Annotated in this window: 42 protein-coding genes and 5 pseudogenes; 30 read left to right on the top strand and 17 right to left on the bottom strand. The window is 69.5% G+C overall.

What is annotated here, in order from left to right; genetic code table 11:
* Positions 1-483, top strand: a pseudogene (locus tag ACWD6R_RS27345) (Mu transposase domain-containing protein); the annotation flags it as partial.
* A 36-nt stretch (positions 484-519) separates the two neighbouring features.
* Here ACWD6R_RS27345 and ppk2 read toward each other — a convergent pair.
* Entirely contained in the window at positions 520-1,341 is an 822-nt protein-coding gene (gene ppk2 / locus ACWD6R_RS27340) for a polyphosphate kinase 2 (protein WP_451821137.1), read from the bottom strand.
* A gap of 530 nt (positions 1,342-1,871) precedes the next feature.
* Here ppk2 and ACWD6R_RS27335 point away from each other — a divergent pair.
* From ACWD6R_RS27335 to ACWD6R_RS27320, 4 genes are read left to right on the top strand one after another with little or no spacing between them, the layout of a single operon-like run.
* Complete coding sequence (locus tag ACWD6R_RS27335; RefSeq protein ID WP_451821136.1) at positions 1,872-2,213, top strand: ArsR/SmtB family transcription factor; 342 nt, start codon at positions 1,872-1,874, stop codon at positions 2,211-2,213.
* Positions 2,214-2,215: 2 nt separating this feature from the next.
* On the top strand, positions 2,216-3,937 hold the full coding sequence (locus tag ACWD6R_RS27330; RefSeq protein WP_451821140.1) for a SulP family inorganic anion transporter: 1,722 nt from the start codon (positions 2,216-2,218) through the stop codon (positions 3,935-3,937).
* Positions 3,934-4,347 (top strand): pyridoxamine 5'-phosphate oxidase family protein, encoded by a 414-nt coding sequence (locus ACWD6R_RS27325; protein WP_451821135.1) that lies wholly within the window; start codon positions 3,934-3,936, stop codon positions 4,345-4,347. The genes ACWD6R_RS27330 and ACWD6R_RS27325 overlap by 4 nt, the downstream gene beginning before the upstream one ends.
* On the top strand, positions 4,344-4,769 hold the full coding sequence (locus ACWD6R_RS27320; protein WP_451821134.1) for an ATP-binding protein: 426 nt from the start codon (positions 4,344-4,346) through the stop codon (positions 4,767-4,769). Before ACWD6R_RS27325 ends, ACWD6R_RS27320 begins: the two co-directional genes overlap by 4 nt.
* Positions 4,770-4,923: 154 nt before the next feature.
* Here the strand turns inward: ACWD6R_RS27320 and ACWD6R_RS27315 are convergent, their stop codons facing one another.
* Both ACWD6R_RS27315 and ACWD6R_RS27310 read right to left on the bottom strand, forming a co-directional pair.
* Positions 4,924-5,310: an Imm32 family immunity protein gene (locus tag ACWD6R_RS27315; RefSeq protein ID WP_451821133.1), complete on the bottom strand. Its 387-nt coding sequence runs from the start codon at positions 5,308-5,310 to the stop codon at positions 4,924-4,926.
* Positions 5,311-5,626: 316 nt separating this feature from the next.
* Positions 5,627-5,779, bottom strand: a pseudogene (locus ACWD6R_RS27310) (IS3-like element ISRhosp1 family transposase); the annotation flags it as partial.
* A gap of 284 nt (positions 5,780-6,063) precedes the next feature.
* Here ACWD6R_RS27310 and ACWD6R_RS27305 point away from each other — a divergent pair.
* From ACWD6R_RS27305 to ACWD6R_RS27285, 5 genes and pseudogenes are all read left to right on the top strand, one after another.
* Positions 6,064-6,939, top strand: a complete 876-nt coding sequence (locus ACWD6R_RS27305) for a universal stress protein (RefSeq protein ID WP_451821132.1) — start codon at positions 6,064-6,066, stop codon at positions 6,937-6,939.
* Positions 6,940-7,045: 106 nt separating this feature from the next.
* Positions 7,046-7,204, top strand: a pseudogene (locus ACWD6R_RS27300) (SDR family oxidoreductase); the annotation flags it as partial.
* Positions 7,205-7,307: 103 nt separating this feature from the next.
* Entirely contained in the window at positions 7,308-8,195 is an 888-nt protein-coding gene (locus ACWD6R_RS27295; RefSeq protein ID WP_451821131.1) for an oxygenase MpaB family protein, read from the top strand.
* A gap of 27 nt (positions 8,196-8,222) precedes the next feature.
* Complete coding sequence (locus ACWD6R_RS27290) at positions 8,223-10,511, top strand: tetratricopeptide repeat protein (protein WP_451821130.1); 2,289 nt, start codon at positions 8,223-8,225, stop codon at positions 10,509-10,511.
* A 61-nt stretch (positions 10,512-10,572) separates the two neighbouring features.
* Positions 10,573-12,117, top strand: coding sequence for a phytoene desaturase family protein (locus tag ACWD6R_RS27285; RefSeq protein ID WP_451821129.1), 1,545 nt, complete (start codon positions 10,573-10,575; stop codon positions 12,115-12,117).
* Between the two features lie 13 nt (positions 12,118-12,130).
* On the opposite strand, the gene ACWD6R_RS27280 is transcribed toward ACWD6R_RS27285, so the two are convergent.
* The 4 genes and pseudogenes from ACWD6R_RS27280 to ACWD6R_RS27265 all read right to left on the bottom strand — a co-directional run.
* Entirely contained in the window at positions 12,131-12,367 is a 237-nt protein-coding gene (locus tag ACWD6R_RS27280; protein ID WP_451821128.1) for an acetylxylan esterase, read from the bottom strand.
* Entirely contained in the window at positions 12,367-12,525 is a 159-nt protein-coding gene (locus ACWD6R_RS27275; RefSeq protein WP_451821127.1) for an acetylxylan esterase, read from the bottom strand. Before ACWD6R_RS27275 ends, ACWD6R_RS27280 begins: the two co-directional genes overlap by 1 nt.
* A 4-nt stretch (positions 12,526-12,529) precedes the next feature.
* On the bottom strand, positions 12,530-13,015 hold the full coding sequence (locus tag ACWD6R_RS27270) for a DUF4158 domain-containing protein (protein WP_451821126.1): 486 nt from the start codon (positions 13,013-13,015) through the stop codon (positions 12,530-12,532).
* Positions 13,016-13,151: 136 nt separating this feature from the next.
* Positions 13,152-13,376 (bottom strand): annotated as a pseudogene (locus tag ACWD6R_RS27265) (transposase); the annotation flags it as partial.
* A 456-nt stretch (positions 13,377-13,832) separates the two neighbouring features.
* On the opposite strand from ACWD6R_RS27265, the gene ACWD6R_RS27260 reads away from it, so the two are divergent.
* Positions 13,833-14,672 carry an IS5 family transposase gene (locus tag ACWD6R_RS27260; RefSeq protein ID WP_451821125.1) on the top strand — a complete coding sequence of 280 codons (840 nt, stop codon included), beginning with the start codon at positions 13,833-13,835 and terminating at the stop codon, positions 14,670-14,672.
* Positions 14,673-14,708: 36 nt separating this feature from the next.
* On the opposite strand, the gene ACWD6R_RS27255 is transcribed toward ACWD6R_RS27260, so the two are convergent.
* Positions 14,709-16,115: an MATE family efflux transporter gene (locus tag ACWD6R_RS27255; RefSeq protein WP_451821124.1), complete on the bottom strand. Its 1,407-nt coding sequence runs from the start codon at positions 16,113-16,115 to the stop codon at positions 14,709-14,711.
* A 75-nt stretch (positions 16,116-16,190) separates the two neighbouring features.
* Here ACWD6R_RS27255 and ACWD6R_RS27250 point away from each other — a divergent pair, with 75 nt between their 5' ends.
* On the top strand, positions 16,191-16,421 hold the full coding sequence (locus tag ACWD6R_RS27250) for a hypothetical protein (RefSeq protein WP_451821123.1): 231 nt from the start codon (positions 16,191-16,193) through the stop codon (positions 16,419-16,421).
* Positions 16,418-17,959, top strand: coding sequence for a hypothetical protein (locus ACWD6R_RS27245; RefSeq protein ID WP_451821122.1), 1,542 nt, complete (start codon positions 16,418-16,420; stop codon positions 17,957-17,959). The genes ACWD6R_RS27250 and ACWD6R_RS27245 overlap by 4 nt, the downstream gene beginning before the upstream one ends.
* Before the next feature lie 3 nt (positions 17,960-17,962).
* Here the strand turns inward: ACWD6R_RS27245 and ACWD6R_RS27240 are convergent, their stop codons facing one another.
* On the bottom strand, positions 17,963-18,643 hold the full coding sequence (locus ACWD6R_RS27240) for a hypothetical protein (protein WP_451821121.1): 681 nt from the start codon (positions 18,641-18,643) through the stop codon (positions 17,963-17,965).
* Between the two features lie 143 nt (positions 18,644-18,786).
* Between ACWD6R_RS27240 and ACWD6R_RS27235 the strand changes: the two genes are divergently transcribed.
* Both ACWD6R_RS27235 and ACWD6R_RS27230 read left to right on the top strand, forming a co-directional pair.
* Entirely contained in the window at positions 18,787-20,118 is a 1,332-nt protein-coding gene (locus tag ACWD6R_RS27235) for a GNAT family N-acetyltransferase (protein ID WP_451821120.1), read from the top strand.
* A gap of 11 nt (positions 20,119-20,129) precedes the next feature.
* A complete protein-coding gene (locus ACWD6R_RS27230) occupies positions 20,130-20,258 on the top strand; it encodes a hypothetical protein (RefSeq protein WP_451821119.1) in 129 nt (42 codons plus the stop codon).
* A 358-nt stretch (positions 20,259-20,616) separates the two neighbouring features.
* Here the strand turns inward: ACWD6R_RS27230 and ACWD6R_RS27225 are convergent, their stop codons facing one another.
* The 3 genes and pseudogenes from ACWD6R_RS27225 to ACWD6R_RS27215 form a co-directional block, all read right to left on the bottom strand.
* Complete coding sequence (locus ACWD6R_RS27225) at positions 20,617-21,561, bottom strand: endonuclease/exonuclease/phosphatase family protein (RefSeq protein ID WP_451821118.1); 945 nt, start codon at positions 21,559-21,561, stop codon at positions 20,617-20,619.
* A gap of 96 nt (positions 21,562-21,657) precedes the next feature.
* Positions 21,658-21,849, bottom strand: a pseudogene (locus ACWD6R_RS27220) (hypothetical protein); the annotation flags it as partial.
* A gap of 309 nt (positions 21,850-22,158) precedes the next feature.
* Positions 22,159-22,356: a hypothetical protein gene (locus ACWD6R_RS27215; protein WP_451821117.1), complete on the bottom strand. Its 198-nt coding sequence runs from the start codon at positions 22,354-22,356 to the stop codon at positions 22,159-22,161.
* A 96-nt stretch (positions 22,357-22,452) separates the two neighbouring features.
* Here ACWD6R_RS27215 and ACWD6R_RS27210 point away from each other — a divergent pair, with 96 nt between their 5' ends.
* On the top strand, positions 22,453-23,319 hold the full coding sequence (locus ACWD6R_RS27210) for a metalloregulator ArsR/SmtB family transcription factor (RefSeq protein ID WP_451821116.1): 867 nt from the start codon (positions 22,453-22,455) through the stop codon (positions 23,317-23,319).
* Positions 23,316-23,918, top strand: a complete 603-nt coding sequence (locus tag ACWD6R_RS27205; protein ID WP_451821115.1) for a dihydrofolate reductase family protein — start codon at positions 23,316-23,318, stop codon at positions 23,916-23,918. Before ACWD6R_RS27210 ends, ACWD6R_RS27205 begins: the two co-directional genes overlap by 4 nt.
* Before the next feature lie 142 nt (positions 23,919-24,060).
* Here the strand turns inward: ACWD6R_RS27205 and ACWD6R_RS27200 are convergent, their stop codons facing one another.
* Complete coding sequence (locus ACWD6R_RS27200; RefSeq protein WP_451821114.1) at positions 24,061-24,195, bottom strand: hypothetical protein; 135 nt, start codon at positions 24,193-24,195, stop codon at positions 24,061-24,063.
* A 233-nt stretch (positions 24,196-24,428) separates the two neighbouring features.
* Here ACWD6R_RS27200 and ACWD6R_RS27195 point away from each other — a divergent pair, with 233 nt between their 5' ends.
* Positions 24,429-25,064: a LysE/ArgO family amino acid transporter gene (locus ACWD6R_RS27195; protein WP_451821113.1), complete on the top strand. Its 636-nt coding sequence runs from the start codon at positions 24,429-24,431 to the stop codon at positions 25,062-25,064.
* A gap of 61 nt (positions 25,065-25,125) precedes the next feature.
* Here ACWD6R_RS27195 and ACWD6R_RS27190 read toward each other — a convergent pair whose 3' ends face one another.
* Entirely contained in the window at positions 25,126-26,985 is a 1,860-nt protein-coding gene (locus ACWD6R_RS27190) for a serine hydrolase (RefSeq protein WP_451821112.1), read from the bottom strand.
* Between the two features lie 182 nt (positions 26,986-27,167).
* On the opposite strand from ACWD6R_RS27190, the gene ACWD6R_RS27185 reads away from it, so the two are divergent.
* The 3 genes from ACWD6R_RS27185 (at position 27,168) to ACWD6R_RS27175 (ending at position 30,993) form a co-directional block, all read left to right on the top strand.
* Positions 27,168-28,277 (top strand): NAD(P)H-dependent flavin oxidoreductase, encoded by a 1,110-nt coding sequence (locus ACWD6R_RS27185; RefSeq protein ID WP_451821111.1) that lies wholly within the window; start codon positions 27,168-27,170, stop codon positions 28,275-28,277.
* On the top strand, positions 28,274-29,824 hold the full coding sequence (locus ACWD6R_RS27180; RefSeq protein WP_451821110.1) for an acyl-CoA synthetase: 1,551 nt from the start codon (positions 28,274-28,276) through the stop codon (positions 29,822-29,824). Before ACWD6R_RS27185 ends, ACWD6R_RS27180 begins: the two co-directional genes overlap by 4 nt.
* 62 nt (positions 29,825-29,886) lie before the next feature.
* Complete coding sequence (locus tag ACWD6R_RS27175) at positions 29,887-30,993, top strand: calcium:proton antiporter (protein ID WP_451821109.1); 1,107 nt, start codon at positions 29,887-29,889, stop codon at positions 30,991-30,993.
* A gap of 106 nt (positions 30,994-31,099) precedes the next feature.
* On the opposite strand, the gene ACWD6R_RS27170 is transcribed toward ACWD6R_RS27175, so the two are convergent.
* Entirely contained in the window at positions 31,100-33,511 is a 2,412-nt protein-coding gene (locus tag ACWD6R_RS27170) for an acylase (RefSeq protein ID WP_451821108.1), read from the bottom strand.
* Positions 33,512-33,661: 150 nt separating this feature from the next.
* Between ACWD6R_RS27170 and ACWD6R_RS27165 the strand changes: the two genes are divergently transcribed.
* Positions 33,662-35,167 carry an acyl-CoA synthetase gene (locus ACWD6R_RS27165; RefSeq protein ID WP_451821107.1) on the top strand — a complete coding sequence of 502 codons (1,506 nt, stop codon included), beginning with the start codon at positions 33,662-33,664 and terminating at the stop codon, positions 35,165-35,167.
* Positions 35,168-35,623: 456 nt separating this feature from the next.
* Here ACWD6R_RS27165 and paaK read toward each other — a convergent pair whose 3' ends face one another.
* Entirely contained in the window at positions 35,624-36,913 is a 1,290-nt protein-coding gene (paaK, locus tag ACWD6R_RS27160) for a phenylacetate--CoA ligase PaaK (RefSeq protein ID WP_451821139.1), read from the bottom strand.
* Positions 36,914-37,191: 278 nt separating this feature from the next.
* Here paaK and ACWD6R_RS27155 point away from each other — a divergent pair, with 278 nt between their 5' ends.
* On the top strand, positions 37,192-38,760 hold the full coding sequence (locus ACWD6R_RS27155; protein ID WP_451821138.1) for an alpha/beta fold hydrolase: 1,569 nt from the start codon (positions 37,192-37,194) through the stop codon (positions 38,758-38,760).
* On the opposite strand, the gene ACWD6R_RS27150 is transcribed toward ACWD6R_RS27155, so the two are convergent.
* Complete coding sequence (locus ACWD6R_RS27150; protein ID WP_451821106.1) at positions 38,747-40,375, bottom strand: FAD-dependent oxidoreductase; 1,629 nt, start codon at positions 40,373-40,375, stop codon at positions 38,747-38,749. The genes ACWD6R_RS27155 and ACWD6R_RS27150 overlap by 14 nt on opposite strands.
* Positions 40,376-40,643: 268 nt before the next feature.
* Here ACWD6R_RS27150 and ACWD6R_RS27145 point away from each other — a divergent pair, with 268 nt between their 5' ends.
* The 7 genes from ACWD6R_RS27145 (at position 40,644) to ACWD6R_RS27115 (ending at position 45,945) form a co-directional block, all read left to right on the top strand.
* Entirely contained in the window at positions 40,644-41,762 is a 1,119-nt protein-coding gene (locus ACWD6R_RS27145; RefSeq protein WP_451821105.1) for a SchA/CurD-like domain-containing protein, read from the top strand.
* Between the two features lie 76 nt (positions 41,763-41,838).
* Positions 41,839-42,273 carry a cupin domain-containing protein gene (locus tag ACWD6R_RS27140; RefSeq protein WP_451821104.1) on the top strand — a complete coding sequence of 145 codons (435 nt, stop codon included), beginning with the start codon at positions 41,839-41,841 and terminating at the stop codon, positions 42,271-42,273.
* Complete coding sequence (locus ACWD6R_RS27135; RefSeq protein WP_451821103.1) at positions 42,270-43,538, top strand: beta-ketoacyl-[acyl-carrier-protein] synthase family protein; 1,269 nt, start codon at positions 42,270-42,272, stop codon at positions 43,536-43,538. Before ACWD6R_RS27140 ends, ACWD6R_RS27135 begins: the two co-directional genes overlap by 4 nt.
* Positions 43,535-44,785: a beta-ketoacyl synthase N-terminal-like domain-containing protein gene (locus tag ACWD6R_RS27130; RefSeq protein WP_451821102.1), complete on the top strand. Its 1,251-nt coding sequence runs from the start codon at positions 43,535-43,537 to the stop codon at positions 44,783-44,785. The genes ACWD6R_RS27135 and ACWD6R_RS27130 overlap by 4 nt, the downstream gene beginning before the upstream one ends.
* 15 nt (positions 44,786-44,800) lie before the next feature.
* Positions 44,801-45,058 carry an acyl carrier protein gene (locus tag ACWD6R_RS27125; protein ID WP_406415935.1) on the top strand — a complete coding sequence of 86 codons (258 nt, stop codon included), beginning with the start codon at positions 44,801-44,803 and terminating at the stop codon, positions 45,056-45,058.
* Between the two features lies 1 nt (position 45,059).
* Positions 45,060-45,539: an SRPBCC family protein gene (locus ACWD6R_RS27120; RefSeq protein WP_406415933.1), complete on the top strand. Its 480-nt coding sequence runs from the start codon at positions 45,060-45,062 to the stop codon at positions 45,537-45,539.
* A gap of 73 nt (positions 45,540-45,612) precedes the next feature.
* A complete protein-coding gene (locus ACWD6R_RS27115) occupies positions 45,613-45,945 on the top strand; it encodes a TcmI family type II polyketide cyclase (protein ID WP_451821101.1) in 333 nt (110 codons plus the stop codon).
* Positions 45,946-46,095: the final 150 nt, after the last annotated feature.

The raw sequence follows: 46,095 nt of genomic DNA, 5'->3' as shown, positions 1-46,095 counted from the left end.
TATCGACACGTTCAGAACAACGACCCACACCCACCGAAGTACCGGCCAGCTCATCAGTTCATCCGATTCAGCTATGTGCGGAGGATCGGCCTAGTCCCCAAGGAAGTCAACCTCCTTGAGGAGTACCGCAGTTTCGCGGTCTTGGAGGCGGCCTGCCGCGACTTCTGCGAGGAGGTCAACAACCGCGTCCACCGCGAGACCCGGCGCCGCCCGGTCGAGATGCTCGCCGAGGAACAGCAGCGGCTGCACCCATTGCCCAAGCAGCCCTTCACCGTCGCGTTCGGCACCACCCGCCGGGTCAACTGGGACGCGACGGTCTCGGTCGAGGCGGTGCGCTACTCAGTTCCGCACCCGCTGATCGACACGAGGGTCTGGGCCCGCTTCCACGGCGACGAACTCATCGTCACCGCCGTGGACCCCACCACCGGCAACGCCGCCGAAGTGGCCCGCCACCAGCGCGGCACCCCGGGCAGCCCGGTCATCGCCTCTGGCGAGTTGACCGTACGAGACCTGCCCGCCTCATTCGCACAGTTCTGACGCATGGTCGGGGACGTACGTCTGAAGGTCCCTCGGCGGACGTTGGTATCCGGTGGCCGACGGGCGTCGAGGCAGTTCGATCGCCGGCCAAGTGACCGCCTCGTACGGCACGGTCGACAGCAGATGGGCGATCATGTTCAGCCGTGCCCGGCGCTTGTTGTCGCTCTCGACCACGTACCAGGGAGCTTCCGAGATGTCCGTATGGACGAACATCTCGTCCTTCGCCCGCGAATAGGCCTCCCAGCGGCTGATCGATTCCAGGTCCAGCGGCGAGAGCTTCCATCGGCGGGTGGGATCTTCCAGCCGACGCCGGAATCGCTGCTCCTGCACCGCGTCACTCACCGAGAACCAGTACTTACGCAGCAGGATGCCGTCCTCCACCAGCATCCGCTCGAAGATCGGGCACTGGCGAAGGAACCGCTGGTGTTCCTCCATGGTGCAAAAACCCATGACGCGCTCGACGCCCGCGCGGTTGTACCAGCTCCGGTCGAGCAGGACCACTTCCCCTGCGGCTGGAAGATGCTCGACGTAGCGCTGGAAATACCACTGGCTGCGCTCGCGCTCAGTGGGCTGCGGCAGCGCGACGATGCGTGCTACCCGGGGATTGAGGAGCTCAGTGACGCGCTTGATCGTGCTGCCCTTGCCCGCCGCATCACGCCCCTCGAACACGACGACGAGCCGTGCGCCTTCGGCCCGAACCCACTCCTGGAGCTTCACGAGCTCGGTCTGGAGCCGGTACAGCTCGCGCTCGTACAGCGAGCGCGGCAGCTTTCCGGGCCCGCCCGAGTTCTTCTCGTCCGACATGGGATGACGTTACGGAGGAGACCGTGGTCGAAGTCAAGCGTCAGCGCCGAACGGGCTTCGCCAGGAATGCGACCTCGGCCGGATGCCTCCACGACGAAGGCGAGGCTCCGGTTGGTTCTGCGGACCGTTTCGACGCGCTTCGGGCCCTGGCAGGCCGACGTGGGCGGCCGGGTGCCCGGCTGATCGACTCGCTGGCCGAGGCCAGGGCGGGAACTGCGGACAGCCCCGAGACGTGGGCTCCGGTGGTCGCTGCGCGGCCTGCCTGCTGCCGCCGCGCTCGGACCGGCCAGCTACTACGCGGACCTCGCCGCCGCGCACGGCCGCCGTCATGTCCGGGTCTGCTCCGCGGGCGCCCCCATGACCCAGGGGTGTCGAGGGCCGAGGGTGCGAGGCCGCAGCGCGAGCATCAGATAATAAATTGCAAAATTCTGCAATTCGTTACATGCTGTGCGGGCTGTGTCCGTAGGTAGCCGCGGGCACAGCGCCAAGCGATGTCCCAGGTGCCCGGGTGATGGGGAGCGTTCGAGACCGTGCCGGTTCCGCTGTATCAGGCCAAGGCCGAGTTCTTCCGGATGCTCGGGCACCCGGTGCGCATACGGGTGTTGGAGCTGCTGCAGGGCGGGCCGATGCCGGTACGCGACCTGCTGGCGGCGATCGAGGTGGAGCCGTCGGCGCTGTCGCAGCAGTTGGCGGTGTTGCGCCGCTCGGGGATTGTGACCGCTGCCCGGGAGGGCTCGACCGTGGTGTACGAGCTGGCCGGCGGGGATGTCGCGGATCTGATGCGGGCGGCGCGGAGGATCCTGACGGAGGTGCTGACCGGGCAGAACGAACTGCTGGCCGAGCTGCGGGAAGCAGAGGTAGCGGCCGAGTGAATATGTTGCTGGACCGGTCCTGGGCGCGGGTGCGCTCCCTGTTGCCTGCCCGCGCCGACTACCTGGTCATGGGCCGTAATCCGCGCCGTGACCTGCTCGCCGGCCTCACCGTCGCCATCGTGGCGCTGCCGCTCGCGCTCGGGTTCGGTGTCTCCTCGGGGCTCGGCGCCGAAGCGGGACTCGCGACTGCCGTGGTGGCGGGTGCCCTGGCAGCGCTGTTCGGCGGGTCGAATCTCCAGGTTTCCGGTCCCACGGGTGCGATGACGGTGGTGCTGGTGCCGATCGTCGCCCAGTACGGGCCCGGCGGTGTCCTCACCGTCGGGCTGATGGCCGGTGTGCTGCTGGTCGTGCTCGCCCTGCTGAAAGCCGGCCAGTACATGCGGTACATCCCGGCCCCGGTGGTGGAGGGATTCACCCTGGGCATCGCTTGCGTCATCGGGCTCCAGCAGATCCCGGGCGCGCTCGGCGTGGCCAAGCCCGAGGGCGACAAGGTCCTGGTGGTGACCTGGCGCGCGATCGAGGAGTCCGTCCGCACCCCGCACTGGACTGCCGTTGCTCTTGCAGCCGGTGTCGCGGCCGTGATGCTGCTCGGCGCACGCTGGCGCCCGACCGTTCCGTTCTCCATCGTCGCGGTGATCGCCGCCACTGTGGCCGCCCAGCTCTTCCACCTTGACGGAGCCGCCCCGATCGGGGATCTGCCCTCCGGACTGCCTGCCCCTTCGCTCGGTTTCCTGGACCTGTCGTCGCTGGGTTCGCTGATCGCCCCTGCGGTCGCGGTGGCCGCGCTCGCGGCGCTGGAGTCGCTGCTGTCGGCCACCGTCGCGGACGGCATGACGGTCGGGCAGAAGCACGACCCGGACAAGGAATTGTTCGGGCAGGGCATCGCGAATCTGGCCGCCCCTCTGTTCGGCGGCGTCCCGGCGACGGCCGCCATCGCCCGTACCGCGGTCAATGTCCGTACCGGCGCGGGATCCCGGCTGGCCGCGCTCACCCACGCCGCCGTTCTCGCTGTGATCGTCTTCGCCGCAGCTCCGCTGGTCTCCAAGATCCCGCTGGCCGCGCTGGCGGGGGTGCTGATCGCGACCGCGATCCGCATGGTCGAGGTCGGCGCGCTGCGGGCGATGGCCCGCGCGACCCGCTCCGACGCGCTCGTCCTCGTCCTGACCGCGGCCGCCACCCTCGTACTCGACCTCGTCTACGCGGTCATCATCGGCCTGGTGGTGGCCGGGGCGCTGGCGCTTCGGGCGGTGGCCCGCCAGGCCCGGATCGACCAGGTGGACTTCCGGCCCGATCTGCCCGGCGAGCACAGTGAAGAGGAGCATGCTCTGCTGGCCGAGCACATCGTCGCGTACCGGATCGACGGGCCGCTGTTCTTCGCCGGCGCCCACCGCTTCCTCCTTGAGCTTTCCGAGGTCGCCGACGTGCGCGTGGTGATCCTGCGGATGTCGCGGGTGTCGACGATGGATGCCACCGGCGCCCTGGTGTTGAAGGACGCCGTGGAAAAGCTGAACCGGCGCGGCATCGCCGTGATGACCTCCGGTATCCGTCCCGGCCAGCGCCAGGCCCTCGATTCCGTCGGTGCGTTGGCCCTGTTGCAGCGGGAGGGGCGCGAGTACGCCTCCACTCCGCAGGCCATCGCCGGGGCCCGTGCCCACCTGCAGAAGGCCGGGCTGCTGCCCGCCCCCGGCCGGATCGCCCCTGTGACCGAAAAGTCTTCCCGATGACTGCCTCCATCGCCCGCCGCATGGTCGAGGTGTCCAGGGCGGAGGCCCTGTGGCTGCTGGAAAGCGCCAGTCAGGGACGCCTGGTCTACTTCCAGCGCGAGATCGCCGTGGTCCGCCCGGCCGTGCACGTCATGCAGTACGGGCACCTGATCGTCCGCACCCCGGCCCAGGAGACCGCCCTGGCCGACCAGGTCGAACTGACCTATCAGGCGGACGAGATCCGGGGGGCCGGCGGCACCGGCTGGACCGTCACCATGACCCGACCGGCCGAACTCGTCAGCGACGCGGACGAGGCGGCCCACTACCGCCGTACGCTGCAGGGCTGGGCCCACGGCCCGCACGACACCCTCGTACGGATCCGTCCGCAGGCAGCCAACGGCTTCCGCCTCGCCTCCCCGGAGGCCCGGTGAGTACGCAGCTGGAAACCTTGCCGTACCGGCATGTGCTGACCCTGCCCACGATGGGCTCGGCCGTGCGGATAGCGCGTGAGACGACGGAGCAGGTTATGGCGGAGTGGGGTATCAGCCGCCGCCATCCGAGCGTGGATCCGGCGCTGCTGATCCTGGCGGAGCTGGTGACCAACAGCGTGCGGCACGCCGCCGTGCTCTCCCCGAACGTGACGGTCATCTTCGCGAGCGGGCCGGACACGTTCGCGTTCGCCGTCCACGACCGCCACCCCCACCAGCCCGCCCTCTACACCGCGGTCACCGGCGGCGTCAGTACCGGGCTGGCCACCGTTGTCGAACTCACCGTCCAGCTCGGTGGCACCGTGGTCGTACGCGGGGACGCGGACGGCCAGGGAAAGAGCATCTGGGTCACCCTTCCCCTGTAGAAGATCGAGGCAGCGACGATGACCATCGAGTGGCGCTACACCACCCACCACAACCTCGGCGTCCTCTCCCTCGCCGGATAACAGGATCGGTGCACCGGTCACCCGCTCGCTGGTCGCCTACGATCACTGATCGCCACGGCGGCCCTCCCGTCAATCACCGGGTCGGCATCCCTCCGTGGGGGCTGTTGACCACGATCGGCAGAGACCCTTCAACGAGGTAGGGGTGCTCGGGGAAGTAGTCGATGGGGAGGTGGCCACCGTCCTCGGCAGTGGCCATGCTCTGGAGGTTGGCTGCGAGGATCGCCCTGGCGCCGGGATCGCCGCTGATCACCAGGACCTGCCGCGAGGCGTCCAGTTCGATCCGAACCCGGGGGCCGGAAGCCTTCTTGACTTCGGCCCCTGCCAAGGTGTCACCGTCCAGTGGTGACGTGGAGCCGATGAACCCGTCGCCCTCGGCCACCGCGTTTGCCAAGCCGGCCAGTTCCTCCACTGAAGCGGTGAGATCCACTTCGCCGAACAAGGGACCGGAAACCAGTCGCACGGGCGGCACTCCTTCAGGGTCGGACCTCCATGATGCCGTTGGAGGTCGTCGGCCCTGCGCTCACCCCCGCAAGCCGACCAGACGCGACCAGGTACATCGGAGCCACTCGTCTAGGCGGGGACGGCGCGTGCGCGTTTCGCCGCCGCTTGAGGCTTGCGCGCCGCAGCACGTCGGCCCCCGCGGAGGAGCGTGTCGCGGCCGCCATTCGGGACGACGCGAGCCGCGTACGGGCAGGTGATCTCGAAACTCACCCCGGCCGCCGCATTCATACCCGGCACCGGGGGCCGGGGAGCTGAAAGCGGACCAGGACCGTCTTGCCCTGACCCCGGCACAGCCGCTGAACGCCGAACTCGCCTCCGTGTGCGGAGATGAAGTCCCAGCGGCGGGACCTCACTTCATCTCCTTGGCGAAATACTGGGCCGCCCGGCGCAGGATCTCGCGCTCCAGATGCCACTCCGCCGGTTGGGCCCGTCGACGCACAACCACCGGAGCACGCGCCACCTCCTGTCCGCCGCCGCGCGCGGACCGGGTTCCTCCCCGAGCGCCACGCCGGGTTCCGCATGCGTCACCGGAGGATCTGGGGTACTTGTCGAATGAAGAGAACCCGTGCCCGGCGCGTCTGCGCAGATGCTCACCCCGTCGATCCCCTGCCGTCGTCCTCCACGCCTGGACCGGGGCACAGGGGCCACAGCAGTGCGGGAAGACGGCTCCCACACCGTCGTTCCGGCTTCTTGCGAGAGAGAGGCAGTCGTCATGGAGCCAGTCGTCACCGTCGGCCTCGACGGGTCACCCGAGAGCCTGGCCGCTGCCCGTTGGGCCGCCGACGAAGCTGAGCGGCGCAAGCTCACGCTGCGCCTGCTGCACGCGTGGCCTCTGCTGGTGCCGGAACCGACCCGCATTCCCGCCGAGATGGATCAGAACTACTGGGCGAGGCGGATTGTGCACAACACGCGGGCGGAGCTCCAGGCACACGACCCGGGCCTCTCCGTCGTCGGCAGCCTGGTCGCCGACGATGCCGAGCACGCGCTTCTGCGAGCGGCATCGGAGTCCGAGATGATCGTGCTCGGTTCGCGGGGGCTGGTGCCCGTCGAGAGCTATTTCCTCGGCGACATCAGCATGCCCGTCGTGGCACGCGCCGAGCGGCCGGTGGTCCTGGTGCGAGCCAGTACGGGCGAAGACGGCCCACAGCCCACTCGAACTGCGACAGGCGGCGTGGTGGTGGCGCTCAAACTGCACGGACCCTGCGACGACCTGCTCCAATTCGCCTTCGAGACCGCTGCCGCGCGAGGCATGCCTCTTCGGGCCGTCCACGGCCGGAGCCTGCCGGTGGACGCATACGTGCCCTGGGGCGCGGACCATAACGTGGCGGAAGGAATCGTTCAGGACGCACAGAAGCTCCTCAGCCAGACCCTCCGCCCCTGGCGTGACAGGTTCCCGCAGGTGGACGTCACCGACAGCACTGCACTTGTAAGCCCCGCCAAGGCTGTCGTGCGGGCCGCCGAGGGTGCCGATCTGCTGGTCGTCGGCCGACGTCAGCACCATCGTGCCCTGGCACCGCGCCTGGGCCCCGTGGCCCAGGCCGCCATCCATCACGCACGCTGCCCTGTCGCGGTCGTCCCCCACGATTGACGCGAGGAACCACACAGGGCCGACGCGTTGACACATCGGGCCGACCACGTGTGGGAGCCGTCGATGTGCCGCTCTCTCCCGCGTGCCGAGGAACGTGAGGCCCACGCTCATGATGAAGGGCACTCCGGCTGGCCAGGTCGGCAGCCCCGAGGCCATCACGCAGGCGGCGGTGTACCTGGCGGACGACGAGGCGGCGTTCGTCCACGGAACCGTGCTCGACGTCGATGGCGGCCGGGTCGGCGTCGCGGTCAACGCCGGGGTGTGACCGAGCCGGAGCGGGGCCTGGAGCATCAGCCCGGTCACAGCGCATCCTGTGGGTGAATACGCCATACGTGCGTACGCGGCCGAGCGGGAGGTTACGAGCAGTCATGGTGGAAGCCGACCCGGGGCTCTTCGGTCCTGAATCCGTCACCTGGCAGTTGCACGGCGACCCGATGATGTGGATCGCCGGGGTGCGCGCCCTCTACCTCCAGGCGCTGCACCCGCGCGCCGTCCGCGGCGTCATGCAGAACTCCGATTTCCGCAAGGACGCCTGGGGGCGGCTGATGCGCACCGCCGGCTTCGTCGGCACCCTCACCTACGGCACCACCGAAGCCGCCGAGAAGGCGGGCGCCCGCGTCCGCCGGATCCACCGGCTGCTCAAGGCCACCGACCCGGCGACCGGCGAGACGTACGGCGTCGACGAACCGGAGCTGCTGCTCTGGGTGCACTGCGCCGAGGTCGACTCCTACCTCCAGGTGCAGCTCCGCTCCGGCCAGAGGCTCAGCGCCGCCCAGGCCGACCGTTACATCGACGAACACCGCACCAGCGCCCGCCTGGTGGGCCTCGACCCCGACGGTGTACCCGCGACCACCGCCCAGCTCGCCGCCTACTTCGACCGGGTGCGCCCCGAGCTCGCCGCAGGAGCCGAGGCGTTCGATGTCGACTCCTTCCTCCGCCGCCCGCCCGTCCCCGCGCTGTTGGTACCGGTGCGCGAACTCCTCTGGCGGCGCGTCGCAGCACTCGCCTACCAGTCACTGCCCCCTTACGCCCATGAGCTCTACGGCAGGGCCGCGCCGCCCCCGCACACCGTCGACCGGCGGCTGCGCGCCACCGGCACCGCCCTGCGCTGCATCCCCTCACGACTGCGCTGGCAACTCCCGCCCGGCCACATTGTGAAGGCAATGGAACGACTCGGTCCCGGCAGCCGCCCCACCCCCTCCAAACTCCGCAGCCGGACAGCCATACTGGACGGGTCGGGGAGGGCGCAGCAGTAGGCGAAGCGACGGGGGCGACAGCACGCGATGGCGGACACCAGGCTGATCCAGAGCCGGTACCGGCTGCTCGATCTGATCGGGCGCGGAGGCATGGGCGAGGTGTGGCGCGCCCGCGACGAGTCGTTGGGCCGCCACGTGGCCGTCAAATGCCTCAAGCCGGTGGGGCCCCAGCACGACCAGTCGTTCACCCGGATCCTGCGCGAACGGTTCCGCCGAGAGGCACGGGTGGCCGCCGCCCTCCAGCACCGCGGTGTCACCGTCGTCCATGACTTCGGCGAGTACGAAGGCGTCCTCTACCTGGTGATGGAGCTCCTCGACGGCCGCAACCTCAGCCAGCTCCTGGAGGACAACAAGCAGCATCCGCTGCCGGTCCCGGACGTCGTCGACATCGCCGAGCAGGTCGCCGACGCCCTCGGCTACACCCACCAGCAGGGCATCGTGCACCGCGACCTCAAGCCCGCCAACATCATGCGGCTGGCCGACGGCACGGTGAAGATCTGCGACTTCGGCATCGCCCGGCTCGGCCACGACATCGGCTTCACCTCCCGCCTGACCGGTACGGGCATCGCCATGGGTACCCCGCACTACATGTCGCCCGAGCAGATCAGCGGCGGCCAGGTCGACCACCGCAGCGACCTCTACTCGCTGGGCTGCGTCCTCTACGAGATCGCCACAGGGGTTCCGCCGTTCGACCTCGACGACGCCTGGGCCGTCCTCGTCGGACACCGCGACACCCAGCCGGAACCGCTCCGTACCCACCGCGCCGAACTCCCCGGCTTCTTCGACCGCGTTGTCCTGGAGCTGCTGGCGAAGACCCCGGAGGAGCGGCCCGCGGACGCGGGCGACCTGCGGCAGCGGATCGCCGTCGGACGCACCGGTGAACAGCAGCATCTTCCGGCGTCCGAACCCCCACGACCGTCGGGGCGTGTCCGGCTCGCCCCGCCGGTCCCCGTCGTACGCCCGGGACAGCAGCCGCCCGACGGCGAACCCCGGCTGCCGTCCTGGACCCGGGGCATGACCACCGGACACAAGGCGTCCGGCGCCATGCAACTCGGTCTCGCCCCGCCCGACCACTCCGCGGGCCTGACCGGCGAGTGGACCACCGGCACCGACCTGAGGGCCCTGACCGGGGGGCTGCCGCCCGCCCGGCCCGAGCGGCCCACCCCCTCCCCGGAGCTGCTCTCCACCCTTGCCAACCGGCACAGCGCGGGCCTCAACCTGGGACGGCTCGGTCACTGGGAGGAGGCCGGCGAGGTGCACCGCGCGGTCGCCGCCGAACGCGAGCACGCCCTCGGCCCCGACCACCCCGACACCCTCTCCAGCCGGTACGAGGTGGGGTTCACCCTCAGCCGCACCGGGCGCGCCGCCGACGCGCTGCGCGAATTCGGGCGCGTCGCCGAGGGCCGCGAACGCACTCTCGGCCCCGACCACCCGGAGACCCTCGCCGCCCAACAGGAGATGGCATATGTACTCGGCCGCCTCGGCCGCCACTTCGAGGCACACCAGGTGTACGCCGCGGTGCTCGCCTCCCGGGAACGGACGATGGGCCCCGACCACCCCGATACCCTCCGCTGCCGCCACGACCTCGCGTTCAACCTCAGCAGGCTCGGGCGCCTGGAGGACTCGTACCGGATGGCCCGCGACGTGGCGCACGCCCGCACCCGGTTGCTCGGCGCGAGCCACCCCGACACCCTGGTCACCCTCTATGAAGTCGCATACACCCTTGGTCAGTTGGGGCGCTGGACGGACGCCCTGCAGACCTACCGGGAAGTCTCTCAGGGCCGCGCGCGAGCCCTCGGCGCCGACCACCCCGACACGCTTTCGGCCCGCGACGAGGTCGGCATCAGTCTCGGCAGACTCGGCCGCAGCGCGGAGGCCCTGGAGCTCTACCGCGCGCTCGTCGACGACCGGACCCGGGTGAACGGCCCCGCCGACCCCGAGACGCTCCGGGCCCGCCACGGCCTCGGCGTCAACCTGGGGCGGCTGGCCCGCTGGGAGGAAGCCCTCACCGAAGCACGCGACGTGTGCGCGATCCGGGAACGGGTCCTGGGCCCCGACCACCCCGACACCCTCATCAGCCGCCGCGAGGTCGCCGTCGGCCTCGGCTGGCTCGGCCGCTGGCCCGAAGCCCTCACCGTCTACCGCACGGTTGCCGAGGCCCGCGAACGCGTCCTCGGAGCCGATCACCCCGACGCGCTCGCCAGCCGCAACGACGAGGCGCACTGCCTCGAACAACTCGGCCGGGGCACCGAGGCGGTCGAGCTGTACCGCAGGGTCGCAGCGCTGCGCCAGCAGCGGGGCGTGCCCCCGCACTGACCGGGGACTCCCTGGGTCACCGCCTCTGGCCGGCGGCGATCATCCTGTGTTACCAAGGGCCATGCCCGCACCTGACACCTATGACGCAGTGATTGTGGGCGGCGGCCACAACGGTCTGGTCGCCGCCGCCTACCTCGCCCGCGCAGGACAGTCCGTCCTGGTCCTCGAACGCCTCGGCACCACCGGGGGAGCGGCCGTCTCGACCCGTCCCTTCGACGGGATCGACGCACGGCTGTCGCGCTACTCCTATCTGGTGTCCCTGCTGCCACAGAAGATCGTCCGCGATCTCGGGCTGGACTTCGCCGTGCGGAAGCGGACTGTCTCCTCATACACCCCGACCGTCCGTGGCGGGCGAGCCACCGGACTGCTCGTCGGCGGGGACCGCACCCGGGAGTCCTTCGCCGCCCTCACCGGCGGGGAGCGCGAGTACGGGGCCTGGCAGCGCTTCTACGGCATCACGCAGCAGGTCGCCGAGAGGGTCTTCCCGACCCTCACCGAACCGCTGCCCACCCGGGACGCGCTCCGCGACCGGATCGGGGACGCGGACGCCTGGCGCATGCTCTTCGAGGAGCCGATCGGCGCAGCTGTCGAGGAGAACTTCGCCGACGATCTCGTGCGCGGCGTCGTGCTCACCGACGCACTGATCGGTACCTTCGCCGACGCGCACGACCCGTCGCTGCTCCAGAACCGCTGCTTCCTCTACCACGTGATCGGCGGCGGCACGGGCGACTGGGACGTCCCCGTCGGCGGCATGGGCGCGCTCACCGACGCCCTCGCGCAGGCTGCCCGGACAGCGGGGGCCGAGATCCGGGTCCACCACGAGGCGACCCGGATCGAGACCGACGGGACACGGGCCGAGGTCACCGTCGGCTCAGCCGAAGGCGAGCGGACGGTTGCCGCCCGCCGGGTCCTCGTGAACGCCTCGCCGCAGGCCCTGGCCGCACTTCTCGGCGACGAACCGCCGGCTCCTGCCGAGGGCGCCCAGCTGAAGGTGAACATGCTGCTGCGCCGGCTGCCCCGGCTGCGCGACCGCTCCGTCGACCCTCGCCAGGCGTTCGCCGGAACGTTCCACATCGCGGAGGGGTACGGGCAGCTGGCCGACGCCTACCGGGACGCGGCTGCGGGCCGGCTGCCCACGGCCCCGCCGTCGGAGATCTACTGCCACTCGCTGACCGACCCGTCGATCCTCGGCCCCGACCTCGCCGCCCGCGGCTACCAGACCCTCACCCTCTTCGGTCTGCACACGCCCGCCCGGCTCTTCGCCGCGGACAACGAGGCGACACGCGCCGCCCTCCTCAAGGCCACGCTCGCCGAACTCGACGCGCATCTCGACGAGCCGATCGCCGACTGTCTGGCCGTCGACGGGAACGGCGAACCGTGCATCGAGGCGAAGACCCCGCTCGACCTCGAACGGGATCTGCGGCTGCCCGGCGGCCATATCTTCCACCGGGACCTCGCCTTCCCGTTCGCCACGGAGTCCACCGGCCGGTGGGGCGTCGAGACGGCGCACGCCAACGTCCTGCTGTGCGGGGCGGGCGCGGTGCGCGGCGGCGGGGTCAGCGGGGTCCCCGGCCACAACGCCGCGATGGCGGCGCTGGGCCGGTGACCCGTTCCCGTACCTACGGACCGAGGACGCCGCGCAGTGCGCCGAGCTTGCGCGGCAGGTCGTATTCCGCGCCGCCCTCGTGCCCGTTGTACGTGAACACCTCGATCTCGGCCGGACCCGCACAGCGGTGGTAGGCGGCGAACACCGTCGACGACGGGCAGATCCTGTCCATCAGACCGACCGAGAACCACGCCGGAGCGGTCGCCCGTGCCGCGAAGTTGACCCCGTCGAAGTAGGACAGCGTCTCCATCACCTCGTCGATCCGGCGTCGTACGGGACGAACTCGGCGTCCAGCTCGTGGCGGCCCGTCTCGGCGAGCGTCTTCGCCCAGAACGCGTCGAAGTCCGCAGGCTCCTCCGGCTCCGGCCGGTACTCGCGCAGCCGCTCCAGGCCCATGTCGAACAGCAAGGGTCTAGCTCCTCTTCAGGGTGAGGGTTGCACCGTGGAGTTCAGTGGTGTCGGCCGTGATCCGGATGCCCTTGGCTCGATCCGCTCGACACGGCACTGCACCAGCAGGGCTTCCCGCTGCCGGTCCTCGACCAGCTCGACCGGGCAGACCTCCGTCGCCATCCATTCCGTCAACCGTTCCTCGTCCGCCAGCGTCGACGGCCGGAACCCCCAGCGCCTCGCGGATCTGCTTCCGGTGCCGCTTTGCGCCCGCCAGGTCGTACTTCGCGAGCTCGGCTGCCGGCACCTTGGCCAGACCGGCGACGTACGCGACAGCGGGCTGCGGGAACTCCTCGATGAACTCCGGGAACCTGCCCTTGATTTCGAAGAACTTGAGCATCAGGCAGAAGCCGAGCCGGGTGGGGCCGGACTTGTTCGCCACCAGGTCCCAGTCGCCATCCACCAGCGTCCAGCACGCCACCACGTCTTCCGGCGACCACTCCTGTCGCACACCCGCCCCTTTGCCGTCGGCCCTTCGGGCGTTCACCCGGTCAGCTCAACGAAGTCCCCAGCACCAGGAAACGGCCCTCGGAACCTACCGGCTGGTTACTTGCTCCCTGGTGTCCGAGCTGGGACTACCGGGCCTAGACGGTCTCCCAGGGCGGGAAGTCGTGCGGCAGGTAGCGCCACTGCACCCTGGTGCGGTTCACGTACAAGATCGCATCCAGGATTTCGCGCAGGTCATGCTCGGGAGGGCGTCCGAAGTCCAGGGCCCTGCCGCGGCGCTCGAAGCGCCAGGCGGACAGCACCGGCTCCACCAGTTCCCAACGGGCATCGGACAGATCACTCGGATACGGACGGCGTTCGCTCATATCCAGGACATGCCGCCCCGGGCCGAGTGCGCCCAGGCGCGCGTCGCCGTCTGCGGAAGCACACCGGAGAACCGGGCGTCCGGGGATGAGACAGGCGCAGACATCCTCCCGCCCCAGCCACCACCTCACCCGGCCATCGAGACCCGACCGCACCTGCAGTCACATCAACACCGCCGCCCTGCACCACAAAAACCCACATAAAATGTGGTGCTAGCGATGAAAATGACCTCTCAGAGGGTGTTTACCCAGACTTGTTCCGGAATGCGGCTTCTGTCTCTGCCCTACTTTGAGGAGTTTCATCCGGTAGGCGATGAATGCCCTCTCCCTGGCCAGGAGTCCGAGTGCCCGTCTCATCCGCTTCCGTCTTCGGAAGTCCGTCTGGTTTGAGAATGACACAGAACCGCCCGGCAACCAGCGGAACCGAATCCTCCGGCATGCTCGTGCTCACGCTGGGTCGTGAGCGAGCGGAAGCCGTACCCCAGCGACCTGTCCGACGCCCGGTGGGCCCTGATCGAGCCGACGTTGACGGCCTGGAGAAAGGCCCGGCTCGATCGTAGGCCGACCGGGCAGCCGGCCAAAGTCGAACTACGCGAGGTGTTCAACGCGATCCTCTACATCAACCGCACGGGAATCCCCTGGAAATACCTCCCGCACGACTTCCCGAACCACGGCACCGTCTACGCCTACTACGCAGCCTGGCGCGACGAGGGAACCTTCGCCCAGCTCAACTACGACCTCACGGGCCTGGCCCGAGCGAAGGAGGGGCGCAAACCCGAACCGACCGCATCCGTGATCGACACCCAGAGCGTGAAGACCTCCAGCAACGTACCCCTGACCAGCCAGGGAACGGACGCCGGGAAGAAGATCGTAGGCCGGATACGAGGCATCCTCACCGACACGATCGGGCTCCTCCTCGCTGTGACTGTCACCGCTGCGAGCCTCTCCGAAAACGCCGTGGGAATACAACTCCTCGACCAAGCCAAGAAGACCTACCCGACCATCTCCAAAAGCTGGGTCGACACGGGCTTCAAGAACGCCGTAGTCGAGCACGGCGCGAGGCTGGGAATCGATGTCGAAGTCGTCAACAGAAACCCGGAAAACCGCGGCTTCCACGTCGTCAAAAGACGCTGGGTCGTAGAACGCAGCATTGGATGGATCATGATGCACCGCCGTCTGGCCCGCGACTACGAGACCCTCACCGCCAGCTCTGAAGCCATGATCCATCTCGCCTCGATCGACAACCTCACCAAGCGCATAACGGACGAGACCACACCCACCTGGCGAGGCACCTACTAGGACATAAAGGGCAATTCGCCTACATTAAACGCCTTCTCAGTGGGTGTTCTTGAACTCTGGTTGTGAGCTCTGTTCGGCTGGAGGATCTGGGTTGTGGCGTCTGGCGTGTGCGCGGTTCTCGGCGAATGTGCTGTGCCGGTGGAGAAAGTACGCCTTGCTGACTGCCTGGAGAAAGTTGGCGAGAGCCAGAGCCGTCCACAGGGCGACAAGGCCCCCAGATTCGGCGACCGGAGCGGCGGCCGCGGCCAGGACGCCGTAGCAGACGAAGGTCGACACGAAACTCGGCACCGTGCGCTTGAGGCCGATGAGGCCGAACCCGACGACCGCCTGCAGCGCGTCGGTGAGGACCACGGCCAGCACCAGCGGCAGCAGGTCCGTAATCTGCGGCCGCACGTCGGCATCCCCGCTGAACAGCGGGACGACCCACGGACTGAGGACGATCGTCGCTGTCGCGATGAACCCGACGACGGCCAGTGCCAGCCACGTCCCCGCCCGAACGCTTCGACGGATCCTCACGGTGTCTCGCTTGTCCGCGTAGCCGGAGACCACGGGGATGGTGGCCTGGCCGACCGCCACGGCGGCCGTGAAGATGAGGTTGACCAGTGAGATCCCGACGCTGTTCACCGCGGCGCTGTCCGTCCCGATCCGGACCGCGGCGAAGGTCAGCACTCCCAGGACCGCGAACTTGACGAGTACGGTGCCGGCGAGTGGAATCCCCACGGTGCCCAATCTCCAGACGTGCTTGACGTCCGGCCTGCCCGGGTAGAGAGGGCGGCCCGTCAGCACGGTGGAGCGGCGGAGAGACACCTGGTTGACGGATGCGCTGATCACGCTGGAGGCGAGCATGGCGATACCGGCCCCGGTCAGGCCGTAACTCGGCAGCGGGCCCGGACTGCCCACCAGCACGACGGACAGCGTGACGGACACGGCGGTGCCGAGCAGTCCAGCCCGCATCACTAGCTTGGAGTGGCCGAGTGCGACCAGGACCGACGTGGCCGACGAGCTGACCGCGATGACGAGCACGCTGCCGGCCAGCAGGTAGGGGAAGAGCCCCAGTTCGTCGAGAGTCGTGCGGGGAACCCCGGCCGCCTGACCGATCAGGGGAACCAACGTGACCGCCGCGGCAGCGATCGTACCGACGCTGATCGCGAGCCACATCCCGCCGCGCACCACGGGCAGGAGCCGGTCAGGATCCTCCTTGCACGGCGTGACGAACGGCATCACGCCGCGCAGTGCGCCCGCCACCGTGGCGGTGGCCGGGCTGAAGACGGCGATGGTGACGGCGAAGGCCGCGAGCGTGGCGGTGGCGTGGTTTCCGAGCAGCGCTGTGTCGACCAGAGCACCGGCTGATGCAGCGATCATCGTCATGTACAGCGGGAGCGCGGCCCCTGCTATCTCGATCCACGTACCTCGCTCGGCCTGTCCTGTCCCCTTGTTGATCACGGACTCGATCATCACACTGCGGAAGTCGGCAGGTCAGCGGAATCGGCGAACTCCCTGGCCGGGAGGACGATCCGCGTGCCCCGCATCGGGCCGGGCAGGCCCCGCACCCGCCCCGGCCGCGTCCGGGCGGACAAGGCGTACGCCTCTCGAAACTGCGACATCCTCTCCTGCACCCCGGCCGACCTGGTGGCCACCACCGCCGAGAACGCCGGCGTCCGCAAGGCCGCCACCGGCGGCCTGCCCTCCCCGCCTGCGAACGTCGCAAAGCTGCGGCCTCGCGCGGCCCGCATCCTGCCCGACGCATGAACCGCCCATACGCGACCGACGAGCAGTACGAACGCTGGTACATGGCTGAGTGCTGCCGCTGCGGCCGTCGCAGGCACAAGGCCGGCACCTGGCCGGACGGATTCGTCTGCCGGACCTGTTCGGACCGCGCGGTGCGAACACGGGGCACCTGCCCCGCGTGCGGCCAGGACCGTGCCCTCCCCGGGCTTCACCCCGTCGACGGCTCCGCGATCTGCACGACCTGCGCCGGGTTCTCCCAGACCTTCGACTGCTCACGCTGCGGCTTCGAGGGCAAACTCCTCGGCGGACGGCTCTGCGAACGCTGCACGCTCACCAACCGGCTCACTGCCCTCTTGGACGACGGCACGGGCCGTGTCCGTCCCGCACTGACGCTCCTGTTCGACCTGTTGGTGGCGATGGACAAGCCCAGAAGCGGCTTGGCCTGGTTGGAGATGCGCCGCAACCAGCCGGGAAACGCCTCCGAGATGCTACGGCGGCTCGGTCTCGGACAGATACCTCTGACCCACGATGCGTTCCACGAACTCCAGCCCTGGCGGGCAGCGGCTCATCTGGAAGAACTCCTGATGGCCAGCGCAGTCCTGCCCGCCGTCGACAAGTACCTCTGCTCCTTCGATCGCTGGCTGCCCGGTCACCTTGCCGACATCAGCGACCCCGAGCACTCCAAGACGATCAGGCTCTTCGCGACCTGGCACGTCCTTCCCCGACTGAGGGCGCGCGCCGCTCGGAGCCACATCACACCGAGCGTCCGCCGCTTCGCGGCCGAGCAGATCAAGTACGCGACGACCTTCCTCCAATGGCTCGGCAAGCGGGACCGCACCCTCGCATCCTGCGGCCAGATCGACATCGACGCCTGGTACGCCGAGAACACCGAACACGGCCGCACCTGCCTCAGGGCCTTCCTCAACTGGGCCATGCAGAGCCTCCAGTGCCGATGTTCGCTCTCCATCCCCGTGATGAACGTCTCCCGACGAGCAGCGCTGAGCGAGGACGAGCGCCTGGACGCACTTGGCCGACTGCTGACCGACGCAGAGATACCGATGCGCCTGCGGGTCGCCGGCGTCATCGTCCTCCTCTACGCGCAACCCCTCACGCGGATCGTCCAGCTGACGGTCGACGACGTGCTCCATGATGGAGACGCAACGCTTCTACGGCTCGGGGAACCCGCCTCACCCGTCCCCGCACCAGTCGCATCCCTGCTGCTGGAGTACATCGCGGACCGCGACAACATGAACACCGCCACCAACCAGGCATCCCGCTGGCTCTTCCCCGGCTGCCGGGCAGGCCAGCCGGCTCGCCCCGATCACCTGTCCGCGCTCTTGGGCGAGATCGGCGTCCTGGTCGCAGCCGCCCGCGGCGCCGCCATCCGACAGCAACTCCTTGAGCTGCCCGCCCCCGTCGTCGCGGACGCTCTCGGCTGCCACGACAAGACCACCAGCCGCCTCCTCAAGGAGACCGGCGGGACGTGGAGTCGATATGCTGCAGGCGACCACCTACGGTCACCGTCCGGCTGGACTCCCCAACGGGTCAGCGACAGTTGAAGCTCAGATCGCGTCTCGGTCCGGCTGCGGGTAGTTGATCTCTGTGATGTCCTTGGCCAGGTCTGCGAGGGTGACCTCCGCGTTCAGTGATGACACGAGTTTCTGGCTCAGCGGTCGCAAGGCATACACGTCGCGCACCGCTCCCGGGTCCACGGGAACCTCGTAGTAGTCCTCGGCGAAGCGCTGGAACGCTTCCGGCGAACGGTCGACCAGGAGCTCGAACAGGGCCGTTGCCCCGTCAGGATCGGCGCGACCGGCAGGGAAGTCGATCACGCCGTGCTGCCACCGATTGTCCGTCGCCCCCCGCCACAAGCAAGCCGTCACAACGGGCACGTCGTCCTCGTCGGTAAACGCCGGCTCCTCGACAAAGGGTCGGAAGACCTCCGGGACATCGTCGATCACTCCCGGCCAGGGCTCGCCATCGTTGCCATAGGGGCTCATCAGTGATTCGTGGCCAAAGCCGCGGACATAGGCCCCGGCCGCCGAGAACACGATGGAGTACTCGTCCCCCGACCCGTTGCGCATCGACGCCATCTCCTCGCCCTCGGCCCAACCTGCGTTGAAGGAGTAGTACCGGCTTTCCCAGTCCGGGCTCAGGATCGCATCGAGCATCGCCAGTGAGCGGCACAGGTTCCGCAGGTCGGCGATGGAGGGGAGCTGGCGAGCTACGTCATAGACAGTCACGTGCTTATCCAACCGGATGCCCCTGACACCCAGACCCTCGCCAGGAGCGTCACGCTCAGTAGCGACTCCGGAGCCAGGTGAGTCAACTGGCGACAGTTGGATACGCGAGCTCACCAGTACCGGGGCCGAAAATAATCGGTTGCGTGCTGGCAACGGTGGTGGATGCAATGCTCGGCATGGTCACCCAGGTGCGCCCGCCACGGCGAGATGAGATGAACGCGTACTACCGGGCCTTGCCCTTTGCGAACGGGTTGCCGCACTGGGAGCCTGCTGATGCCGCGTGGCACGGTGGTCCGGAGCCATGGCCCCCGCAGCGCACTCCGGCGACCGCCGAGCAGCTTGAGGAGTGGGCGGAAGCTGACGCCAAGGACGAGTCCTTCCATCCGATTGCGGCATTCGCCGACGGCGCGTGCGTCGGCGCATCGGCCACCATCTCCTTCGATGTCACGGTTCCTGGTGGAGGTACGGTCAAGATGGCCGGCGTTACTGCTACCGCAGTGATTGCTACACATCGCCGACGCGGCTACCTGCGGCGGATGATGCAGGCCATGTTCGAGGCGGCCTTGGACAGGGGCGAGCCGTTGGCAATGCTCAGCGCGAGCGAAGGCAGCATCTACGGCCGATTCGGCTTCTCGCCGGCGACCTACCGTGTGCGGTGGGAGCTGGACCGTCACGAAGCCGCACTCCTTCCGGCAGCCGCGCCCGATCCGGGTTCGCTGGAGCTGGTCGACGCCACGCAGGCGAAGCAGTTCTGGCCCAGGGTGCACGCGGAGGTGCGTGCCCACCGTGTCGGTGAGCTCACCCCCGCGCCCGGACGCTGGGACGGGCTGTCCGACTCCGCGAACGGCACGAACGGACCGCTGCGGTATCTCGTCCACCGCGACCGGCACGGCGCTGTGGACGGCATAGCCAACTTCCGACTGCCGTGGTCCTCGACAGCGGGCAACGCGGGAACGCTCATAGTTGAGGATTTGGAGACGACGAACCCAGTGGCCTATCGCGCCCTGTGGAGCGTGCTGATCGACTTCGACCTCACCAAGACCATCGTGGCGCCCGGCCGTCCGCGCGACGAACCCCTGCGGTGGATGCTCACGAACCCACGGGCGATGCGCATCACCCGACAGTCGGACAACCTGTGGGCCCGCCTTCTCGACGTTCCCCTCGCCCTAACACAACGTTCGTACGACACACCCGGCGACTTGGCGTTCACCATCGAAGGGGACCGAATGTGCCCGGCAAACAACCGGACATGGCTTCTCCGTGCAGGCGGTACCTCGGCGACATGCGTTGCCACCGACCAGGAGGCGGATCTGACCATCACGGTCCCGGCACTCAGTTCGCTCTACCTCGGTGGCATGTCGGCGCATGACCTGACCTACGCAGGTCATATCACTCCGCACTCCAACGGCGTGATCGGGCAGCTGGCCCGGATGCTCCGCATCGACCCCGAACCGCACAACTCCTTCGGCTTCTAAGCGACAGCGAGTTGCTGGACACCACGATCAGCGGCGCCGACCACCTCGCCATCAAGGCCGCCCTGGACACAATCGCTGAGGTCCTCACCCCACTCGAAACCCGAGCCAGGCTGCAGCACGACTTCACCCCCGCAGCGTAAACAACCGCTGTCCAAGATCAGGGGGAACTTCAGGTGGCCTCTTCCCCCCAGGTCCGGCCGGAGCCGGGTCCACCGCGAGGACCCCGGCCGCGCCGGAAGTAGATGTGCAGGGGGATGTCGAGCCGCAGCGCCCTAATGGAAGAACGGGCCTCTTGGCAGAGACGAGGGTGTCGACCATCTCTCCGACCAAGGAGGCGCACCGCCCAACGATCAGATTGTTCACAGGCTCTGAGCCCCACATGACAAGTTGAGTCAGGCTTCGTTGCAGTTCAGGGCTCTCCGAGTTTTCAGGGGGGAACATCACCCGGACGATGTCACCCACCCGGAGACCCAGTCCCACAGTCAGGATCGCCCGCTGCTACTTGACGGTCACCGTGCCGACGACGATCCGGTGATCTGAACAGGCCGCGACGCCCGTGCAGGTCGTCGAGATGGCGAGCGAGTCCTCGCTGTACGGTCCGGCCAACGCGCTTTCGCGGACAAAGATGAGGTCGATCTTCGCGTTGCCCCCGCACGGCGGCGCCGCCCCGGGGGTGCCGTCCGCCGTCCACTCCCCGTATCCGAGGCAGTTGGCCGGGTCGTTGTCGTCGAGCTCCCGGTACGCGCCGGTGTTGTGGCCGTTGTTCGGTACGTCGAGGCTCGGCGCGTAGTACGAGTTCAGTCGGCCGTAGTGCGGCTGGGCGTTGAAGTCGCCCGCGATCAGGACCGTCTCGCCGGCGGTGTGGTAGTCCTCCAGCTTCTGCCGAACGAACTCCAGCTGGGCCACGTTGAACGACTGGCTCGTGGTGATGTGCGTCGTGCAGAACCGGGTTGCAGCGCCGTCGGTCAGCGGCGCGCACAGCAGGTTGCGCTTCTCGGCTGTGCCGTCGTCCGGCAGCGCGAACCGGTCCGCTGCGCCCAGCGGCTGCTTGCTGAACAGCGCGTTGCCGAACGCCTCGCCGTTACACACCGAGGCGTTGCCGGCCTGGCGGCTCGGTTCGAAGCGGGCGAAGTTCTGCGGGTCCGTCGGCCAGCCCTTGGCGCGCAGATTGTTCACCAGGGCGCTGTACTGCCCCTTGCACAGCTCGTTGAACGCGGCGAAGTCTGCCTCGCGGTTCACGATCGAGGTGGCCGCCTGATCGACCATGCCGTCGGTCGTGGAGCCGTCGTGGATGGTGTTCCCCGCCACGTTCCACTGCCACACCGTGTACGTACGAGGTGCCGCCGTCTCGGCCTGTGCCGCCGTCGCCGGCAGCAACACCGCCGCCAGCGCCCCCGCGAGCGTGAGCCGGACACCACGTCGTCGGATGCCATGAAGTCGCATCGTCGATTCCCCTCCCTGTGACCGGCCGCTCGGCGGCCGGGCGCCGCACTGCGCCGGCACGGTGATGATCTTAGAGCCTGTCGGGTGGCCGGTTGATTACGCTGCGATGTGGTCCTCGACGGTGTTGGCTCGTGCGGTCTTGCGGTGGGATTCATGGCTCCACCGCAAGGACTGCCCGGCGAGCCGGACGAGCATCAAGCGGATCATTGCCACCTTGATCATGGCCTCGGAGGTCGCGGTCAGCCGTTCGTAGTCGCGGGCCAGCCGACGGTTTCGGACCAGCCAGCCGGATGGGTGGGCCGCGCGGCGAGGTGCTCGCCAAGGGCGAGTCCTTTTCCGCACGGCCTCCCGCCGAACCGGACATGACGGTTTCCCTGTCATCCGGCTCTCCAGTGACTACTGCGTGAGTGGTTTGGCAGGCCGTTCTGAATGGATTCGGTCATGGCAAGTGTCGCAAGCCACAACCGTTTTGCGCCGATCGGTGGGCCGGGCCGCGGGGAACAGCGAGGTCCGGGCAGCCGCGCCGGCCGGGAACGGACAGAGCAGGGCGCGACGATCCGGAGATCGCCGCGTCCTGCGGCAAGTGGTGACACGTGGTCAGGAAGCTGTGCAGGCGCCGATGGAGGGCGTCGCCGCGCTCCCGTTCGCCATGACGGTGAACCCGAAGGCCGTCGACGCTCCTGCCGCCGGACTGCCGTTGCCGTTCGGCTTCATGGTCATGACGTTGCCGTCGGTGTCCCAGCTGGGCGTGCCGTTCCAGGTCGTGGAGACCTTATGCGGCGCGGTCGGGGGCACCGGCAGGCAGTGCCGAGCCGGCCGATACCGACGCGGCCCGACTGGTAATCAAGTATTCCTTGACACGAATATTCTCTGTCGAGAATACTAATCCCCATGGATGCACTACTCACCGCACTGGCCGACCCGGCCCGCTGGCGGCTCGTGAGCCTGTTGGCTGAGCGGCCCCGCTCGGTCGGCGTTCTCGCCCAGCTCGCCGAGGCGCGCCAGCCGCAGACGACCAAGCACCTGCAGATCCTCGAGCGCGCCGGCGTCGTCACCTCCCAGCGCACCGGCCAGCGCCGCATCTACGCGCTCCGGCCCGCTCCCCTGCGGGAACTGGCGGCTGCGCTCAGCCGGCTCGCCGACACCGCGGACCAGGTCGGTGGCCCACGCGCGACCTACGACCGCTACGGGCTCAGCCTCCACGCAGAGCGGCTCGCCGCGGAGGGGCCGGGGTGGGCCGACGGCCGCTCGTTCAGGTTCCTCCGGTCGCTGAAGGGGTGCCCCGAGCTGGTCTGGCGCCATCTGACCGAGGCCTCCCTGCTCGCCCGATGGTGGACGCCCGACGGCCTCCGCGTCTCCGAGCTCGTCTTCGAGGCGCGACCGGGTGGGCGGATCGTCCATGAGTACCGCGACGCCGAGGACGCCGACGGCTCCGACCTGGTCGCCGGGCACGCGAAGGGAGTCGTCGAGGATGTACGCCCCGGTGAGCGCCTCGCCTACCGGCTCTCCCCTCTGCTTCCCGACGGCGGCCTCGCCTTCACCGCCCACGTCGACCTCGGCCTCCGGCCCACCGACACCGGCACAGACCTCGACGTCGACTTCCGGATCACCGACAGCACAGTCGACTCCGCGGACTTCATCGCAGGCATCGAGATCGGCTTCGGCCAGAGCCTCGACAAGCTCGCGGCGACGCTCGCCGCAGATTCCCACAGCACCGACGACACCGAGCACGACACCGACACAAGGAGCACGAAGTGACAGAGCAGACCGGCGGCCGCAGGGTCGTCACCAACATGAACCTCTCCCTCGACGGCCATTACGCCGCGCCGGGCAACCCTGAGGACATGGGCTGGGTGATGCCGTACGCACACACCGACGTCGCCCGCGACCACCTGACCAGCCTCTGGGAGCCGGCGACGACGGTCCTGCTCGGGCGGATCAACGCCGAGGGGTTTCTCGGTTTCTGGCCCACCGTCATCGGCATGGAGGGTGCCGACCCGCGCGACGAGAGCTTCGCGAAGTGGCTCGTCGACACCGACAAGGTGGTCCTCTCCTCCACCCTCGGCGAGGCGCCGTGGGAGCGGACCGCGATCGTCGACAAGCCGACCGCCGAAGTGGTCGCCGACCTCAAGGCGACCGAAGGCGGCGACATTCTCGTGCTCTCCAGCGCGAGCGTCATCAAGGCGCTGCTGGCGGCCGACAAGGTCGACCGGCTGGCGCTCACGATCTTTCCGGTCTTCCTCGGCGGCGGGCCGCGCCTCTTCGACGACGGCTTGCCCGCGGGGCAGTGGGCGCTCGTCAGCCAGGCTGCGGGCGAACACGGCACGCTGGCTCTCGTCTACGACCGAGTCCGCTGAGCCGGCCGATCAGCGCACTCAGCCGGGTTGAGTCAGCGGTACTGGGCGGGCAGTAGTGCCGTGCCGAGATTCTTCGCCGGCCCCGAGAGGGCGGGCCCGTCCCCATGGCGCCCGTTGGACATGGGGACGGGCCGGGCAACGACTACGGATGCGCCGGTTTGCGGACCATGAGGAACGCCTGGGGGCCTGCGTCGTTCCAGCCCGCCTCGCGCACGAGCCTGGCGTCCACGAGGAGTCCGGCCCGACTCAGGAGCTCGGCCACACGCTCGGGTTCCATGCCCGAGGAGCGTAGTGGCTCGGTAGCGGTCGCACATCAACGGGATCGCAGCCCGGAGCCCCCGTGTCGATGCGGCCGCACGCCCGAAAAAAATGTGTTGCTCCCTCTCCCGCGCGGCCCCACCATCTGCTCATGAACTCGATCACCGCCGCCCTGCCGACGACCCCTGCCACTCGACCGGTGCGGGGCCAGCAGCAGTCCGGCCGACCCCGGAGGCCGATTCTCCTCCCCGCGTGAGCGCCGCCCTGGTCGCGGGGCTGCTGGCCGGCTTCGGCATTGCCATGCCGGTCGGAGCGGTCGCGACCTATCTGGTGGCTCTCACCGCACGGACCTCCCTCGGAACCGGCGTCGCCGCCGCGCTCGGAGTCGCGACGGCCGACGGCCTCTATGCGCTGACCGCGGTCGTCGGAGGCTCTTCACTCACCCGTGTCATCGAGCCGGTCGCTCTGCCGCTGCGCTGGGCCTCGGCCCTGGTGCTCGTCGTTTTGGCGCTACGGAGCGCCACTACTGCGATCGGCCAGTACCGCAAGCGGCATTCGGTGTCCGGGTCCGACCGGACCCCGATCGGCCCCGCGCGCGCCTATCTGGGGCTGACGGGGATGACCCTGCTGAACCCCACCACCGTCGTCTACTTCACGGCGCTGGTGCTGGGCAGCCGGGCGACCGCCGCCGCCCCGGACCGACTGGAACAGTTCGTGTTCGTCCTCGCAGTTTTCGCCGCGTCCGCCGGCTGGCAGTTGCTGCTGGCCGGCGGGGGAGTGCTGCTCGGTCGCGTACTCACCGGCGGCCGGGGGCGGCTCGTCACCGCTCTGGCGTCCTCCGTGCTGATCACAGCGCTCGCCGTCCATCTGCTCGTACCGGCATCCTGACGCGCAACCAACCCGTCGAACCAGCGGCTGCCGGCCGGTCCGAACCGGCCGGCAGCCGTTCTCAGTCCGCGGACACCGTCCACCCGTTCGCCTCGATGCGCCCGGCGTCGCCCGACCTGCCGTCGTCGAAGACGGTCCGGCCGTCGTCCTCGACCCGGATGCCGTCCACGTACGCCCCGCGCCCGACGTACAGCTGATCGGTGGTGTACCGCCACCGCAGCCGCACCTCCGTGCCCCGCCAGGCGGCCAGGTCCGCGTCGAGACGGTGCCAGTCCCGGCCCGACCAGCCGGAGACGGAGCCCTCCGGATGCGGTTCCGGATCCGGCCGGTGGGGTCCGGACGTCGTCGGTACGGTGGTGAAGGGCACCGGCTGCCAGGTCGCCCCGGCGTCCGACGAGGCCTCCAGGAAGAGGAAGTCGGAGCCCGGCTCGGTGTCCCACCACACCGCGCAGCTCAGCGCGGCACGCGAGGACGCCGGACGCAGCGTGGGCAGCGCGAGCGTGGCGGAGGCGGCGCTCGCCATGCCGGAGAACCAGGCGGTACGGCCGCGGGCGGGGCAGACCGCCACCGCTCGCGCCATCTGGTTCGCGGTGGCGACCCGGGGCGCACTGCCGGAGCGCCATGTGCGCACCGGATGAACGGAGTTGCCGAGCACGATCAGGAACGAGTCGGTCGTCGGATCGAGGACCAGGCTCGTCCCGGTGAAGCCGGTATGGCCCGCTGTGCTCGGGGTGGCCATCGCCCCCATGTACCAGTGCTGGTAGAGCTCGAAGCCGAGCCCGTGAGCATCTCCGGGGAACGCGGTGTTGAAGTCGGTGAACAGGAGGTCCACCGACTCCTCGGAGAGGATCCTCTCGCGTCCGTAGACGCCGCCGTTGAGCAGCGTACGGGCGAGGACCGCGAGGTCCCAGGCGCAGGAGAACACTCCGGCGTGGCCCGCCACCCCGTCCAGGCTGTAGGCGTTTTCGTCGTGCACCTCGCCCCAGACCAGCCCGCGGTCCAGGCCGGACCAGGGCAGCCGGGCGTCCTCGGTGGCCGCGATCTTCGGCTTCCAGGCGGCGGGCGGGTTGTAACGAGTGCGGTGCATCCCGAGCGGGGCAGTGATCTCCTCGCGGAGCAGCACATCCTGGGTGCGTCCGGTGATCTTCTCCAGGACCAGCTGCAGCGAGATGAGATTGAGGTCGGAGTAGAGATACACCGTGCCAGGCGGATTGGCCGGTACCTCGTTCCACAGCAGCCGCAGCTTCCCCTCCCGGGTCGGCTCCTTGTAGAGCGGGATCCAGGCACGGAATCCCGAGGTGTGCGTGAGCAGCTGACGGATCGTGACGTCCTGCTTGCCGCCTCCCGCGAAGTCGGGCAGATACGAGGCGACCTTCGCCTCCAGTTCCAGTGCCCCGCGCTCGATCTGCTGCACGGCCAGGATCGAAGTGAACAGCTTCGACACCGACGCCAGGTCGAAGACCGTGTCTTCGGCCATCGCGATCTGCTGGTCCGCCGGGAACTCCACCCCGGTGTCGGTCTTTTTGTCGTAGGCCGCGTACCGCACCGCCTTGCCGATCGGCCGGTGCAGCGCCACCGTTCCACCGCGCCCGGCGAGCAGCACCGCGCCCGCGTACCACGGGTGTTTGGGGGATGCGGAGAGGAACCGTTCCGCCTCTGCGACCAGTTGGTCCAGCGGTCCCTGCAACAGTCCGGCGCGGGCGGCGGAACCGCGCCGCAACGTCGGCCGCCCGTCGGCAGCCGCGTCCGAAGCGTCCACGGCGCTTGCTCCCGACGTCCCCGACGTTCCCGCCCCCGATTCCATGGCCGACGCCGTCTCCGCGAAGGGAATCGGTGCCAGGGCGAGTGCTCCGCCCAGTGCGAGCATCCCACCGCTCAGCCTGCGTCGACTGATCCCTCTGCCGGTCGCGTCCTCGGTCATCCGGAACCCCTTCCTACCGGTTGAAAGTAACTTTCGTCATTCAGTCCTACGATGAAACTTCCTGCCGCCGCAGAGATTACTGTCACCCCTGTCGTCCCGGAGGCCCCCTGCGCCACAAAGAATCTGACACTGCATCAGAAAATCTCTTCCTTCGGATGTCCGACTGCGGCATCCTGCCGCCCATGGAGACGGAGCTGAGCAAGAAACTGGGAGTGGAGCACGCCATCTTCGGCTTCACGCCCTTCCCGGCGGTGGCCGCGGCGATCACCCGGGCCGGCGGATTCGGCGTACTCGGCGCGGTCCGCTACACGGCCCCCGACGACCTGGCACGTGACCTCGACTGGATGCAGGAACACACCGACGGCAAGCCGTACGGCCTCGACGTCGTCATGCCCGCGAAGAAGGTGGAAGGGGTGACGGAGGCCGATGTGGAGGCGATGATCCCGGCCGGACACCGCCAGTTCGTCCAGGACACCCTCGCCAAGTACGGCGTCCCCGAACTTGCCGAGGGCGAGACATCCGGCTGGCGCATCACCGGGTGGATGGAGGAGGTTGCCCGCAACCAGCTCGACGTCGCCTTCGACTACCCCATCAGGCTCCTCGCCAATGCCCTCGGCTCGCCCCCCGCGGACGTCGTGCAACGTGCCCACGACCGGAACGTCCTCGTGGCCGCCCTCGCCGGAAGCGCCAAACACGCCCGGCACCACGCCGACGCGGGCATCGACATCGTCGTCGCCCAGGGGTACGAAGCGGGCGGTCACACCGGAGAGATCGCCTCCATGGTCCTCGTCCCCGACGTCGTCGACGCCGTGGGACCTCTCCCCGTCCTCGCCGCCGGAGGCATCGGCAGCGGACAGCAGATCGCCGCCGGACTCGCCCTCGGCGCCCAGGGCGTCTGGCTCGGCTCGCTCTGGCTGACCACCGAGGAGGCCGACCTCCACTCCCGCGCACTGACCCGCAAGCTCCTTGCCGCGGGCTCCGGCGACACCGTCCGCTCGCGCGCCCTCACCGGCAAACCCGCACGCCAGCTCCGTACCGAATGGACCGACGCCTGGGACGACCCGTCCGGCCCCGGCCCCCTGCCCATGCCGCTCCAGGGACTGCTGGTCGCCGACGCCGTCTCCCGTATCCAGAAGTACGAGACCGGCGCACTGCTGGGCACCCCCGTCGGCCAGATCGTCGGAAGGATGAACACCGAACGCAGCGTGCAGGCCGTCTTCGACGACCTGACCCGCGGCTTCGAACGCGCCGTGGACCGGATCAACCGCATCGCCGGGCGGAGCGCCGCATGAACCGGCCGCCCAACGGCTTCTGGGCCCAGGCCATCGCCGACCCCGACCGTACGATCCTCGTCGCCCCCGACGGCGAGACCTGGACCGCGGGCCGGCTGCACGCCGCGGCCAACCGCCTCGTCCACGGGCTGCGCGCGGCCGGGCTCCGGCAGGGCGACGCGTTCGCCGTGGTCCTCCCCAACGGCGTCGAATTCTTCACCGCGTACCTCGCCGCCTCCCAGGCCGGGTTCTATCTCGTCCCCGTCAACCACCACCTCGTCGGCCCCGAGATCGCCTGGATCGTCTCCGACTCCGGCGCCAAGATACTGATCGCGCACGAGCGGTTCACCGACGCAGCGACCTCCGCCGCCGACGAGGCGGAACTGCCCGTGAGCCACCGCTACGCCGTCGGCGCGGTCGACGGCTTCCGCCCGTACGCGGAACTGCTCGCGGAACAGTCCGACGCACCGCCCGAGGACCGCAGCCTCGGCTGGGTCATGAACTACACCTCGGGCACCACAGGACGCCCGCGCGGCATTCGCCGCCCGCTCTCCGGCAAGCTCCCCGAGGAGAGCCATCTCGGCGGGTTCCTCGGCATCTTCGGCATCAAGCCGTTCGACGACAACGTCCATCTGGTCTGCTCGCCGCTCTACCACACCGCCGTGCTCCAGTTCGCGGGCGCCGCCCTCCACATCGGGCACCGCCTCGTCCTGATGGACAAGTGGGCGCCGCAGGCGATGCTGCGGGTCATCGACGCGCACCGCTGCACCCACACGCACATGGTCCCCACCCAGTTCCACCGCCTCCTCGCCCTGCCCGACGAGGTGAAGGAGCGGTACGACGTCACCTCGATGCGGCATGCCATCCATGGCGCGGCCCCCTGCCCCGACCACGTCAAACGCGCCATGATCGACTGGTGGGGCCGGTGCGTCGAGGAGTACTACGCGGCCAGCGAGGGCGGCGGCGCGTTCGCCACCGCCGAGGACTGGCTGAAGAAGCCCGGCACGGTCGGGAAGGCCTGGCCGATCAGTGAACTCGCCGTCTTCGACGACGACGGCAACCGCCTCCCGCCCGGCGGGCTCGGCACCGTCTACATGAAGATGAGCACCGGCGGCTTCAGCTACCACAAGGACCGGACCAAGACGGAGAAGAACCGCATCGGGGACTTCTTCACCGTTGGCGATCTGGGCGTCCTCGACGAGGACGGCTATCTCTTCCTCCGCGACCGCAAGATCGACATGATCATCTCGGGAGGAGTGAACATCTACCCCGCCGAGATCGAGGCCGCGCTCCTCAGCCACCCCGCGGTCGCCGATGCCGCCGTCTTCGGCATCCCGCACGCCGACTGGGGCGAGGAGGTCAAGGCGGTCGTCGAACCGGCAGACGGACACCCCCCGGGCGACGGGTTGGCCGCCGAGATCCTCACCCATTGCGCCGAGCGGCTGGCCGGATACAAACGCCCCAAGAGCGTCGACTTCATCGACACGATGCCGCGCGACCCCAACGGCAAGCTGTACAAGCGGCGACTGCGCGACCCGTACTGGGAGGGGCACCACAGGGCCCTCTGAACGTCGGCGGCCCCGCACCGTCCGCCGAGCGCGCCCCGGCCACCTCTGGCAGCGTGTGGCTCATGAACACGAGCGCGACGGTCCGGTCCCTGGCTACCCAGTGGACCGTGGTCGTGCCGATCGTCGCGGCGGTAGCGCTGGTGTTCAGCTGGGGGCGGGTGCTGCCGGCCTTCGCCGTCGGCGTCGTCGCGCTCTGTCTCGCGGGCGCCGTGCTCGCCGCAGTCCACCATGCCGAGGTGATCGCCCACCGGGTCGGCGAACCGTTCGGCTCGCTCGTCCTGGCCGTCGCCGTGACCGTCATCGAGGTGGCCCTGATCGTCACCCTGATGGTGGACGGCGGCCCCAAGACGTCCGCGCTCGCCCGCGACACCGTCTTCGCCGCCGTGATGATCACCTGCAACGGCATCGTCGGACTGTCCCTGCTGGTGGGCGCGGTCCGTTCCCGCGTCGCCGTCTTCAACGCCGAAGGTTCCGGCGCCGCCCTCGCCACCGTCGCGACCCTCGCCACCCTCAGTCTGGTGCTGCCGACCTTCACGATCGGCAGACCGGGCCCCGAGTTCTCCACCGCACAGCTCACCTTCGCCGCCGTCGCGTCCCTCTCCCTGTACGGGCTGTTCGTCGCCGTACAGACCGTCCGGCACCGCGAGTACTTCCTGCCGCTCACCCAGGACGGCCGGCTCAAGGAGGAAGAGCAGCACGTGGCGCTGCCCGGCCGGGGCGCCACCGCGCTCAGCGTCGCCATGCTGCTGATCGCGCTGGTCGCCGTCGTCGGCGACGCCAAGTCCGTCTCGCCGACGATCGAGTCCGGCGTGGAGGCCGCCGGGCTGCCGCAGGCGGTCGTCGGTGTCGTCATCGCCCTGCTGGTGCTGCTGCCCGAGACCCTCGCCGCGGTCCGGGCCGCCCACCGCGAACGCGTGCAGACCAGCCTCAACCTCGCCCTCGGGTCGGCCATGGCCAGCATCGGGCTGACCATCCCGGCCATCGCCCTGGCCTCCATCTGGCTGCCCGGACCGCTCCATCTCGGCCTCGGCGCCACCCATATGGTGCTGCTCGCGCTGACTGTGGTGGTCGGCGCGCTGACCGTCGTACCGGGACGGGCCACGTTGCTCCAGGGCGGCGTCCACCTGGCGATCTTCGCCGCGTTCGTCGTCCTTGCGGTCAGCCCCTGACCGCACGCAATTCGGCCCCTGACCGTCGGCAGCGATGGGCCCCTGACCGCCCGGAAACGGTCAGGGGCCGATGTGCCTCCGGGGCAAAGCTTGCCGGGAGGGGCACCTAGCGGTGCTCGCGCACCCGCACCACCCGCAGCGCCGGCGAGCGCGCGATGTCCTTCTCGCAGAACCGGGATGTCACCCAGCGCTCACCCGAGAAGAGCTCGGTCTGGTCGCTGTAGCGCGGTGAGTTCGGGTTCGAGGACTGGGAGTACGTGAGCAGGGTGCGGGCCACCGGGCACGAGGAGCCGTCCCAGCCGACCGCCTGGATGTAGCTGGAGCCGGCCGAGACCTCCGTGTACCCGCCGCCCGCGGCGTCCCACACCGGTTCGGTCTTGTTCCAGACGCCGAGGGACTCCGTACCACCGCCGACCGGGATGCGCTTCCCGTTCCGCACGACCACCTGGTTCGCGCCCAGCGGCGCGTCCGGAGCGATCCCGGCCGCCCGCAGTTCGGCCACCGCGTCGGCGAGCGCCGCGGTGACGCGCGGCGCCGCGGTGTTCAGCGTATGCGGGGTACCGACCGGGTCGGTGGGGGAGAAGGGCACCTTCCACAGCTCGGCCGCCGGCACGGCGGTGGCCCTGCGCCAGAACCGGTCGAAGAGCAGTGCGCCCCGGCTGCCGGTGTCGAACTTCCGGTCCCAGCGTGCAAGCACGTCGCACGCCGCCGACACATCGACCGCCCTGCCGTCGCTGCCGGCCGCGGTTCCGTCGGGCAGCGCCGCACAGGCGCGCGCCAGGTCGGCCACCGCCCGGTCACCGGCAGGGGCGTGGTTCGCGTACTGCTGTTCCTGCAGGTCGCCGACTGTCAGCCGGCCCTTCGCCGCCATCGCCGACACATCCTCGATCGCGCCGCGGGTCCGCATTGAGCGAGGTGTGCCGATGGTGCCGAAGACCCGTTCGTAGCCGGTCAGCGGTGCCTCGGCGTTGGTCAGCCAGGCGCTGTCGTTGGAGTTCTCGACGTACGGAGCATCCTTGACGGTCGGCATCCGGCCCGGCCCGAAGATGCCGGGCTGCACCGCGTCCGGGTCCGAACCGAGCGCGCAGTCGCTCCTCGAACCGTCCAGCACCGCGAGCCCCGACGACGGATACGTTGCTCTGCCCAGCGGGGTGGAGCACCGCTGCGCGAGATCGTCCGTGATCCGCGGCAGCACCTGCGACTGCGAGAAGAACGAATGGCCCGCGGAATCGGCGGCGACGGTGTTCACCCACGGCAGCCCCTGGGTACGACGCAACGCGGCCTGGATGTCTGCGGTGCTGCGTGCCTTGCTGAACCCGAGACCCGTGTCCGAGGACCGCAGGTTCGTGGCGTTCGGGTCGTTCAGCGCATACGCGGTCGTCGCCGTCCAGGGCAGCGGCAGCCCGGCACCGAGGGAGGTGACGACCGGACCGTACCGGGTCCACCACTGGGTCCGGGTCACCGCGGCGCCGCCCTTCACCGCGACCGAGACCGTGCGCTTCACCATTCGCTCCGGCCTGCCGTCCACCAGATACGCGGTCGGATCGGCCGGATCGAGGGTCAGCTGATGCAGATTGAGGGTGACACCCGTGGCGACGGTGTGGCTCCAGGCGATGTTCGCGTTGTGCCCGATCGACACGGTCGCCGAGCCGATCAGCGAACCGCCCGCCACGTTCAGCTCCCCGGGGATGGTCTGCTGTGACTGCCAGAACCGCCGCCCGCCCTGCCACGGGTAGTGCGGATTGCCGAGCAGCAGCCCTCGCCCGTTCGCCGTCGTACTGCCCCGGAACGCGACCGCGTTGGATCCCATGTCGGCGTTCTGCGTGGACAGCAGCCGCTGCGCCGCCTTCGCTGCCTCACCCGGTGGAACACCGGGCGACGCCGGTGCGCCCGTGGGCGGCTGCGCCGCCGTGATGCCGTCGATCCCGCGGCCCTGACCGCCCAGCACGGACAGCGCGAAGGCGCGGGTCGCGACATCCAGCATGGTCACCGACCGTACCCAGTCGGCTCCCCGGCAGGCCGGATCGCTGATCCGGTTCTGCTTCAGCCAGGCGTTGTAGCCGGCCGCCCAGCCGCGCTCCAGTTCCTTCACGACATGGCTCTGACCCGCCGGGGCGGGCACTGTCAGCAGCTTCTCCACGGTGCCGCTGTCCTGGACCCCACGGAAGTAGAGATCGCTGGAGAGATTGTTCGTCGCGGAGGACAGCGAACCGTCCGGAACCGCGTCCGGACCGAAGTACCGCGACCGTTCGCCGCGCAGCGTCACGAAGCCGTCGGCGAGCGTGCATACCTGGTCGGCGGCCTGGGCCCAGCCGTTGCCGAACCCGAGATCCGCGTAGTCCTTCGCCACGATGTGCGGGATGCCGTACTCGGTGTAGCGGATCACGGCGGACAGACCGCCGCCCGACGGATGCCGGGTGTGCGAGGCGTCGGCCACTGCCGGAGGCAGGGACGCCGACACGGTGAACAGTGCGAGACCGGACACCGCGAGAAGTCTCAGACGGTTTCGGAGGGGCAAGGGTCCTCCCAACTGTGCGGGTGAGAAAGGCGGTTGCTCGGATGTCCCGAGACACCACGCGCAACTCAGCCAGCACGCCCGTAGCCCTGTCAACAACTCGGCAGTAACAGAACCCTTGACCGCCCGGTCCCGGCCGCCCAGGATCACGCCATGACAGGTGTACGCAGCTCCACAGTCGACGGCGTCGTGACCCGCAGCGCACGGCGCACCCCCGAGCGCACCGCCGTGCGGTACGCCGACCGGTCCTGGACCTATCGGACGCTGGACACGGCGGTCAGCACCGCGGCGGCCGTCCTCCTCGCCGACCACGGCCTGCACCCCGGCGACCGGGTCGCCTCCTACGCGCACAACTCCGACGCGTACCTGATCGCGTACCTCGCCTGCGCCCGCGCCGGGCTGGTCCACGTGCCGGTCAACCAGAACCTCACCGGCGACGACCTGATATACATCCTGCAGCAGTCGGGCAGCGCCCTCGTCCTCACCGACCCGGCACTCAGCGACCGCATCCCGGCCGGATTCGCCGTACGGCCGCTGCGCGACGCACCGGACTCCCTGCTCGGCGCGCTCGCCACCCCGCGCCCCTTCACCCCCGAGCGCGAACCCGCCGCCGGTGACCTCGTGCAACTGCTGTACACCTCGGGTACCACCGCGCTCCCCAAGGGCGCGATGATGACGCACGGCGCCCTCGTCCACGAATACGTCAGTGCGATCACCGCCCTCGACCTGCGCCCCACCGACCGGCCCGCCCACTCGCTGCCGCTCTACCACTCCGCGCAGATGCATGTGTTCCTGCTGCCCTACCTCGCGGTCGGGGCGGAGAACACCATCCTCGACGCACCCGAAGCGGGCCGGATCTTCGACCTCGTCGAGGCCGGGCAGGCGGACACCCTGTTCGCCCCGCCCACCGTCTGGATCGGGCTCGCCAACCACCCGGAGTTCGCGGCACGCGAGCTCGGTGGGCTGCGCAAGGCGTACTACGGCGCGTCGATCATGCCGGTCCCGGTGCTGGAACGGCTCCGCGAGCGGTTGCCCGCGCTGGCCTTCTACAACTGCTTCGGACAGAGCGAGATCGGCCCGCTCGCCACCGTTCTCGGGCCCGAGGAGCACGACGGCCGGATGGACTCCTGCGGCCGGCCGGTGCTCTTTGTCGAAGCACGGGTTGTCGACGAGCACGGCAAGGAGGTCCCCGACGGCACGGCGGGCGAAGTCGTCTACCGGTCACCGCAGCTGTGCGAGGGTTACTGGAACAAGCCCGAGGAGACTGCCGAGGCGTTCCGCGACGGCTGGTTCCACTCCGGCGACCTCGCCGTCCGTGACCCGCAGGGCTTCTTCACGGTCGTCGACCGGGTGAAGGACGTCATCAACTCCGGCGGTGTCCTGGTCGCCTCCCGCCAGGTCGAGGACGCCCTCTACACTCACCCCGCCGTCGCCGAGACAGCCGTCGTGGGGCTGCCCGACGAACGCTGGATCGAGGCCGTCACCGCCGTCGTCGTGCTGCGGGAGGACGCCACCGAGCAGCAGCTTCTCGACCATGTACGGGAACGGCTCGCGCACTTCAAGGCCCCGAAGAAGGTCCTCTTCGTGGACGAGCTCCCCCGCAACGCGAGCGGAAAGATTCTCAAGCGTGAGCTCAGGGACCGGTTCGCGCAGCCGTGACCCCTGGGGGCCTTTCTCTCGGATCATGCCGGGCTGATCCGAAAGAAGGGTCCTCATCGGTGATCGCGCCGCAGCCGATGTCGATCACGGACCCCGCCAGGGCGGCGTCCTGAGCGGAGGCCAGGAACACCGCGGTGTTCCTGGCCTCCGCGAGAGACGGTGACCGGTCCGGCGGGGCGTCGGACGACTCGGCGCGACGGCCCGGCTCCCCGGGAACACACGGCAGGAGTGGGCACCGCTGTCCCGGCGTCTCAGAGCCTGTCGGGTGACCTCTGATCGGGCGGCCACGCCCTGGCACGCACGCTTCCCGCGTTGCCGAAATGCCCTAGTAGCTCCTTCCCCAAGCTCTCAGCTTCGTTCGAGCAGGGGAGACTCCATCCGAGGGCCTTCCGGCGCCTTGGAATCGTACGCACCAGACCGCGTCCGCTTTCCGATCGAAGGTCACTCGACAGGCTCTCAGCGCTCGCCGCGGTCGTCCACGATCCGCTTGAATTTGCCGACCGACCGCTCCAGCGTCTCGGGATCGACGATCTCGACCCCGACCGACACCCCGATGCCGTCCTTGACCGCCGTCGCGATCGCCCGCGCAGCATGTGCCCGCTGGTCCGGTGTCGACTCCGCCCGTGCCTCCGCCCGTACCGTCAGCGCGTCGAGACGGCCCTCGCGGGTCAGCCGCAGCTGGAAGTGCGGTGCCACCCCTGGCGTACGCAGCACGATCTCCTCGATCTGGGTCGGGAAGAGGTTCACTCCGCGCAGGATCACCAGATCGTCGCTCCGCCCGGTGACCTTCTCCATCCGCCGGAAGACCCGGGCCGTGCCGGGCAGCAACCGGGTCAGATCCCGGGTCCGGTACCGGATCACCGGCATGGCCTCCTTGGTCAGCGACGTGAAGACCAGCTCGCCCTCCTCGCCCTCCGGCAGCACCTCACCGGTGAACGGGTCGACGACCTCCGGATAGAAGTGGTCCTCCCAGATGTGCAGCCCGTCCTTCGTCTCCACGCACTCCTGGGCGACCCCTGGGCCGATCACCTCCGACAGCCCGTAGATGTCGACCGCGTCGATCGCGAACCGCTCCTCGATCTCCCGGCGCATCTCCTGTGTCCACGGCTCGGCGCCGAAGATGCCGACCTTCAGCGAGGTGGTGCGCGGATCGACACCCTGGCGCTCGAACTCGTCGAGCAGCGTCAGCATGTACGAGGGTGTGATCATGATGATCGCGGGCCGGAAGTCCTGGATCAGCTGCACCTGGCGCGACGTCATGCCACCGGATGCCGGGATGACCGTACAGCCGAGCCGTTCCGCCCCGTAGTGCGCGCCGAGACCGCCGGTGAACAGACCATACCCGTACGCCACGTGGACCTTCTGCCCGGGACGGCCACCCGCGGCCCGGATCGAGCGGGCGACCACGTCCGCCCAGATGTCCAGGTCCCGCTGCGTGTAGCCGACCACGGTGGGGCGGCCCGTCGTCCCGCTGGACGCATGGATGCGCCGCACCTGGTCCTCCGGCACGGCGAACATGCCGAAGGGGTAGTTGTCCCGCAGATCCGCCTTCGTCGTGAACGGGAACCGGGCCAGGTCGGCGAGCGAACGGCAGTCGTCCGGGCGCAGCCCCGCCTTGTCGAACGCCGCTCGGTAGAAGCCGACATGATCGTACGCGTGCTGCAGCGTGGCGCGCAGCCGCTCCAGCTGCAGCGCCTGCAGCTCCGGGTGGCCGAGCCGCTCCGCCGCGTCCAGCAGGGCCGTCATCCGGATCTCCTTCTTCCCGAGCGGACGACCGATCATTCGGTCGATCGTTACGGGAGCAGTAATTCAGGATGTCCCGCAGCATGGCAAGAGGGGTGTCCGATTTCGGTGAACATGGTGGATTTTCGGTGGACTGGGCGGGCGGTGCGCGGACCGGTGACGCCGCCTCGTGGCGGACCGCGGCACCGGCCGGGCTTCCCACCGGGAGCCGTCCTGCATCGTGGATACGCTCATACCGAACACAGCTGCATCACGGCATGGGTCCTGTTTGGATGGCGTACATGCCGACCTTCCACGCATACGACGGGACCGGGATCGCCTACCACCTGCTGGGGGAGGGCGAGCCGCTGATCTGTGTGCCCGGCGGGCCGATGCGGGCCAGCTCCTGCCTCGGCGATTTGGGCGGACTTGCCGCCCACCGCCAACTGGTGCTGCTCGATCTTCGCGGTACCGGGAACTCCGCCGCGCCGGACGACCCATCGACGTACCGCTGCGACCGGCTCGTCGACGACGTGGAGGCACTGCGCGCCCACTTGGGCCACGAACGCATCGATCTCCTCGCCCACTCCGCGTCCGCCAACCTGGCCGCGCTCTACGCCGCCCGGCACCCGGAGCGGCTGCGCACGCTCACCCTCGTCACCCCCGGCACCCGCACCGCCGGAATCACCGTCACCGACGAGGACTGGCGCGACGCCTCCGAACTGCGCCGTGACGAACCGTGGTTCGCCGAGGGCCGGGACGCGCTGGAGTCCATATGGGCGGGGCGGCGTTTCCTCGGTGACGCGTGGTCCGCCATCGAGCCGTTCACGTACGGACGATGGGACGCCGCCGCGCGGGCGCACGCCGCCGCAGCCCCCGAGCAGGCCAACTCCGAGGCAGCTAAGGCCTATTACCAGGACGGTGCGTTCGACCCGGCCGGCACTGTCGCCGCCCTGCGGGGCGTCACGGCGCCCGTGCTCGTCCTCGCGGGGGAGTACGACGCAGGACCCACCCCGGACCGCGCCGCCGAACTGGCCGCGCTGTTCCCGAACGCGGAGTTCGCCGTGCAGCGCGGCGCCGGGCACTACCCGTGGATCGACGACCCGGGCGCCTTCGTCCGCACCGTCAGCGCCTTCCTCGACCCCGAGGTGCGCAGCGTCCAGGCCGGAGGCATTCGCCTCGCCTACCGGGTGTGGGGCGAGCCGTCCGCTCCGCCCGTCGTCCTTGTCCACGGGCGGAGCGAGTCCAGCCGCACCTGGACGGAGATCGCGGCACAACTCGCCGCCGACCACCGGGTGTACGCACTCGACTTCCGCGGCCACGGCCTCAGCGACTGGACCGGCCGCTACTCCTTCGAGCTGTTCCGCGACGACCTGCACGCCTTCCTGGAGGCCCGCAATCTGTCCGGCGCCACCGTCGTCGCACACTCGATGGGCGGCGTCGCCGCGTTCCTGCTCGCCGAACAGGAGCCGGCGCTGATCGGCAGGCTCGTCATCGAGGAGGCCCCGCCGCTCATCCCGCTCGATCCGCCGCGCCCGCCCGCCCAACGCCCCGACACGGAACTCGACTTCGACTGGCCGGTCATCCCGTCGATCGATGCCCAGTTGAACGACCCTGACCCGGCGGCCCGCGAGCGCTTCGGCGAGATCACTGCCCCGACCCTCATCATTGGCGGGGGTCCCGACAGCCACCTCGCGCAGGACCAACTTGCCTGGATGGCCCAGCAGATCCCCGACTGCCGCCTGGTCACCATTGATGCCGGACATCTCGTCCACACCGCCCGGCCGGCAGAGTTCCTTGCGGCGCTGCGGTCGTTCGGCATGGACCGAGACATCGATGAACCGTTGGCCGGCGGCGTCAGCCCCGGCTGAGCAGGGAGGACAGCACCTCGTACAACGTCGCCTCCGGGTCGGTGACGGAACCTTCCGACCGCCAGGCCACGAAGGCGTCGGGGCGCACCAGCACCGCACCCTCGGCGCTCGTACCGTGCGCCTGTGCCCAGTCCGCCCCGTTCTCCGGCTCCAGGTCGGAGCCGGCGCCGATGGCGAACGCGTCGAGCCGCACCGAAAGCCGCGCGGCCACGCGCGCGGCCGCCCGGCGCCACGCCACATCCGCGCCGTCGCTCAGCAACACGAACGACCGCTCGTACAGGTCCAGTGTCGACTTGCGCTCGCCTGCCTGACGGACCCACAGATGTGGTGCCCGGGAGCCGGGGTCACCGTTCAGCCGCAGCCCTTGCGGCACCACCGGCTGTTCGGCGTCGACACCCACCACGGCGCCACGGACATAGCGGTACCCCAGCGCCACCGGCAGCAGGCCGCCCTTCTTCCCGCCGCCCACACCGGGAGCCGGGGCATACCCGGGGTGGCTGTGCTCCGCGGAACGGGACGAGGCCCGCTCGCTCGTTGCCCGCGCCACGGGCAGCCGCTCCGCCTCGTACGTGTCCAGCAGCCCCGGACCGGCCTCGCCGCGCAGCACGGCGGCGAGCTTCCAGGCCAGGTTGTGCGCGTCCTGGATACCGGTGTTGGAGCCGAACGCCCCGGTCGGCGACATCTCATGGGCGGAGTCCCCGGCGAGGAAGACTCTGTCCCGGCCGTACCGGTCGGCGACCCGCTCCGCGGCGTGCCACGGGGCCTTCCCGGTGATCTCCACGTCGATGTCCGGTGCACCGGTCGCCCGGCGGATGTGCTCCGCGCACCGCTCGTCGGTGAAATCCTCCAGCGTCTCGCCCCGTTCGGGCTGCCACGGCGCGTGGAACACCCACTCCTTCTTGTTGTCCACCGGCAACAGAGCACCGTCCGCCGCGGGGTTGGTCAGGTAGCACACGATGAAACGCCGGTCGCCCAGCACGTCGGCGAGCTTCCGCGAGCGGAAGGTGATGCTCACGTTGTGGAACAGGTCGCCGGGTCCCGACTGACCGATCCGCAGCTGCTCCCGGATGGGGCTGCGCGGACCGTCGGCCGCGATCAGGTAGTCCGCACGGACGCTGATGTGCTCACCGGTCTCCCGGTTCTTCAGTGCGGCGTCCACCCCTGAGCCATTCGGGTCGAACGTCATCATTTCGGTGGAGAACCGGATGTCGCCGCCCTGCTCACGGGCCTGCGCCAGCAGCACCGGCTCCAGATCGTTCTGACTGCACAGGCACCAGCCGCTCGGGCTGAACCGCGCCAGTCCGCCGCCCGGGTCGATCTCCTTGAACAGCCACTCCTGGTCGTCGCCGGTCAGCGACCCCGCCTGCAGAATCCCGTGATTTTCCGCGAGCACCGAAGCGGCCTCCCGGATCCGCTGTTCGGCTCCCGCCGTGCGGAACACCTCCATTGTTCGTACGTTGTTGCCGCGGCCACGCGGGTGTGTGGAGGTGGCCGCGTGCTTCTCGACCAGCAGATGCTCGATGCCGAGCCGGCCGAGGAAAAGTGATGCGGACAGACCCACCAGGGAGCCGCCCACGATGAGGACGGGTACACGGAGGTCGACGTTCTCGTTCATCAGTTGCTCCAGCTCCGACGCCGTACAGATGCATTGTTCATGCCCCTGCGGGAGCCGTTCGGACGGTCCCCGGACGGCTGCTCACCTGAACGGTTCATAAATCTCGCGTCGGCCGGACCAGCGTTTCACGATCGGTCACGGAGACGCATCCCGCGGCGCGGGGGCGGACGGTACTCATCCGCCGGGAGATTCCCCGCTCCGATTCCATTCGACAACCGACGGCGTGCCATTCACGTGGACGCCACGCCGTCTCGAAGGAGAACGACACATGACCACCCTTTCGGAACGGATCTCGCAGTCCGCCTTCGACGGCTCCAGGCTGCGGGTCGTTCTGCTGCTGGATCTGCACGACGGAGCCCAGAACCAATTCCTTGAGGCGTACGAGCACCTGCGCAATCAGGTGGCATCCGTACCCGGGCACATCAGCGACCAGCTGTGCCAGTCGATCGAGAACCCCTCGCAATGGCTCATCACCAGCGAATGGGAGAGCGCACCGCCCTTCCTCGCCTGGGTCAACAGCGAGGAGCACGTCCAGACGGTCCAGCCCCTGCACAGTTGCGTACGCGACACCCGGTCGCTGCGCTTCTCCGTGCTGCGGGAGACCGGGAGCGCCTTCGAGAGCAGCCCCGATGCCGCCAAGGGCAACCTGCAGTCCGCCCCCCGGCTGGGCGACGGCGTGGTCCGCCACGCCCTCACCTTCACCGTGAAGCCCGGCAGTGAGGACGTCGTCGCGAAGATCCTCGCCGACTACGGGTCCCCGAGGGCCCGGGTCGACGAGCACACGCGGTTGCGCCGTACCTCGCTCTTCATGCACGGAAACCGGGTCGTCCGCGCCGTCGAGGTCGAGGGGGACCTCCTTGCGGCGCTGCGCCATGTGTCCCGTCAGCCCGAGGTCAGGGCCGTCGAGGAGGCCATCAACCCGTACCTGGAGCAGGACCGGGACCTCAGCGACGAGAACTCCGCCCGGGTGTTCTTCACCCGGGCAGCTCTGCCCACGGTCCACCACGTCACCGCCGGCCGGCACAACGCCGCGGACATCCGCCGGTACGCGCTGTTCTACCAGGCCAAGGAGGGGTGTGGGATGGCGCTCGCCCGGCTGCTCGCCGGTAACGACGAGGAGGCGGCCGAGGACCGGAACAGCCCGATCGACAGCAGCACCATCTTCCAGCGCGACGACATCGTCGTGCGGCTCCTCGAAATGGTCGGCCCGCTGGACGCGCAGCCCGCTCAGGCACTGGGCATCGACGACCCCGCCAAGGTGGCCAGGCTCGGACGGCTCCTCGACGGCGGCGTCAACGCCGCGCCGACCAACGACCAGGAGATCTCGCGCTTCCTCAAGAAGTCCGAAATGACCCTGATCACCGATCGGCGGGCCGCGGATTCCTGAACCGCGCGTCAGCACCCTGGGGGGTTCTCGCTCAACCCGTCAACACCACGCGCACTGCGCCAGGAGGAAAGCAGTCATGACCACGCACCGGCCACGCATCGTGGACCTCAGTGAGACCCAGCCCAACCGCAGGCGCGGAGGCGACCTGCGCGCCATGCTCACGCCGACCGCGGTGGGTGCCACCAGCGGCTTCATGGGGCTGGCCATCGTGCAGCCCGGCGACCGCATCGGCGAGCACTACCACCCGTACTCGGAGGAGTTCGTGTACGTCGTGAACGGTCTCCTGGAGGTGGACCTGGACGGGGAACCGCATGCCATGCGGCCCGATCAGGGCCTGCTGATCCCTCCGTATGTACGTCACCGGTTCCGTAACGTGGGAGATGTGGAAGCGCGCATGGTCTTCCACCTCGGTCCGCTCGCCCCACGTCCGGAGCTCGGTCACGTCGACACCGAGCACACCGAGACCGCCGGCCGGGCCGCGCCGCCAGAACGAACCGAGGCGGCTTCATGACCCGGCGCGTGGCGGTCACCGGAGTCGGTGTCGTCGCCCCGGGCGGAATCGGCGCGCCGGCCTTCTGGGACCTCCTCGCCAACGGACGCACCGCGACGCGCGGCATCACCCTGTTCGACCCGGTGGGATTCCGCTCCCGGATCGCCGCCGAGTGCGACTTCGACCCCGCGGCCCACGGCCTCGACGAGGACGAGATCGCCCGCTCGGACCGGTACGTCCAGTTCGCGCTCGTCGCCGCCAGGGAAGCCCTTGGCGACGCGGGGCTCGACCCGGAGAAGGTGGACCCCTGGCGCATCGGGGTGTCCCTCGGCACCGCCGTCGGCGGCACCACCCGGCTGGAGCACGATTACGTCGCCGTCAGTGGCAGCGGCGCCCGCTGGGACGTCGACCACCGCCCGGCCGGCCGCCATCTGGAGCGGGCCTTCTCACCCAGTTCCCTCGCCTCGGCGGTCGCCGAGCAGGTCGGCGCGCACGGCCCGGTGCAGACCGTCTCGACGGGCTGCACCTCCGGCCTCGACGCGATCGGGTACGCGTTCCACTCCATCGAGGAGGGGCGGGTCGACGTCTGCATCGCAGGGGCGTCCGACTCGCCGATCACCCCGATCACGGTGGCCTGCTTCGACGCGATCAAGGCGACCTCCGCGAACAACGACGACCCGGAGCATGCCTCCCGGCCGTTCGACGCCCGCCGGGACGGCTTCGTCATGGGCGAGGGCGGAGCCGTACTCGTCCTGGAGGAGCTGGAACATGCCCGCGCCCGCGGTGCCACCGTGTACTGCGAGATCGCCGGCTATGCCACCTTCGGCAACGCCTATCACATGACCGGGCTGACCCCCGAGGGACTGGAGATGGCCGAGGCCATCAACCGGGCCCTCGGTCATGCCCGGATAGACAGCTCACAGATCGACTACGTCAACGCGCACGGATCCGGCACCAAGCAGAACGACCGCCACGAGACGGCCGCAGTGAAGAGGGCCCTGGGCACGCACGCCTACGAGGTGCCCATGAGCTCCATCAAGTCCATGGTCGGTCATTCGCTCGGCGCCATCGGCGCCATCGAGATCGCCGCCTGCGTGCTGTCCCTGGTCAACCAGACGGTGCCGCCGACGGCGAACTACGAAACCCCGGACCCGGAGTGCGACCTCGACTACGTGCCGCGTGACGCACGGCCGCGGAAGCTGCGCAGCATCCTGTCGGTCGGCAGCGGATTCGGTGGTTTCCAGTCCGCTGTGGCCCTGACCAGAACAGGTGGGAGGACACCATGAGCACCCGAAAGGCCCGGCGCACCGTCGTCACCGGCATCGGTGTCGTTGCCCCCAACGGCACGACCACGGAGTCGTTCTGGAAGAGGACGCAGGAAGGGACGAGCGTCCTCGACCGCGTCACCCGCGAGGGCTGCGAGCATTTGCCGCTGCGGGTCGCGGGCGAGATCAGGGGCTTCGACCCGGTGGACCTGATCGAGGAACGCTACCTCGTGCAGACCGACCGGTTCACGCACTTCGCGATGGCCGCAGCGGATCTCGCCCTCGACGACGCCGGGATCGGCCGGGCCGACTACGAGGGCGACCCGTTCGCCGTGGGAGTGGTGACCGCCGCCGGCTCCGGCGGCGGCGAGTTCGGCCAGCGCGAACTGCAAAGGCTGTGGGGACAGGGGTCCAACTACGTCGGCCCCTACCAGTCCATCGCCTGGTTCTACGCGGCCAGCACCGGCCAGATCTCCATCCGGGGCGGATTCAAGGGGCCGTGCGCCGTCGTGGCCAGCGACGAAGCGGGCGGCCTGGACGCATTGGCGCATGCCGCCCGGTCCATCCGCGGCGGCGCCGAAGCAGTGGTCGTCGGAGCCGCCGAGGCACCTCTGGCGCCGTACTCGGTCGTCTGTCAGCTCGGGTACGAGGACCTCAGCGTCTGCGAGGACCCTGCCCGGGCCTATCGCCCCTTCACCTCGCACGCGTGCGGCTTCGTACCCGCCGAGGGCGGCGCCATGCTCGTGGTCGAGGAGGAGGCCGCGGCGAACCGCCGCGGGGCCCGGATCAGGGCCGAACTGGCGGGCCACTCCGCGACGTTCACCGGGGCGTCCCGGTGGGAGGAGTCCCGGGAGGGGCTCGCCCGGGCGATCAGCGGTGCCCTGCGGGAGGCCGGCTGTGCGCCGGAGGAGATCGACGTGGTCTTCGCCGACGCCCTCGGCGTACCCTCCGCAGACCGCGCCGAAGCACTGGCCATCGCCGACGCGCTCGGCGTGCACGGCAAGCGGGTACCCGTGACGGCGCCCAAGACCGGGATCGGCCGGGCCTATTGCGGGGCGCCGGTGCTGGACGCGGCAGCGGCCGTACTGGCCATGGAATACGGCCTGATACCTCCCACCCCGAACGTCGTCGACGTGTGTCACGAACTCGATGTCGTCACCGGCCGGGCGCGCCCCGCCGAACTGCGGACGGCGCTCGTGCTGAGCCGCGGCCTCATGGGTTCGAACGCGGCCATCGTGCTGCGGCGCCCCACCGCTATCCACGCGTGAGAAGGAGAAGCCCTCATGAACAATCCACTGACCTACCAGGAGCTGGCTGCGCTGATGAAGAAGGGCGCGGGAGTCAGCGTCGACCCGCAGGAGATGGAGAGCCGGCCCGCGTCCGGCTTCGACGAGTACGGCCTGGACTCGCTCGGCCTCCTCGGCATCGTGGGCGTGCTGGAGAACCGGCACGGCAGGCCGCTCCCGGCCGACGCCGACCGGTGCAAGACGCCCCGTGAATTCCTCGACCTCGTCAACCACACCCTCATGACAGGAGCCTGAAGTGTCCGGACACACCGAGAACGAGATCACCATCGCCGCCCCCCTCGACCTGGTCTGGGACGTGACGAACGATCTGGAGAACTGGCCGCGGCTGTTCAGTGAGTACGCGGCGGTCGAGGTGATCGAACGGGACGGCGAGAGGACGAGGTTCCGTCTGACCATGCACCCCGACGAGAACGGCAAGGTGTGGAGCTGGGTCTCGGAGCGCACGACCGACCGCGCCGGGCGCAAGGTCATCGCGCGCCGCGTCGAGCCGGGCCCGTTCGAGCACATGAACATCCGCTGGGAGTACTCGGAGGTCCCCGGTGGCACGAAGCTGCACTGGGCGCAGGACTTCGCGATGCGGTCCGACGCGCCCGTCGACGACGCGTGGATGACCGACAACATCAACCGGAACTCGCGCGTCCAGATGGAACTCATCCGGGACAAGATCGAGCAGCGCGACCGCGAGCGCCGTACCGCCCCGGTCAACGCCCGCTGACCCCCCCGCCCGCATCCGGCCACCCCGCCGCCCCGGCGGGGTACCGGCCGGGTATCAGAAAGGCATCCTGCCCATGCACCACGCTCTGATCGTCGCCCGGATGGCGCCGGAGTCGGCGCCGGACATCGCCGGACTGTTCGCCGCCTCCGACTGCAGCGAACTGCCGCACCTCGTCGGAGTCAACCGGCGCAAGCTGTTCCAGTTCGGCGACGTCTATCTGCACCTGATCGAGTCCGACCGCCCGCCGGGTCCGGAGATTGCCAAGGTGCACCAGCACCCGGAGTTCCAGGACCTCAGCCAGAAGCTCACCGCCTTCGTCAGTCCGTACGACCCGCAGACCTGGCGTGGTCCGAAGGACGCGATGGCCCACGAGTTCTACCGGTGGGAGCGCGACTCCAGCGCCTGAGACACACGACGGTCGCCCCGGGTCCGGCTGAAGAGCCGGACCCGGGGCGATTGCGTGAGAGCCTGTCGGGTGACCTCTGATCGGGCGGCCACGCCCTGGCACGCACGCTTCCCGCGTTGCCGAAATGCCCTAGTAGCTCCTTCCCCAAGC

Source organism: Streptomyces sp. NPDC005151 (genome assembly GCF_053599875.1).
Note: the sequence above shows the minus strand (reverse complement) of the source record. Positions and strands in the feature narration are given on the sequence as shown.

Bases quoted from the DNA above. Each gene is read 5' to 3' on its own strand.
- ppk2 (WP_451821137.1), bottom strand. From the start codon at position 1,341: ATGTCGGACGAGAAGAACTCGGGCGGGCCCGGAAAGCTGCCGCGCTCG.
- ACWD6R_RS27330 (WP_451821140.1), top strand. From the start codon at position 2,216: ATGTTGCTGGACCGGTCCTGGGCGCGGGTGCGCTCCCTGTTGCCTGCC.
- ACWD6R_RS27325 (WP_451821135.1), top strand. From the start codon at position 3,934: ATGACTGCCTCCATCGCCCGCCGCATGGTCGAGGTGTCCAGGGCGGAG.
- ACWD6R_RS27305 (WP_451821132.1), top strand. From the start codon at position 6,064: ATGGAGCCAGTCGTCACCGTCGGCCTCGACGGGTCACCCGAGAGCCTG.
- ACWD6R_RS27295 (WP_451821131.1), top strand. From the start codon at position 7,308: ATGGTGGAAGCCGACCCGGGGCTCTTCGGTCCTGAATCCGTCACCTGG.
- ACWD6R_RS27290 (WP_451821130.1), top strand. From the start codon at position 8,223: ATGGCGGACACCAGGCTGATCCAGAGCCGGTACCGGCTGCTCGATCTG.
- ACWD6R_RS27285 (WP_451821129.1), top strand. From the start codon at position 10,573: ATGCCCGCACCTGACACCTATGACGCAGTGATTGTGGGCGGCGGCCAC.
- ACWD6R_RS27280 (WP_451821128.1), bottom strand. From the start codon at position 12,367: ATGGAGACGCTGTCCTACTTCGACGGGGTCAACTTCGCGGCACGGGCG.
- ACWD6R_RS27245 (WP_451821122.1), top strand. From the start codon at position 16,418: ATGAACCGCCCATACGCGACCGACGAGCAGTACGAACGCTGGTACATG.
- ACWD6R_RS27225 (WP_451821118.1), bottom strand. From the start codon at position 21,561: ATGCGACTTCATGGCATCCGACGACGTGGTGTCCGGCTCACGCTCGCG.
- ACWD6R_RS27210 (WP_451821116.1), top strand. From the start codon at position 22,453: ATGGATGCACTACTCACCGCACTGGCCGACCCGGCCCGCTGGCGGCTC.
- ACWD6R_RS27200 (WP_451821114.1), bottom strand. From the start codon at position 24,195: ATGGAACCCGAGCGTGTGGCCGAGCTCCTGAGTCGGGCCGGACTCCTC.
- ACWD6R_RS27190 (WP_451821112.1), bottom strand. From the start codon at position 26,985: ATGACCGAGGACGCGACCGGCAGAGGGATCAGTCGACGCAGGCTGAGC.
- ACWD6R_RS27185 (WP_451821111.1), top strand. From the start codon at position 27,168: ATGGAGACGGAGCTGAGCAAGAAACTGGGAGTGGAGCACGCCATCTTC.
- ACWD6R_RS27180 (WP_451821110.1), top strand. From the start codon at position 28,274: ATGAACCGGCCGCCCAACGGCTTCTGGGCCCAGGCCATCGCCGACCCC.
- ACWD6R_RS27175 (WP_451821109.1), top strand. From the start codon at position 29,887: ATGAACACGAGCGCGACGGTCCGGTCCCTGGCTACCCAGTGGACCGTG.
- ACWD6R_RS27165 (WP_451821107.1), top strand. From the start codon at position 33,662: ATGACAGGTGTACGCAGCTCCACAGTCGACGGCGTCGTGACCCGCAGC.
- paaK (WP_451821139.1), bottom strand. From the start codon at position 36,913: ATGACGGCCCTGCTGGACGCGGCGGAGCGGCTCGGCCACCCGGAGCTG.
- ACWD6R_RS27155 (WP_451821138.1), top strand. From the start codon at position 37,192: ATGCCGACCTTCCACGCATACGACGGGACCGGGATCGCCTACCACCTG.
- ACWD6R_RS27150 (WP_451821106.1), bottom strand. From the start codon at position 40,375: ATGAACGAGAACGTCGACCTCCGTGTACCCGTCCTCATCGTGGGCGGC.
- ACWD6R_RS27145 (WP_451821105.1), top strand. From the start codon at position 40,644: ATGACCACCCTTTCGGAACGGATCTCGCAGTCCGCCTTCGACGGCTCC.
- ACWD6R_RS27140 (WP_451821104.1), top strand. From the start codon at position 41,839: ATGACCACGCACCGGCCACGCATCGTGGACCTCAGTGAGACCCAGCCC.
- ACWD6R_RS27135 (WP_451821103.1), top strand. From the start codon at position 42,270: ATGACCCGGCGCGTGGCGGTCACCGGAGTCGGTGTCGTCGCCCCGGGC.
- ACWD6R_RS27130 (WP_451821102.1), top strand. From the start codon at position 43,535: ATGAGCACCCGAAAGGCCCGGCGCACCGTCGTCACCGGCATCGGTGTC.
- ACWD6R_RS27125 (WP_406415935.1), top strand. From the start codon at position 44,801: ATGAACAATCCACTGACCTACCAGGAGCTGGCTGCGCTGATGAAGAAG.
- ACWD6R_RS27115 (WP_451821101.1), top strand. From the start codon at position 45,613: ATGCACCACGCTCTGATCGTCGCCCGGATGGCGCCGGAGTCGGCGCCG.